This window comes from Acinetobacter sp. GFQ9D191M (genome assembly GCF_011174875.1).
Taxonomy (GTDB): Bacteria; Pseudomonadota; Gammaproteobacteria; order Pseudomonadales; family Moraxellaceae; genus Acinetobacter.
Window position 1 is genome coordinate 1 of record NZ_JAALGV010000028.1, and the last position, 55289, is coordinate 55289.

A 55289-nucleotide genomic window follows, 5' to 3' on the forward strand; every position below is an offset into this window, starting at 1 on the left:
GGTATCTCATCTCCTAAAAGGAGAGGGAATATTTATCATTTTTATTAATTCTCAAGCAAAAAAAGAGAGGCCAAAACCTCTCTTTTTCTTTAAGTAAACTTTACTTTTTCTTGCGTTTCGCACGTTTCTTGGCTTGTTCAGCCGCAACCGCATCTAGTGCTTCTTTCAACTCTTCATCGGTAAAGGAGGTGATGTGATGCAGCATTTGCAGCTTCACTTCATCCAGTACCAGATCTGCATACTGCGCAACATTGGTCAGCTGCTCATCATAGACAATGGCATTGTCTTCGTTGGTACAAATATAGCCTTTTTGCGTCAGAACCTTAATAAAGCTTTGGAATAAGGCTTTGTCAAAGAATTCTGGTGAGTTGAATTCATACAGTACAGAAAGACGTTGCCCCACCAGATGACTCAGTTCTTCCACCTGACGGGTTGAAATATTGCCTGGGCCACGCTGGGTGATCAAAGCCAGTGTCATATAGTAACGTTCCAGACTTTGGGTTACTGGAGCAGCCAGAACTTCAAGCTGGTGATGCGCTTCAGTATTCGGTGCTGGCGCTACCAGATTTTCACCATCTGCACTGATCAGATTGGTTGCAAGTAAAGCATCGATATAAGCATCAACATGTTGCTGAATTTCGTCTTCTTTCCATTTCAGGAATAGCTCAGCTTTCAGGAATGGATAGAGTGTACTGCTAGCGTTGATCGCATCTTCACGGCGAATCATGCCATTGTGTTCTACCAGTGCCGCAATCAGGGACGGCAATACAAAGCTATGCACGATGTTATTACGGAAATAAGTCAGCAATACGGCCTGATTATCTTCAATGGCAATGATATCGCCCAGAACGTGTTTCACCCGTTTAATCAGCTTGAGCTTCATTGCATAGGCAATAATCTCTTTACCTGAAAGTGAGGTAATTTGCATACGCTCATCATAAGGTAAAGCCACCAGCAGATTACGGTAGGTATCCAGCTGCTTGATACAGATTTCTTCGTCCAGCGTATGTTTCGGTGTTGCCAATAAAATAAGTGACAGCAGTGAAACCGGATTCACCACGACTGCACGGTTGATATTTTCCAGAATGGCTTGGGCAGAACTGTTGACTGCGTCGGATACTGGCTGCGGAATCGGATCATCATTCTTTTCAATTTTGATATGTTCTGCACCATGCTGTTTCAGGATGTCATCCAGAAATACCGGTTCACCGAAGTTCAGATGGACCTTGCCAAAAATACGTTCAATTTTGCGCAAGGTTTTCAGGATGCCAAAAATAGATTCTGCTTCTTTCGGCTTGCCATTCATCTCACCGACATAAGTACCACCTTCCATCAGGCGTTCATAGCCGATATAAGTCGGAACAAAGACAATTGGCTTAGCTTTGCCACGTAAATGACCATGTACGGTCATCGCCAGCATGCCGGTTTTTGGTGGCAGCAGACGACCAGTACGTGAACGACCACCTTCGATAAAGTATTCCAGTGGAGTATTACGCGACAGCACGCTATACAGATATTCTTTAAATACGGTGGTATAGAGTGCATTACCGCGGAAGGTACGACGGATAAAGAAAGCACCACCACCCCGTAAGATCTGACCCACAAATGGCATGTTCAGGTTATCGCCTGCCGCAATATAAGGCACCATCAGACCACGACGATAAATCACATAAGACAATAATAAATAGTCGATATGACTGCGGTGACATGGCGTATAGACAATTTCATAATCTTTGGCCAGTTCACGCACGGTACTGAAATTATGTACTTCCACGCCGTCATAGAGCTGGGTCCATAAACGGGTCAGGGCTTTATCGGCGAAACGTACGGTAGAGTGAGAGTAGTCCGATACAATTTCATTCAGATAGCCAATCGCACGACGTTCTGCTTCCAGCATACTGATTTTGCTGCGGATGCTTTCATTACGAATAGCCGCCTGTACATCCGGAGATTTAATCAGGCCATGCATCACATTACGGCGATCTGACAGGTCAGGGCCGAGGATCACTTCACGCTGTGCATCCAAATAGTCATTCAGACGGCTGACAATATAGGTCGCTGGCGCTGAATTTGGATAAGTTTCTTTGGCAAATTCCATGAGGGCGCGCAAAGATTGTGGCTCATGAAACTCCAGATAAGACTGGCGACCATGCAGACCGATATTGACCAGCTGTTTGACCCGGCTTGGCGTAGACCAGGTATCGGTAAATAAAAGCTTGAACCAAGAATCTTCTTTTTCAGGATCACGACCCCAAAGTACAGTCACCGGTACCAGTTCCACATCCAGTTCGGGATTTTTTTCTAGGACTTCAATCAGGCGTAACAGGCGTGGAGGAAAAGCATGTGGTGGTGAGCTAAGCAGATTATTCTCATCATGATGCTGCAGGAACAGAACCGAAGCCTTTTCCTTGCTGTCACCAATCTGTAGAGGGTCGAGCGCAGGCGGCATGTTTAAACGGCGAGTTTCCGCATCGACTACCAATGCATTACTGCGTGAATGATTCTGCAAGATATAGCAGACGATTTTCTGCTGTGCTGCCGGAGTCTGGTCAGCAGTAGGAGTTGTCACTTCACTTGGTACTTCCCCAAGAACATGCGGGGTGACCACAAGATCAAGTAGCTTACTTGAAAGCTTGCGATACATTTGACCAAAGCCACTCTTGGACATAGTTACTCCTAATTTTACTGACCAAAACTACAGAATTTCTGAGGGAATTTATTTTGATTGATTATAAAAACAAACAATATGTCATTTTCTGACAAATTCAATCGAAGTGGTTCAATTTTAGCGCGAAAGCAGATGTTTTTCCTAGTAAGTTGCAAGATCAGTTGACAGAACAGTCAATCAATCTTTAGAAGATTGCTTGGATTTTATGGCAGAATATTCAGAATAAATTGTATAGATTTATTTCTACACTTCTGGATCTTGCCAATATCACACAGGTTGCTTATGAATGCCTTAACACAGGAACTGGTCGAGCTGCTCAGTTTAGAAAAGTTAGAAGAAAATATTTTCCGGGGAATTAGCCGTAATCTGGTAGGCAAGCGCGTATTTGGTGGGCAGGTTCTGGGACAGGCCCTACGTGCTGCCTCTTATACCACAGATCGTCCTGCGCATTCACTGCATGCCTATTTCCTGTTTGGTGGCGATGTCAATGCACCGATCATTTATGAAGTGGACCGTATCCGTGATGGTAAAAGTTTCGTCAGCCGTCAGGTTCGCGCCATTCAGCATGGCCGTACCATTTTCATGTGTATGGTTTCCTTTGCGCATCAGGAAGAAGGTCTGAACTATCAGATTTCAGAACCTGAGTATCCACCAGCAGAAAGCCTGAAAAATGAAGCAGAGCTCACCCGGCAGATTATTGAATTTATTCCGGAAAATGTGCGTGCGTCTTTCATGCGTGACCGTCATGTCGAAATTCGCCCTGTAATGCCAGTGAATCCATTCCAGCCGCAACCGGAAGCGCCAAATTATGCGCACTATATCCGTACTCATGGAAAGATCGCTACAGAAGTGGATGAAATTTCCTTGCATCAGGCGATTGCTGCTTTCTATTCGGACTTTACCCTAATGACCACAGCGCTGCGTCCGCATGGTTTAAGTTATCTGTCTCCAAGCTTGCAATGTGCCAGTATTGATCATGCCATGTATTTCCATAAACCATTCCGGGTAGATGAATGGATGTTATACGACATGGATGCTACTCAAAGTGCCAGTTCACGTGGTCTGAACTTTGGCCGCATGTGGCAAAATGGTGAGCTGGTCTGCAGTACCACACAAGAAGGCCTGATCCGTTTACGTGAAATTGAAACCCAGTAAAGCATACTTTTAATTTAAATAAAGCCGGATCCCAGATCCGGCTTTATACATTTTTAAGCACGGCTCTTTATAAAAAATTACTCGATTCTCCAGTACTTGCATGGCATAGTGCCTTTAAGATCAATATTAAAAATGCATGTAAAATGAGCTTAAATACGCAGATTTTAATTGCCGCCGTATTGGGGGTACTGTTTGGATTTTTACTGACTTTATTTCCGCAAAGCACATTTTTTGATGTCGGCCTGTACGGGATTGGAATTGCCAGCAGCCTTTTTATTGGCCTGCTGAAAATGATTTTGATTCCCCTGATTTTTACCTCAATTGTGGTTGGGGTCTCTAATCTGCAGGCGGGGGGGCAGCTGAGTCGAACCTGGAAAATTACTTTGCTGTGCTGTGTGACCACCACCTCATTGGCACTGATTTTAGGGCTAACCTGTGCGCATCTGTTTAATGTGGGGAGAGGTGTGGATGTGGTGATGTTTCAGGATGCTATGGCTCAGCATCAGATTCCTGATACTTTAACGCCGTCGTCTTTCTTTACTAATTTTATTCAGAATACCCTGATCAATCCCTTTAAGGCCTTTGCTGATGGCAATGTTTTGGCCGTTGTGATTTTTGCTCTGTTTATCGGTGTGGCGCTGGTCGCAGGTGGAGACAGCTTCCGTACTGTGCGTAAGCTGAGTCACCAGTTTTTTGACATCATGATGTTGATGATTGGCTGGATCATGAAACTGGCACCGATTGGGATTTTTGCATTACTCGCCAAGTTAATTGCCACTGAAGATATTTCAGTGCTGAGCCGTCTGGCCGAGTTTGCGGCAGTCGTGACAGGTACTACGATTTTTCATGGGATAGTGGTGTTGCCGTTATTGCTATGGATCTTCGGAAAAATGAATCCGCTGACCTTTTTTAAAGGCACCCGTAGTGCATTAATTACTGCCTTTGCCACCAGCTCCAGTTCGGCAACCATGCCGATTTCTTTAAAATGCGCGCAGGAAAATCTGGGCGTACGTCCGCAAACAGCTGGTTTTGTGATTCCTCTTGGCACGCAGCTGAATATGGATGGAACGGCACTTTATGAAGCTGCAGCAGCTTTGTTTATTGCCAATTTGATGGGGCTGGATTTAACCTTAGGTCAGCAGCTGGTGGTTTGTGCCACGGCAATGATTGCGTCCCTAGGTGCACCGGGCATTCCAAGTGCCGGCATGGTCACCATGATCATGGTATTGCAGTCAGTGGGTTTACCTGCTGAAGCGATTGCGATTCTACTTCCGATTGACCGTCTGCTGGATACCGTACGTACTGTGGTCAATGTACAGGGCGATATGATGATTAGTGTGGTGGTAGATCGACATACCCGCGAGCCTGAAGTGCCGGTTTAATCTTTATCAAAGTCTGGGTTCCAGACAATTTCCCAGACATGACCATTGGGATCCTGAAAATAACCTGCATATCCGCCATAAAAGTTGGTGTGTGCAGGTTTGATAATTTTAGCGCCGGCACGTTCAGCCTGTGCCATTGCCTGGTCGACTTCTAAGGGACTATAGACATTATGCCCCAGAGTCATTTGCGTCGGACAGATTGGGCTTGGCTCCAGACCGGTATCTTGCTGGATACTACGCTGTGGCCATAAGGCAAGCTTAAGACCAGGTTGTAATTGAATAAAAGCCACCGCGCCATATTCAAACTCTTCACCCATAATTCCTTCACTGGGAAAACCCAGTCCATCACGGTAAAAGCGTAGTGAAGCTTCCAGATCGAGCACACCGAGGGTAATCACAGAAATCCGTGCTTGCATAAGTCCCTCCTGATTATGATTGTTATATTTCTATCTTAGGACAAATAAAAAGCAGGGAAGCGATCCCTGCTGTTAGAAATTGTAATAACAGGCAAGCTTAAGCGACTTTGAGAGTAGCGCGTTTGGCTGCCTGTGAATGGTTGAGATAATGCAGCGCATCATCGGTACTGCCTTCATGCACCGGATCATACCAAGGCATTAAATAACCGAGCTGTTGGGATACTAACCACAGCGGGTTAGGCAGAAGGCGGTTATCTGACTGGGAAATACGCAACCATTCTTTCCAGATCCAGGGTTTATATACGGCTGGCTTATACTGCTTGAAACGTGAATCCTGCGATAACAGATGTGCAGCACCATCCACCCAAAGGCCAATTACACCAATAATGACCACCACACTTAGATAATAACGGGCAATATAGCCGCCACCTAGGTGACGATATAAATCAAAAGCCACACTACGATGCTCGATTTCTTCAGCACCATGCCATTTCACCAGATCCAGCATATTCGGATCAGCACCCAGACGTTCCCATTCAGTATTGTAGAGTGCGTATTTACCCAGGACACAGGTCATGTGTTCTATCGTCGCAATGATACCGAGACGGAACAGATCCCATTGGTGTTCTAAGATTTTAGGAATTTTGAGACCGAATGGATGATCGGCTAGGAGCTTGTTAAATAGGAAATGCATGATGTGCAGATTGCGCTGGATATCAATCTGACGTTCAGATAAATATTCTTTATTGGCCGAATTATGCGCTTGGGCATGCATGGCTTCCTGACGGATAAATGCCTGCACATCATGCTTTAATTTTTCGTCAGTGATCTGGGGGAGGACTTTGTTATATAAACGGCAGAACCAGAGTTCACCCGCGGGCAGAATATTGTTAATTTCATTGACGAAGTAACTGGCAAAGGGCTGATCAGGAATCCAGTCGACTGGAGTGTCTTGCCATTCAAAGCTGACTTTGCGAGGCTGGATAAAATAGGAAATGGAAGAGCCAATTCTTGTTGTTTTGAAGCGCGAAAGTAAAGACATGGTGTGAATCCATCACTGCTTGATCAAGACAGTATGAAAAAAATATCCCGAATTGCGGCAGGCAATACGGGACATTCTTTTATCCGATGAAACACATTCGGCTTATTTTTGTGGATCCTGTTCGACAATCTTTGTTGGATCGGCTTCCACAGGTGCATCCAGATCATTCAGTTCACTGGCAGTGACTTCATGAGCGCTGTTGGTCTCATCTTCATCTTCTAATAATTCAATTGGTTCATCAGCTTCATTTAAATCATGCATTGAAGCTTCAGGAATGCTGTCCAGATCAAATTCAGGTGCTTGATTCAAAGTGAAGTTCAAACGGCCGCCCATCACACTGGCCAGTTCTTCCAGACCTTGCTTGTTTAGAGAAGAAAACAGTTGAATCGAGAAATCCAGCTTCATCTTTTTCAGTTTGGCTTTCACTTCTTGTAGCGCTTTCGAAGCAGGGCCACGGTTCAGCTTGTCGGCTTTAGTTAGCAGCACATGTACGAATAATTTACGTGAATACGCCCATTCCAGCATCATCACGTCAAAGTGTTGTAGCGGATGACGAATATCCATTAGCAGCACCAGACCCTGCAGGCTCTTACGGTGAATCAGATAGTTTTCCAGTTCTTTCTGCCAAACAATTTTCATGGCTTCTGGGACCGCTGCATAGCCATAACCTGGTAAATCGACCAGACGCTGATCCGGATTGCCAAGGCTAAAGAAGTTGATCATTTGGGTACGGCCTGGTTTTTTGGACGCACGAGCCAACTGTTTCTGATTGGTCAGGGCATTGATGGCACTGGATTTACCCGCATTGGAACGGCCAGCAAAAGCCACCTCATAACCGGTATCTTCTACACACAAGCTGAGCTTGGGTGCACTCATCAGGAACTCAGCTTTGCGTAACCAGTTGAGGGCTTGTACCGAATATTCAGTAATGGCTGGATCGACCTTTTTTTCATAGCTGATCTTTTGCTTTGGGGCATTTGATGCCTTACTGTTTTTCGACTTTCCTCTGCTGTGATGCATGGCTCAACTTCAATGACTAATTATACAAGAAGCTATTATAAAGGAAGTCGGGCGGGCAAGCGAACTTTAGAATTGCCCAATAGAATAAGGGTATTAGAGATTGATCAGGCTAATTGGTGACTGGATACTAAAATGTTCCTTGGTCGGTTCAACGACATCACCCAGAATATATTGATCCAGACTGGTATAGAACTGCTCCACAGCCTGATCCAGAATGCCTTTTAATCCGCAATTGGTACGTAATATACAAGGTGGATCATTACATTCTACAATCTGGTTATCACGTTGCAGAATACGCACAATCTGTCCTAGCTGAACTTTCAGGGCAGCCGGATTAAGACGGATTCCACCCCCTTTACCACGAGAAGTAATCAGCCAGTCCTGTTTTGCCATAAAGTAGACGATTTTCATGGCATGGTTCTGTGAAATCTGTAAGTGCTCCGCCAGCTCGGCAATCGTATAAGGCAGATCGCGGGGTTGTGCAACATACATCAGTATGCGCAGCGCATAGTCAGTAAATTTATTCAGTTGCATGATAATACTGATGTTTTTGATGAAAAAAATTAGGGTTAGTCTAGCATACCAGGCTAACCCTCTGTTTTTATTTTAAGCTGAAGAAGCAGTTAGTGGCGTACACCACCTGTGCCAAAGGCTTCGCTATGAATGTTCTCAGCAGGAATTCCGCGAGCGACAAGCGCCTTTTGCTGTTCAGCCATAAATGGCATTGGGCCACAGAGATAGTAGTCTGCATTGGCTGGTAATAATGCGCTATCTACAGTGCTTAAGTCCAGTCGACCGGCAACATCATAATCCTCGCCCAGTTTATCGCTTGGGTGCGGGAATTCATAAGCAGTCATTGTGCTTAAACGTGGATATTTGGCTTTCAGGTCATGAATATGCTGTTTCATCGCATGAACCTGTTTGCTACGGCAGGCATGGATGAAAGTCACAGGTTGTGGCATGTCCAGAGTCACCAGCTGGTTTAGCATGGCCACCATTGGAGTCAGGCCTACACCGCCACTGATAAACACATTACGTTTGTTCGGATCGATCAGGTAGAAGTTACCTGTTGGTGCAGAGACTTCAATTTCTGAACCTTCTGGAAGGCTATGTAAAGTATTCGATACCCAGCCTGGAACCATGTCGCCTTTCTGGTCTTCACGTTTCACCGAGATACGCAGGTAATCCGCTTGTGGGCAAGTTGACAGGGTGTATTGGCGTGGCTGTCTCAGGTTCAGCTCAGGTACAAATACACGTACTGAAATGTATTGGCCGGCTTCATATTTTGGTAATGGACCGCCGTCGACTGGAGCCAGGTAGAAAGAAGTGATTTCGTCACTTTCCACGACTTTCTTGGCAATCTTGAAGTTGCGCCAGCCTAACCAGCTGCCTTTAGTCTGTTCATGCTGGTCGTAAATCGCTTTTTCAGTTGCAATGAACAGATCCGCCAGTTGACCGTACGCTGCAGCCCAAGCATCAATCAATGGATCATCCATCGAAATGTTCAGCACTTCACTGATCGAATGCAACAGGTTTTCCCCAACAATACCGTAATCCGGTGCCTTAATGTTTAAGCTCACGTGTTTATGTGCGATCAGCTCAACCACGGGTAACAGCACAGATGGATCTTCGATATTTTCAGCATAAGCCAGAACCGCACCTGCCAAGGCTTGTGCTTGAGCTCCACTGCGTTGATGTCCCATGTTAAAGGTTTCTTTCAAATCAGGATTATTGCCTAGCATGCGGTTATAGAAATAACCGGTCAGGGCAACCCCATTTTCACGAAGTACAGGAACAGTGGCTTTTACAAGGTCAATTTGCTGTGGAGTCATAGCTGATCTCTCATGGCTGTTATTTATAAGATGTATTTAGAATACATCTTATAAAATGCTTTTACAATATAGTAAAAGCATAAAACCATAAAAAAATTATGGGATATAAAAATATCCCATAAAAATGATGTTTTCGATCGGAGAAAGGAAGGTTATTTGCGCCCGAAGAGGGAACCTAATAGACCACGCACAATTTTCTGTCCGGTACTACCACCAAGACTACGTGCTGCACTTTTGGCAAAGGTACCCACAATATCCTGAGTAAGTTTTTCACGTTGCTTGGCTGCACGCTCAGCTTCTTTTTGCTGTTCACGTGCCAAACGTTCCTGTTCCTTGGCTTGCTGTTTAGCCAGAGCTTCCTGTTCTTTGGCCTGTTGCTTGGCAAGTTCCGCAGCTTGAGCCTGCTGCTGAAGTTCCAGTACTTTTTGCTGCAGCATCTCATGCGCACTGTCACGGTCAACTTCCTGCTCATAAATACCAGCGACAATGCTTTGCTGCATCAGTGCTTTACGTTCTTCTGGTGTAATCGGGCTAAAAGAAGAATGTGGTGGCATGATCCAGCCACGTTCAACAATCTGTGGAGTCCCTTTTTCATCCAGACAGCTAATCAGCGCTTCACCTACAGCAAGTTCAGTAATCGCTTCCTGTACTTTAAATTCTGGATTGGCACGGAAGGTATCCGCCGCCGTTTTGACTGCCTTCTGATCTTTAGGAGTAAAAGCGCGTAAGGCATGCTGAACCCGGTTGCCGAGTTGACTGAGGACGCTTTCTGGTAAATCCAGTGGATTCTGGGTGACAAAGTAAATCCCGACACCTTTGGAGCGGATCAAGCGTACCACCTGTTCAATCTTTTCCTGTAGGGCAGGGCTGGCCTTGTCAAAGAGTAAATGCGCTTCATCAAAGAAGAACATCAGTTTCGGTTTGTCCAGATCACCCACTTCCGGTAACTGTTCAAATAACTCTGACAGCACCCATAATAGGAAAGTGGCGTACAACTTCGGTGTGTTCATCAGCTTGTCGGCAGCCAGCAAATTGATATTGCCGCGGCCTTGGCTATCCGTTTGCAGGAAATCCATCAGGTTTAGTGCTGGCTCACCAAAAAATTTATCCCCGCCCTGATCTGCTAGTGCAAGCAGGTTGCGCTGAATCGCACCGAGGCTGGCGGGGGAGAGATTGCCATATTCCGCTTTAAAGTCTGCAGCATGTTCACTGACATAACTCAGCATGGCCTTCAGGTCTTTAAGGTCGATCAGTAGTAGGCCCTGATCGTCGGCAATCCGGAAGACTGCCGAGAGAACACCTTCTTGCGTGTCATTCAGGTTTAGGATACGGGCAAGCAGAAGTGGTCCAATTTCAGAAATCGTAGTACGGACCGGATGGCCTTGTTCACCAAACAGATCCCAGAATACGACCGGCGAAGCTTCAAAAGGAATCGAATCAATATTCAGACTTTTAATACGTTCATCAAACTTAGGATTACTTTCGCCTGGCTTGGCCAGGCTGGAAACATCGCCTTTGGCATCGGCAAGGAACACGGGTACACCAATGCGAGAAAAGTTTTCTGCCAAAACTTTCAAGGTTACCGTTTTGCCGGTTCCGGTCGCGCCGGCAATCAGTCTGTGACGGTTGGCAAGCTGTGAGTGCAGTACAATATCTTGCGTAGTATCACTGGTTTTTTTTGCAATAATGATTGGTGTACCCATAAATTTTCCTGTTGTTATTTATTCATTTTTAAGTTTTTTCATGTTTTGTAGTGCGTGCTGAATATCTTCAATCAGATCTTCCGGATGTTCCAGACCAATACAGAAACGAACCAGAAAACCCTCTTTCAAATGTGAATGTTCAAGCACACGCATTTCTTTTAAGTTATATAGCATGACCAGACTCACAGGGCCACCCCAGCTAAATCCAAGCTTAAACAGTTTTAAGCTGTCACAGAAATTTCGAATATCTTGCAACTTGTAGTTATTGTCAAAAATCACGCTGACCAGTCCGGCACTATGTCCTTGCTTGCAAATTTCTTTCCAGTTTTCATGGCCAGCATTGTCAGTATCAGCCGGATGTAAGACCTGAACAAATTCTGGTTGCTGTTTGAGCCAGTCTAATAAGGTTAAGCAGCTTTGTGATTGATGTTCATATCGGAGTTGCATCGATGCCAGACTTCGTTGTACCTGAGCGACATCATCACCTGATACTGAAATACCCTGAATGGCATGCGCACGGAACAACTTGTGGTGCAGTTCTTTATTGCGCGTAACCACTGAACCCATCAGGATATCACCGCCACCACTTGGATATTTAGTCAGGGCATGCACGGTCATATCGACACTTAAATGATCCTCACCAAAATCAAATGCATTAAAGGCGAGACCTGCGCCCCAAGTATTGTCCAGCGCAGTGAGGATATTGTTGGCTTGAGCCTTCTTGACCAAGCGACTCAAATCGGGAAATTCTAAAGTCACGGAACCCGCCGCTTCCAGCCAAAGCAGTTTGGCTTTTTCCGAGGGCTGAAAAGTATCCGTGTCTATCGCATTATAGACTTTGACCTGAATACCATAGCGGGTTTCCAGATTACGTAAATGTTCCATGTTTGGACCATAGATATTATCTGCAACCCACACTTCATCGCCTTGGCTTAAAAAACAAGAATTCACGAGATTAATCGCGGATAAACCACTCGGTGCCAGCAAGCAATATTGACCGCCTTCGATCTGGGCAATGCTATCGCCTAAGGTAAATGTCGTCGGTGTACCATGCGTGCCATAGCTATAGTCATAGTCATCAGTCCAGTGGTGATTAAATAGGGCATCAGTATTGTTAAAGATGATGGTGGATGCACGAAACAGGGGAGGTTGAATACTGGAAATATATTGCGGGGCCTTTCGTGGTGCATGAATCAGCGCTGTTTGAGGATTTTTTTTCACGTGAATGCTCTTAAATGTAATCAAATATTGCTTTAGCTTAAGAGAATCTCATTATTGCTGCCAGTTATGTTGTGAAATGTTGAAAAAATTGACATTGCTAAAAAGTTGGCTTCATTTTTGCAAAACCTAAAATCAGAGAGCTACAACAAAAGGTTTAGGCGCATGAAGTCGCAGTTAAAAGTACATTATTTTCAGCATATTGCTGGCGAGGGTTTTGGTAGTTGTATTGATTTTTTAAAGCAGCATCAGGCGCAAATTACTGCGACTGAATTCTTTGCTTTACCCGTCGATCGTCCACTAGATATTGAAGCTTTGCCATCAGTCGATGAAGTTGATTTACTGATCATCATGGGAGGCACTATGAGCGTCAATGATGAAGCAAATTATCCATGGCTCAAGATCGAAAAACGCTGGTTACGCCGTTATCTTTCTCAAGGCAAACCGGCGATTGGCCTATGTTTAGGCGGGCAGTTGATTGCCAATGCCTTGGGTGCGGCCGTCAGCCGTAACCAGGAGCAGGAGCTAGGCTGGACCACGGTACGAAAAGTCGCGCATGTACCCGAGGATTGTTTTGTCTTGCCTGAACAGTTCGAAATCATGCAATGGCACAGTGAAACCTTTGAACTGCCTAAAGGAGCGATTCATCTGGCAGAAAATGAAGCCTGTCGTAATCAGATGTATCAACTCGGCAAGAATGTTTTGGGTTTCCAGTTTCATCCGGAAATCACCCCGGAAACTTTAAAGCTGTTTTTGGAAAATGAAGAAGAAATTTCACAATTTTCTGGAAAATATGTACAGGACATACAACAACTGAAAAGAACAACCAAAAATAATTTTATCCAAGGAAATCAAATACTAAATCAAGCTATTCAGTATGTTTTGGAAAAAACAGCCTAGTGAGTAAAAAATAAACAATTGATTTCCCGAATAAATTGAAATACAGCAAGAAAAACCGTAAAAGGGATTTGCTTATGCAATAAACAATGGCTATAATAAGCGACCCTTCGAGAGGAAGGGGGTTAACTGCGAAGAAAGTAGTTAACTATCGTTACAGTCGTGGCATCGATCACGACCTTAGTGATATTTCACTGCTCTTGACACTTGCCTTAAAATAGTGGGGTGAGATGCGTCAAGAGTGATTCTTTATATATTTGGCTTGGAGTTAACTGGTATGTCTAACCAGAGAATTCGTATCCGTCTTAAGTCTTTTGATCACCGTCTTATTGATCAATCAGCTCAAGAAATCGTAGAAACAGCAAAACGTACTGGCGCACAAGTTTGTGGTCCAATTCCAATGCCTACACGCATTGAACGTTTTAACGTTTTAACATCACCACACGTTAACAAAGATGCGCGTGACCAATACGAGATCCGCACTTACAAACGTTTGATCGACATCGTTCAGCCTACAGACAAAACTGTAGATGCATTGATGAAGTTAGATCTTGCAGCTGGTGTTGATGTTCAGATCGCATTGGGTTAAGGCTTTCGGGTTAATTAACGCTCTAAGTTAATTAGGCCGCTTTTTTAGAGGTTTATGCACATGGCTATTGGTTTAGTCGGTCGCAAGTGCGGTATGACACGTATCTTTACAGATGCTGGTGTTTCTGTGCCTGTTACAGTGATTGAGGTTGATCCTAACCGCATCACTCAAATCAAAACGCTTGAAACTGATGGTTATCAAGCGATTCAAATCACTACTGGTGAACGTCGCGAATCTCGCGTAACTAACGCTCAGAAAGGTCACTTCGCGAAAGCTGGTGTTGCTGCTGGTCGTCTGGTTCAAGAATTCCGCGTTTCAGAAGCTGAGCTTGAAGGTCGTGAAGTTGGCGCTACTATCGGTGTAGATCTGTTCACAGTGGGTCAAATTGTTGACGTAACTGGTCAGTCTAAAGGTAAAGGTTTCCAGGGTGGTGTTAAGCGTTGGAACTTCCGTACTCAAGACGCTACTCACGGTAACTCTGTTTCTCACCGTGTTCTAGGTTCTACAGGTCAAAACCAGACTCCTGGTCGCGTGTTCAAAGGCAAAAAAATGGCTGGCCATTTAGGTGCTGAACGCGTAACTGTACAGGGTCTTGAAATTGTATCTATCGACGCAGAACGTTCAGTTCTAGTAGTTAAAGGTGCGATTCCTGGCGCTACTGGTGGCGACGTAACTGTTCGTCCTACGATCAAGGCCTGAGGGGAAATAACGTGAATTTAAATACTGTTTCCGGCTCTGCTGTTGAATTATCAGAAGTTGCGTTCGGTCGTGAATTTAATGAAGCTCTTGTACACCAAGTTGTTACAGCTTACTTAGCTGGTGGTCGTCAAGGTTCTAAAGCTCAGAAATCACGTGCAGACGTTTCTGGCGGTGGTAAAAAACCATTCCGTCAAAAAGGTACTGGCCGCGCTCGTGCTGGTTCTATTCGTAGCCCAATCTGGGTTGGCGGTGGTAAAACTTTTGCTGCTCGTCCACAAGACTGGTCTCAAAAAGTAAACCGTAAAATGTACCGCGGTGCTATGCAATGCATCCTGGCTGAACTTGTTCGTCAAGATCGCTTAGTTCTAGTTGAAGAGTTTGCTGTTGCAGCTCCAAAAACTAAAGAATTGCTTGCAAAACTTAACGACTTGAATGCTACTCGTGCATTGATCGTTACTGATGCTGTTGATGAGAACTTGTATCTAGCTGCTCGTAACCTTCCACACGTTGATGTGGTTGATGCGACTGCAATCGATCCTGTTAGCTTGATCGCGTTCGATAAAGTTGTTATGTCTGTAGCTGCTGCTAAGAAAATTGAGGTAGAACTCGGATGAACAACGAACGTTTATATCAAGTCCTGCAAGGACCTGTTTTCTCAGAAAAAGCACAAGTTTTAGGTGAAACTGCTGGTGTTCAAGTATTCAAAGTTGCACTTGATGCAAACAAGCTTGAAATCAAAAAAGCAGTGGAACAATTGTTTGGTGTAGAAGTTGTTAAAGTTAACACTACGATCACTAAAGGTAAAACTAAACGCTTTGGTAAAACATTAGGACGTCGTTCTGATGTTAAAAAAGCATACGTCACCCTGAAAGCTGGCCAAGATGTTGAAATGGCTGACTTGGGCGATGCCGCTGAAAGCGCAGCGGAATAAGGACGAAAACTATGCCTATTCAAAAATGTAAGCCAACGTCTCCAGGACGTCGCTTTGTAGAGAAAGTGGTTCATGATCACCTTCACAAAGGCGCGCCTTATGCTCCACTAGTTGAAGCTAAAAAACGTACTGGCGGCCGTAATAACAACGGTCACATTACGACTCGTCACGTTGGTGGCGGTCACAAACAACACTACCGTTTAATCGACTTCAAACGTAACAAAGACGGCATCCCAGCTGTAGTTGAGCGTATTGAATACGATCCAAACCGTACTGCGCACATTGCGTTGTTGAAGTATGCTGACGGTGAACGTCGCTACATCATCGCGCCTAAAGGTTTACGCGCTGGTGATTCAGTTCAATCTGGTAACGATGCTCCAATCCGTCCAGGTAACTGCTTGCCACTTCGCAACATGCCTATCGGTTCTACTCTTCACAACATCGAACTTAAAATCGGTAAAGGCGCGCAGTTAGCTCGTTCAGCTGGTACTTCTGTTCAGTTGTTGGGTCGTGACGGTTCCTACGCTATCGTTCGTCTTCGTTCAGGCGAGATGCGTAAAATTCATGTTGAATGCCGCGCTGTGTTAGGTGAAGTATCTAACTCAGAAAGCAACCTTCGCTCACTAGGTAAAGCTGGTGCATCACGCTGGCGTGGTGTTCGTCCTACCGTTCGTGGTATGGCGATGAACCCAGTTGATCACCCACACGGTGGTGGTGAAGGGCGTAACAAAGGTATTCAACCTGTAAGCCCATGGGGTCAAAAAGCTAAAGGGTACAAAACACGTACCAACAAGCGTACGACTAAGATGATTATTCGCGACCGTCGCGTTAAGTAACAAGTAAAGGAATCTGACAATGCCTCGTTCTCTGAAAAAAGGCCCATTCGTCGATGCGCACTTGTTCGCTAAGGTTGAAGCGGCTATCGCGGCTAATAACCGTAAGCCGATCAAAACTTGGTCGCGTCGTTCGATGATCCTCCCGGATTTTGTTGGTTTAACAATTTCTGTACACAATGGCCGTAACCATGTTCCAGTGATCATCTCTGAACATATGGTTGGACACAAGCTTGGTGAATTTGCACCGACTCGTACCTACCGTGGTCACGGTGTTGACAAGAAATCTAAACGTTAATAGGTGCTATGATGGAAGTAACTGCTAAATTACGCGGTGCCGCTATCTCGGCACAAAAAGCTCGTTTGGTTGCAGATCTTATCCGCGGCAAATCTGTTGCGCACGCTCTTAACATCTTAAACTTCAGCAACAAAAAAGCTGCAGTATTGGTTAAGAAAGCGTTGGAATCTGCAATTGCAAACGCTGAACATAATAACAGTTTAGATGTAGACGACCTTAAAGTTTCTACGATCTACGTTGATGAAGGCATGAGCCTGAAACGTATTATGCCACGTGCTAAAGGCCGTGCAGATCGTATTACTAAGCGTACTTGTCACATCACCGTTAAGGTAGGGGTTTGATATGGGTCAGAAGGTTCATCCAATCGGTATCCGCCTAGGTGTTGTGAAACGTCATAACGCTAACTGGTATGCGAGTCCGAAACAATACGCTGAATACTTGCTTAAAGATTTGCAAGTTCGTGAGTTTTTAACTAAAAAACTTAAGAATGCAATGATCAGCAATATTCTTATCGAACGCCCAACAGGCGCTGCTAAAGTAACTATTAGCACTGCTCGTCCTGGTATCGTAATCGGTAAAAAAGGCGAAGACATTGAGAAATTACAACGCGAATTAACATCTATTATGGGTGTTCCTGCGCAAGTAAGTATCAACGAAATTGATCGTCCAGACTTAGACGCGCGTCTAGTTGCTGAAGCTATCGCTTCTCAATTGGAAAAACGTGTAATGTTCCGTCGTGCTATGAAGCGTGCGGTTCAAAACACTATGCGTGCTGGTGCGAAAGGTATCAAAGTAGAAGTTTCAGGCCGTTTAGGTGGTGCTGAGATTGCTCGTACTGAATGGTATCGTGAAGGTCGTGTACCTCTACATACTCTTCGTGCAGATATCGACTACGCGACTATGCGTGCTGAGACTACTTACGGTACGATTGGTGTTAAAGTTTGGATCTTCCGTGGCGAGATCTTGGGTGGCATGAAACAAGTCATGAACCCAGCTCCAGCTGAAGAACGTCCAGCTAAACGCGGTCGCGGTCGTGGTGAAGGTCAAGAGCGTCGTGGTCGTCGCAATGATCGTTCTGCTGAAAAAGGAGAATAATCCATGTTGCAACCTAAACGTACTAAATTCCGTAAGGTGCAAAAAGGCCGTAACACTGGTCTAGCTCACCGCGGTAGCTCAGTATCTTTTGGTACTATCGCACTTAAATCAATCGAACGTGGTCAAATGACTGCACGTCAAATTGAAGCAGCGCGTCGTACAATTAGCCGTCGTATTAAACGTGGTGGTAAAATCTTTATCCGTGTATTCCCGGACAAGCCAATTACTTCTAAACCACTTGAAGTGCGTATGGGTAAAGGTAAAGGTTCTGTGGAATACTGGGTTTGCCAAATCAAACCAGGTAAAGTCTTGTACGAAATTGATGGTGTTAACGAAGACCTAGCTCGCGAAGCGTTCACGCTTGCTGCTGCTAAACTTCCGTTTAAAACCACTATCGTGACTCGGACGGTAATGTAATGAAAACTAAAGATCTACGTGAAAAGTCGGTAGAAGAGTTGACAGCTTTGCTTGATGAGCAACAGCTAAACCAATTCCGTCTTCGTATGGCGAAAGCAACTGGTCAATTGGGTAAATCGCACGAAGTGCAATTGACTCGCAAGACTATTGCTCGTATCAAGACCCTCCTTACCGAAAAACAGGGGAACGGACAATGAGTGAAAATACAGTCCGCACGTTAACAGGCAAAGTAGTAAGCGACAAGATGGAAAAATCTATCGTTGTTCTTATCGAACGCCGTGTTCAACACCCGTTGTATGGCAAATCAATCCGCCGTTCAACAAAATTACATGCTCATGATGAGAACAACACAGCTAAAGTTGGCGACGTTGTAACCATTAAAGAAAGCCGCCCAATGTCTAAAACTAAGTCATGGACTTTAGTTGAAGTTGTTGAAGCAGCTGCTGAGTAATTAACGTTCTTGTTGCATCATCGGTCAATTTCGAGTACTCTTTGAGCCTTTCGAAATTGTGACCGGTGATGCTCGGTTTTGGAGTAGGGCAATGATTCAGACCGAAACTATGCTCGACGTAGCAGACAACAGTGGTGCTCGCCGCGTACAATGTATTAAAGTACTTGGTGGTTCACATCGTCGTTATGCTTCTGTTGGCGACATTATTAAAGTTACTGTAAAAGAAGCAATTCCACGCGCACGTGTTAAAAAAGGTGACGTGATGAATGCAGTAGTTGTACGTACAAAATTCGGTATCCGTCGTCCAGACGGTTCAGTGATTCGTTTCGACGATAACGCTGCTGTTATTTTGAACAACAACAAAGCGCCGATTGCAACTCGTATTTTCGGACCAGTGACTCGTGAACTTCGTACTGAACAGTTCATGAAAATTATTTCATTGGCTCCTGAAGTTCTATAAGAGGCGATCATGGCTAAGATTAAAAAAGGCGATCAAGTAATTGTGATCGCAGGTAAAGAAAAAGGCAAACAGGGTACTGTTCTGTCTGTTTCTAATGACCGCGTTAAGGTTGAAGGCCTTAACTTGGTGAAGAAGCATCAAAAGCCGAACCGTGTTACTGGCGCTGAAGGCGGCATCGTAACTCAAGAAGCTTCGCTTCACATTTCAAACGTGGCAATTTTTAATGCTACAACCCAAAAGGCTGACCGTGTTGGTTACCAAACGATTGACGGCGTGAAAACTCGCGTATTCAAATCTAATGGTGAATCAGTGGCGGTAGCGAAGTAATAGGTTGAAAAAGGCAATGGCCAGACTTAAAGCACGTTACAACGACGAACTTAAAGCTCAATTAAAAGAACAATTGGGAATTAAGAATGTGATGGAGATCCCTCGCATCACTAAAATCACTATCAACATGGGTGTTGGTGCAGCTTCTGCTGACAAGAAACTCCTTGATGGTGCTCTTTCTGATATGCAAGCTATCGCTGGTCAAAAACCAGTTCTTACGTTAGCTCGTAAATCTATCGCTGGTTTCAAAATCCGTGATGGTTGGCCGATTGGTTGTAAAGTTACTTTACGCGGCGAACGTATGTACGAATTCTTAGACCGTCTGATCTCGATTGCGATTCCTCGTATCCGTGACTTCCGTGGTTTCTCTGCGAAATCATTTGATGGTCGTGGTAACTACTCAATGGGTCTTAAAGAACAGATCATGTTCCCTGAGATCGATTTTGACAAGATTGACCGTATTCGTGGTATGGACATTACCATCACTACGACTGCTCGCACCGATGACGAAGGCCGTGCGCTAATGCGTGCATTCGGCTTCCCGTTCAAATAAGAGGTCGAAATGGCTAAGAAAAGTATGATTAATCGCGAATTGAAACGCGAAGCTACTGTTGCTAAATACGCTGCAAAACGTGCTGAATTAAAAGCAATCATTGCAAACGTAAATGCTTCAGATGAAGAACGTTTCGATGCGATGATGAAATTACAAGCATTACCACGTAATGCATCTCCAGTACGTCTACGTAACCGTTGTGGTTTAACTGGTCGTCCTCATGGTTACTTCCGTAAGTTCGGCTTAAGCCGTAACATGGTACGCGATAAAGTAATGCAAGGTGATGTACCTGGCGTTGTTAAGGCAAGCTGGTAAGGAGCACTATAAATGAGTATGCAAGATACCGTTGCCGACATGCTAACACGTGTTCGTAACGCACAAATGGCAAAGAAACAAACTGTTTCTATGCCTAATTCTAAGTTGAAAGTTGCGATTGCTAACGTACTTCAACAAGAAGGTTATATTTCAAACGTAGAAGTTGCTGAAGTTGAAGGCAAAGCAACTCTTACTTTGACTTTAAAATATTTTGAAGGCAAGCCAGTTATCGAAACTGTGAAACGCGTAAGCCGTCCAGGTCTACGTCAGTATCGCGGTAAAGATGCACTTCCAAGCGTTAAGCAAGGTTTAGGTATTGCAATTGTTTCTACAAGCAAAGGCATCATGACTGATCGCGCTGCACGTGCTGCAGGCGTTGGTGGTGAAGTTATTGCTTTTGTTTCTTAATAGGTGATTCCTCATGTCTCGTGTGGCTAAAGCCCCAGTAACTGTACCTAACGGTGTAACAGTTACTCAGAACGGCCGGCAGGTCGAAGTGAAAGGCAGCAAAGGTACATTGTCTTTCAACCTGCATGCGCTGGTCGAGCTAAAACAGGAAGACGGTACTCTAGTTATTGCTCCTAAAGCTGAATCTAAAGACGCTTGGATGCAAGCTGGTACTGCTCGCGCTGTGCTTAACAACCTTGTAAAAGGTGTAAGCGAAGGTTTCGAACGTAAGTTACAACTTATCGGTGTTGGTTATAAAGCTGCGGTTAAAGGTAACGTTGTTAACCTTAACCTTGGTTTCTCTCACCCGATCGACTATACGCTTCCTGAAGGTGTAACTGCTGAAACTCCAACTGCAACTGAAATCGTACTTAAATCTGCTGATAAAGCAGTTCTAGGTCAAGTCGCTGCAGATATCCGTGGTTACCGTCCACCAGAGCCTTATAAAGGTAAAGGTGTTCGTTATTCTGACGAAGTTGTACTTCGTAAAGAAGCTAAGAAGAAATAAGGCGCGAGGTTCTTATGAACGAAAAGAAACAATCCCGTTTGCGTCGTGCGAAAAGCACACGCTTGCACATCCGTGCATTGGGTGCGACTCGTTTGTGTGTAAACCGCACTCCGCGTCACATCTATGCTCAAGTTATCTCAGCAGATGGTGGCAAAGTATTAGCGCAAGCTTCTACTCTAGACGCTACTTTACGTGCGGGTACTACTGGTAACGTTGAAGCAGCTCAAAAAGTAGGTGCTTTAATCGCAGAACGCGCTAAAGCAGCTGGTGTTACTAAAGTTGCATTTGACCGTTCTGGTTTCAAATATCATGGTCGTATCAAAGCCTTGGCTGATGCTGCCCGTGAAAACGGCTTGGAGTTCTAATCATGGCTAAAGTTGAACAAAACGAAGGTCTTGTTGAAAAGCTGGTTGCCGTTGATCGTGTAGCCAAAGTTGTTAAGGGTGGTCGTATCTTCTCTTTCACAGCATTAACTGTTGTGGGTGATGGTAATGGTCGCGTAGGTTTTGGTCGTGGTAAAGCGCGTGAAGTTCCAGCTGCTATTTCTAAAGCACTTGAAGCTGCTCGTCGTAACATGATTACTGTTGACCTTGTTGATGGTACTGTTCAGCACCCTATCAATGCTCGTCACGGTGCAAGCCGCGTTTACATGCAACCTGCTTCTGAAGGTACTGGTGTAATTGCTGGTGGTGCGATGCGTGCAGTTTTAGAAGCTGTTGGCGTACGTAATGTATTAACTAAATGTTATGGCTCTACAAACGCTGCTAACGTAGTAAACGCAACTTTTAACGGTTTGCGTGATATGACTTCTCCTGAGAAAGTTGCTGCGAAACGTGGTTTAACAGTAGAACAAATTCAAGGGTAATCAATCATGAAAACGATTAAAGTTACCCAGACTAAATCTGCATCGCACCGCTTGAAAAATCACAAGCTGAGCCTGAAAGGTTTAGGTCTGCGTCGTATTGGTCATACTGTAGAAGTGCAAGATACGCCTTCTAACCGTGGTATGATCAACCAAGTCTACTATATGGTTAGTGTAGAGGAATAAGCCATGACTCTGCGTTTAAATACAATTGCACCTGCAGAAGGTGCTAAGCGTGACAACCTTCGTCTAGGTCGTGGTATCGGTTCTGGCGTTGGTAAGACTGGTGGTCGTGGTATCAAAGGTCAAAACTCACGTAAGAGCGGTGGTACTCGTCCAGGTTTCGAAGGTGGTCAAACTGCACTTTATCGTCGTTTGCCTAAATTCGGTTTCACTAGCCAATTGGCTTTGAAAACTGCTGAAGTACGTTTATCTGAGCTTACTAAAGTTGAAGGCGACATCGTGTCTCTTGAAACTTTAAAAGCTGCGAACGTTGTACGTAAAGACATGACTCGTGCTCGTATCGTACTTTCTGGTGAAATTACTCGTGCATTCACTGTACAAGGTGTTGCATTGACTAAAGGCGCTAAAGCTGCTGTTGAAGCTGCTGGCGGTAAAGTCGAGGAGTAATCCCCAGTGTCTATGACTCCTAGTTCTTCAGGTCATGTCAACATGATGAAAGGCCAACCATTTCATGTGAAATACCGTGAAATTATTCGTCGAATGATGTTTCTCATTGGTGCGTTGTTGGTGTTTCGACTAGGAGCGCATATTCCAGTACCAGGGATTAATAATGCCGCGCTAGAAAATCTGTTTAATGCAAACCAAGGTACCATCCTTGGTTTGTTTAACATGTTTTCGGGTGGTGCATTAGAGCGAATGTCGATTCTTGCTTTAGGGATCATGCCATACATCTCTGCATCGATTATTGTGCAGTTAATGTCTACAGTGGTTCCATCGCTCGAAGCTTTGAAAAAAGAAGGCGAGCAGGGCAAACGTAAGATTAACCAATACACACGACAAGGCACGCTGTTCCTTGCACTTGTGCAAGCAATTGGTATGTGTGCTGGCCTGATCAGCCAGGGAATTACCCTGACCTCTGGTCTGGCTTTTTATGTTCCTGCGGTAACCTCTTTGGTTGCGGGGACCATGTTCTTGATGTGGCTGGGTGAACAGATTACCGAGCGTGGGGTGGGCAATGGTATTTCCATGATCATCTTCGCAGGTATCGTTGCAGGATTGCCGACTTTAGTTATGCAGTCTCTAACTTCAGTTGATAATGGCCAGTCTAGTCTAATTGGATTAGCAATTTTTGGTCTGTTATCGATTGCTGTACTTGCAGCGATTGTGTTTATCGAGAAGGCGCAACGTCGTATTCCGGTGAACTATGCTCAAAAGCAGCAGGGACGTCGTGTATTTACTGCACAGCAAACGCACTTGCCATTAAAAATTAATATGGCGGGTGTAATTCCGGCAATTTTTGCCAGCTCTTTACTTTTGTTCCCAGCGAGCTTAGGTCAGTGGGTTGGTAGTTCGGATCCAAGTGCAGGAATTATCAAGCGTAGTCTACAAGACTTGGCATTGGTGTTATCGCCTGGTCAGCCGTTGTATTTGGTGCTCTTTGGTGCGTTAATTATCTTTTTCTGTTACTTCTATACAGCACTGGTATTTAGTCCTAAAGAAGTGTCAGAGAACTTGAAACGCAGCGGAGCTTACGTGCCTGGTATTCGTCCAGGTGAGCAAACTGCTCGTTACTTAGATCATATTCTCAATCGTTTGACCTTTATTGGCGCGATATACATCACTGTCATCTGTTTAATGCCGATGATTCTGCAAAGCTCTTTTGGTATTCCATTTAGCTTGGGCGGAACATCGTTGCTGATCGTGGTAGTGGTGGTGATGGACTTTATGGCTCAGCTTCAAGCACATCTCACCTCGCACCAGTATGACAATCAAACGTTAATGAGAAAAACGACTGCTCATCCTAAGGGATAAGCGCACTTAGAGGTTTCATCATGAAAGTACAAGCTTCTGTAAAGAAAATTTGTGGTAGCTGTAAAGTTATCCGTCGTAATGGGGTTATCCGCGTAATTTGTAGCGCAGAACCTCGTCATAAGCAGCGTCAAGGTTAATCTGATCAAGACCTGTTGATTTCAGTAGGCGAATTGGGTTATTATCCGCCCCTCAAGATTTTTGTGGGGCGGTTGATTATCTTAACTGCCTTTTTGGAGAAAATTGAATGGCTCGTATTGCCGGTGTAAACATTCCGGATAACAAGCATGCTGTTATCTCTCTAACGTACATCTTTGGTATTGGTCGCCACACTGCTAAGTCAATCTTAGCTGCTGCGGGTATCCCAACTACTACTAAGATCCGTGAATTAGATGACGCTCAGCTTGATGCGATTCGTGCAGAAATTGCCAAGGTTCCGACCGAAGGTGATTTACGTCGCGAAATTTCCATGAACATTAAACGTTTAATGGATTTAGGCTGCTACCGCGGTCTTCGTCATCGTCGCAGCTTGCCTGTCCGTGGTCAACGCACCAAAACTAACGCACGTACCCGTAAAGGTCCGCGCAAACCAATTAAGAAATAAGATTTCTGGAAGCTAAAAGATGGCTAAAGATACTCGCACACGCAAGAAGGTCACTCGTACCGTCTCTGAAGGTGTTGCACACATTCACGCTTCTTTTAATAACACCATTGTGACCATTACCGATCGTCAAGGTAATGCACTGGCTTGGGCCACTTCAGGTGGACAAGGCTTCCGTGGATCACGTAAATCAACTCCGTTTGCTGCTCAGGTAGCTGCTGAAGTTGCTGGTAAAGCTGCTTTAGATTACGGTTTGAAAAACTTGGACGTCCTTGTGAAAGGTCCTGGTCCAGGTCGTGAGTCTGCGGTTCGTGCATTAGGTGCAGTGGGTTATAAAATTAACAGCATTACCGATGTGACTCCAATCCCTCACAACGGTTGCCGTCCACCTAAAAAACGTCGCGTGTAAGGAGAAACATTCATGGCTCGTTATATTGGTCCAAAATGCAAACTCTCTCGCCGCGAAGGGACAGACCTGCAATTAAAATCTGGCGTTAAACCATTTGACGTCAAAACTAAAAAACACGCTAAAGCTCCTGGTCAACATGGTGGAGCTCGTGGCGGTAAACAATCTGAGTACTCACTACAATTACGTGAAAAACAAAAAGTACGTCGTATGTACGGTGTTTTAGAGCGTCAATTTAGTAACTACTACAAAGAAGCTGCTCGTGTTAAAGGCGCAACAGGTGAAAACCTGTTGAAATTGCTCGAAAGCCGTCTTGATAACGTTGTTTATCGCATGGGTTTTGGTTCTACACGTGCAGAAGCTCGTCAGTTAGTATCTCACCGTTCAATCACTTTAAATGGCCGCCGCGTTAACATCGCGTCTATCCAAGTTAAAGCTGGTGACGTGATTGCAGTTCACGAAGGCGCTAAACAACAATTACGTATCAAAAACGCAATTGAATTAGCTGCTCAACGTGGCATTCCTTCTTGGATGGAAGTAGATCATTCTAAACTAGAAGGTACGTTCAAAGCTGCACCGGATCGTTCTGATTTACCTGCTGAAATCAACGAAAGCTTGATTGTAGAATTGTATTCTAAATAATCCTTGAGGTAGCAATATGACGCGTACTGCAAATGAGTTTCTAACTCCGCAAGCGATCAAGGTCGAAGCGGCAAGCGGGACCTCGGCAAAAGTTATTCTAGAACCCTTAGAGCGTGGCTTTGGTCATACTCTGGGCAATGCTTTACGTCGCATCCTTCTTTCTTCTTTACCTGGCGCTGCTGTGGTAGAAGTTGAGATTGAAGGTGTTGAGCACGAGTACAGTACTTTGGAAGGCTTGCAGCAGGACATCGTCGAGCTCTTGCTGAACCTAAAAGGATTGTCTATTAAGCTGTTCGATCAAAATGAAGCTTATTTAACATTAGAGAAACAAGGTCCAGGCGACGTAACTGCGGCTGACCTTCGTTTACCTCATAATGTTGAAGTGGTTAACCCTGAACACTTGATCGGCACATTAAGTGCATCAGGCAATCTTAAGATGCGCCTGAAAGTGGCTCAAGGCCGTGGCTATGAGACTTCTGACTCACGTTTCCCAGAAGGCGAGACTCGCCCAGTGGGTCGTTTACAGTTAGATGCATCTTACAGCCCGATCAAACGTGTGTCTTACACAGTGGAAAACGCTCGTGTAGAACAACGTACTGACCTTGATAAACTGGTCATTGATCTTGAAACCAACGGTACAGTTGATCCTGAAGAAGCAATCCGCAAAGCGGCAACAATCTTGCAACAACAAATTGCAATCTTTGTTGATCTTCAGAAAGATCAAGCTCCTGTGGCTCAAGAACCTCGTGAAGAAGTTGATCCAATTTTGCTTCGTCCAGTAGATGATCTAGAGCTAACTGTTCGTTCTGCTAACTGTTTGAAAGCAGAAAACATTTACTACATTGGTGATCTTGTACAGCGTACTGAGGTTGAGTTACTTAAAACTCCTAACCTTGGTAAAAAATCGCTTACTGAGATCAAAGATGTTCTGGCTTCCAAAGGCTTACAACTCGGCATGCGTTTAGAGAACTGGCCACCAGCTAGTCTCCGTATGGACGATCGTTTCGCCTATCGTAGCCGTTAATTAAGTAGGACTATCACCATGCGTCATCGTAATAGTGGTGTGAAATTAGGCCGTACAAGCAGTCATCGTAAAGCGATGTTCCAAAACATGGCTAACTCTTTGTTCGAGCACGAGTTGATCAAAACAACTGTGCCTAAAGCAAAAGAATTACGTCGTGTTGCTGAGCCTTTAATCACTTTAGCTAAAGTCGATACAGTAGCAAACCGTCGTTTGGCGTTTGCTCGTACTCGTTCAGCTGCAACTGTTGGTAAATTATTTACCGTTCTTGGCCCTCGTTACAAAGAGCGTAACGGCGGTTATCTACGTGTTCTTAAAGCGGGCTTCCGTGCAGGTGATGCTGCACCGATGGCTTACGTTGAGCTAGTAGATCGCGAAGTTAACTAATTTCGTGTAGAGCAGCAAACGTTGTTCGAAAAGGTCGGTTGAATAAACCGGCCTTTTTTATTGTCTTGCATTTACCCATTATCAGGCAGTTTAGAAATTTGTCCTGAAAAGATAAGAAAATAATCACTTTTATTCAAACTTGACATTGTGTATTGTCAATTTTGTGATTTAATAAAATATATGACAATGCTCAGGTAAAAGAAGAATATGGAAAAGCAAGTTGATATTTTAATTGTAGGCGCGGGGATCTCTGGAATTGGTCTGGCGGCGCATCTTTCTAAACATAGTCCTCAACGCTCATTCGAAATTATTGAACGTCGCGAAAGCTTTGGCGGTACGTGGGACCTGTTTAAATATCCTGGTATCCGTTCAGATTCGGACATGTCGACTTTTGGCTTCAACTTTAAGCCTTGGAAAAAAGAAAGTGTATTGGCTTCTGGCTCGGCAATTAAAAATTATCTTGCAGAAGTGGTTCAGGAATTTAACTTGAGCTCAAAAATTCATTTTCAACATCGCGTCGTTAGTGCCAATTATGATTCAGCGACACGTAAATGGTCAGTCGTAGCTGAAAACGCTCAGGGCAAAAAGCAGACCTGGATCGCTAACTTTGTTCTTGGCTGTACGGGTTACTACAATTATGATCAAGGCTTCCAGCCAGAATTCCCGCATCAGGAAGCATTCAAAGGTACATTTATTCACCCGCAGCATTGGCCTGAAAATCTGGACTATAGCGGAAAAAAAGTAGTGATTATTGGCAGTGGTGCGACAGCAATAACATTAGTTCCAGCCATGGTGAAAGGCGGTGCAGGGCATGTGACCATGTTACAACGCTCTCCCACCTATATCGCCTCAGTTCCTTCGATCGACATGATTTACTCAAAAATGCGTAAATTATTGCCAGAAGATGTGGCTTATAAGCTGACCCGTGCGCGTAATATTGGCATGCAGCGTGGTATCTATGCACTCGCACAAAAACAGCCAAAACTACTGAAAACGTTATTATTGAAATCTGTACAGTTTCAGTTGAAAGGGAAAGTGGATATGAAACACTTTACCCCGAATTATGAACCTTGGGATCAGCGCCTATGTGTAGTGCCAGATGGGGATTTATTCAAAATCCTGCGTGAAGGTCATGCATCTGTAGAAACAGATCATATCGAGAAATTTACTGAAACTGGGATTCAGCTGAAATCAGGTAAATATCTGGATGCGGATATTATTGTGTCTGCTACTGGTTTAAATATTCAGATTCTGGGTGGTATTCAGGCCACGATGGATGGCAAGCCTTTGGATACGTCGAAGCATATGCTGTATCAAGGGGTCATGCTCAGTGATGTGCCAAATATGGCGCTGATTATTGGTTATATCAATGCTTCCTGGACCTTGAAAGTGGATATTGCCGCAGAATATATCTGCCGTCTGCTCAATTATATGGATCAGCATGGTTATGATGAAGTGATTCCAGAAGGGGATGCTACGGAATTACTTGAAGATACGGTGATGGGTAGTTTAACTTCAGGCTATATTGCCCGTGCCGCAGATGTGATGCCGAAACAGGGTAAGCATGCACCTTGGAAAGTATCCAATAATTATCTGGCAGACCGTAAAGAGCTTAAAACGGCATCTTTTGAAGATGGAGTATTGAAATTCAAATCGAAATCCAGTGCTGTGCCAGCCAAGCCAAGATTGGTGTCTTAAGTATAGACATAGATAAAAGGAGTACCTGATGTACTCCTTTTTCATATTTCAAATTAGAGTGATCTGGAAATCAGTTCCTTCATGATTTCATTGGTTCCTGCATAAATGCGGTTCGCGCGATTATCCAGGTACGCTCGTGCAATCGGATATTCCAGCATATAGCCATAACCGCCATGCAGTTGTAGGCATTCATCCACCACTTTGCTATACAGTTCAGAAATTTTGTATTTAGCAGCTGCGGCGGCATCAACTCCCAATTTTTGAATAAGCTGTAGTTGCATACAACGGTCCAGATAAGCTCGGCAGATTTCAATTTCGGTACGCAGTTCTGCCAGTTTAAAACGGGTATTTTGAAAAGCGCTGATCGGTTTGCCAAAGGCTTGACGTTCTTTGGTGTATTTTACCGTATGTGCGAATGCCGCTTCTGCCCCTGCCTGACATATGATGGCCACAATTAACCGCTCCCAAGCCAGTTCTTTCATCAGCATCATAAAACCCATGCCTTCCTGACCTAGCAGGTTTTCTTTAGGCACACGGACATTGTCAAAGAACAGTTCACAGGTATCCTGACCTTTCATGCCGATTTTATTTAAGGGTTTACCTTTACTAAATCCTGCACGATCTGCTTCGACCATAATCAAAGAAAGATTGGCAGAGCCTTTCTCACTATGACCCGTCTTACATACCGCAATTGCCGTATCACAAAGATAGCCATTGGTAATGAATATCTTGGAACCATTAATCACATACTCATCACCCTCTAATACAGCACTAGTGCGTACTGCCTGCAGGTCGGAGCCAGTTCCAGGTTCGGTCATCGCAATTGCCGTGACCACTTCACCTGTAGCCATTTTCGGGAGCCATTGCTGCTTTTGTGTTTCATTGCCAAAGTTCAGAATATAATTGGCCACGATATCGGAGTGCAGTGAAAATCCTGTCGCAGAGTCGCCTGCATAGGCCTGTTCCTCGATCAGGATCATACTGTATAAACGATCCACCCCTGAACCGCCATAAGCTTCAGGCATCGTGGCACAGAGAAGGCCAAGTTCACCGGCTTTATTCCAGAGCTCACGATCGATATGCTGTTGCTGTTCATATTTTTCTGTATGAGGAATCACTTCCTTTTCATAGAATTTACGGACCATCTCCCGAAAGGCTTCATGTTCATCATTGAAAAGCTGACGTGGCAGCATGCTGGCCAATGGACGGATCGCGCTCGAATGCATCTTATAATTTCCTTATTGTGATGTTTTATTTAACTTAAGATAGAGCAGACGAGGAAACAATGAGCTGAATGTTCAAATCTGGAGAATCTGCTGATGCTTTTGGTCATTTGTATGAAATACCTCGAAATTCAGCAATGGCTTAAGGTAAACTACTCAGGTTTGTAACGAGTTGGGAAAATTCGATGACTGATGACATCACCTTAGAAGAGCGCAAAGTGATTTATCGCGCGCGTCGTGGCTTGAAAGAGATCGATGTATATTTTGATCCCTACGTGAAAAACTATTATCTCAATGCTGATCCCTTCGAAAAACAGATGTTTGCTGAGCTGGTTGCACAGGAAGATCCGGACCTGTTGGACTGGTTTATGGAAGTGTCAGAACCCCCACGCCCTGAATTAAAAGATTTTATCAAGAAGCTTAAATTTTACGTTCATGGATAATCGTTGTTTCAAGCTGAAACGCAGCAAGTGTGCGCTGGTGTTTCAGCTTTTTATTTTTGCTGTATTGATGTTCCTGCTGTATCAGTTATTGCCTATGGCGATTTGGCTGGTTTGTGGTGTCATCGGATTGGTCATCTACCAGTTGTTTTATCGTAAGACACCGCACATTGAGCAGTTTGAATATCTGGATGGACGTGAATGGTCGCTGACAGCAGCTGCGCAAGGCACACGGCGAGTGTTGATCAGTCACGTGATTGATCACCAAGCTTATATCGTGGTGTATTTCCAGCATGCAAAAGCACGTCCGTTGCTCATCTGGTGTGACCAGTTGCCTTTTAAACAATGGAAGTCTTTGAAAGTTTTGACAAAAATACTTTAATTGTCCGACAAATGATATTCCGAAATTTTAAATAAATTGATTAAAAATAAAGATTTATCCGCTAACCCTGCTTGAATTGTCAGACAAAAAATCACATTTCTCTGTAAAAACAATGAATTGTCTGACAATTTTTCAGCTGCTTTTTTTATAAGCAGGTACATTTAAGTCACCAACAGCGAACACAGGAGATCATGATGGAATTTCCAATGTGGATGTTTTTGATCGTTGCGATTGTGATGGCCCTAGTCATAGGACGGCTGGGAACGGTGCTGAAGGACAGATTTTCACCTAAATAACAGAATTAAGCTCGAGAACCTATTTTCTTCTCAGCTTGCCAAGTTGATAAGTAGCATGTGCTGAACCGTCGCAATGCTACTTTTTTTTGCCCAAAATTTGGGATTTTATCTACTGCAGTCAATTGCAGCTGGGCAATTTAATGGCAAAGTGTCTGGTCTAAATTAGAGTAAATACTCTTTTATTCGTTATATGCTTCTGATATGTTTAGCAGAATAATGGACATAATCACAATTATAGAGGACAGGAAAATGTCGAGCGTCCGAAAAATATGCCAAGGTATGGCGACCATTGCAATAACAACAACAGTTCTAACAGGATGTTCTCAGGTCATTAAAACCGGTGCCAATGTGGCGCTGGGCTTCACTGAAAAGCATATTGTTCCACCAATCCTGGCGATGGATGATGCCGAGATGGTGTGTAATTCCGGGAATTCTTTAACACCAGCCATCATGTCGACCAAGGAAATGGGGGCTGATCCGACTCGTGTTGCGGTACTGATGTACTCCGCAGCGGGGATTTGTGCCGAGCAGAAAGCGCTGGATGCAGAGCTACGGTATCTGCGTGCTTCTAAAGTCAATCAGGTGACTGAAGCTCAGGATGCGCGGATTGAGCAGAAACGCTGGGCTGCACTGGCTGCACAACGTCAGTACACGGGTTATCAGTTATTCCAGACCCGTTATGAGAAAAAATATAAAAAAGCGCTGGGTGAAGGCTGTCCACGCATGAACAGTGATATTGAACAGACAGTTTATCTGCTGGGCATGCTGAGTGGCTTGCAAGCCATGACCAATGACATTAACTCGGGTGGGGCTGTACAAGTACCTAAAGATATTGCGGCTGTGGTTGAGCGTGGCATGACCTGTCTGGATAATACCAAATTCTGGGGCGCGCCAAATGCAACCCGTGCTGTGATCTGGACTTTATTGCCAGGGGCAGGTGATGGAAAACCTGATCCTTACCAAACTCTGAAACAGTCAGTACAAATCGGTGAGCAAAAAGGTGTACGTTTATCACATGCCTTATATGCTGTAGCGGCACAGGCCAGTGGGGATGATGCCAAAATTCGTGATGCGTTAAGAACCTTTGATCAGGCACGTAGTGATGAAAAGCCAGTCAATCCTCAGTTCAAGCTGATCGACAGTATGGCTGCCATTATGGTGAATGGTATTTCTGACCGTTACTGGACTGAAAATACCGGTATTCGTAGTGCAGATGATGGCATGCAGACCTTCTGGGATGAAACAGATAATTCTTCAGAACTGGATGATCTGTTTAGCGCTGACCTATAATTTAATGAAAAATTAAGTGAATGATGCTCATAGAGGTCATTTTCAATATGCTGAAAGGAGTTCAAGGAGCCGATGCAAGATCAACATCTTCGACGAAAAATTATTTTTCTGGCGGCTTTTGTCTCTCTTTCAGCGAGTTTGCAAATCTTTAACGATGCTTTCATCTACTGGCAGGAAAGCCTGCTCGGAGAATTCTGGCGGCTCTGGACTGCGCACTGGGTGCATGTCGGCTGGGCCCATTATTTTCTGAATATCCTTGCCTTTATCTGTTTACCTTTCATTTTTCCCCGTGCATCTGTGTGGCATTTCGTCTCAATTCTTTTGATTCTGCCACCGTTAATCAGCCTGAGTTTTTATTTTTTTCTGCCAAATATTGAAGCATATGCAGGACTATCCGGGGTATTACATGGGGCCTATGTCGCAGTCGCCTGTGTGCATCTGCTTTATCAACGTGAACGTGGATTTGCCGTACTGGTGTTATTTTTAATCTTTGCCAAACTGATTTGGGAAAATACCATTGGAAATCAGGAAACTGCACAACTTATTGGCAGTCCGGTACTGGTCGAAGCGCATTTGTTAGGGGTGATCTGGGGAGTGGTAGTCGCATTGCTCTATATCTTGGGTAATTATGTTCGAGATAGCTGAAACTGTTGGCAGAAAAGACAAAAAGAAAAGATAAATTGTCATTTTTATTCTGCTGATTTTCATGCAGAGTCAAAATAGAAAATAATGATAATGGCCCTTGTAAAGGAATTTTCGGGGCAGACAGGAAGACCAGCGCTTAAAAGAATGTAAGGCGCAAAACAAGAATAGGAAAATACATGCATAACGATAATCAAAACAGATCAGGATTAGGTCTGTTACGTTATATCTGGACAGAGTGGATCTCGACCTTTGTCGTGCTCATCTTGCTCTTACTGACCTTGGTGATTGGAACCGGGGAAATGATTCATGGTCAGTTGCTGCGTATGGGCGAGCGTCTATATGGTGATCCGGCGACAGGCATGCAGTATTCGTTTTTGCGTGCTGAACCGAAAGCGCCTCAATGTGATCGTAATATTAATGTCGATCAAAAAGTTCAGGAGCAGATGAAAGCGGATGCTGCCGATGAATATGCCGATTTCTTCGGTGTACGTTCTGAAGCGGATGTACGTGCTGCAGTGATGCAGGCACAACAGGTCTGTGAAGAGTCTTATCAGTTCTATGACAATGCGATAACGCATATTGAAGCGCATCCAAGTATTCGTGCCTATCGCAGTTTTGAAACTTCATTCTTTGGCATTTTCAAGTTCGGGACTGAAAACCGTGCCTTACTGTTGATTATCATGGTGGTATTTGCTGCAATCAGTGCAACATTGAAAACCCATCATATCGGTCTACGTAGCCCAGCCACCCGTATCGATTTCAAAGTCTATTCTGTGGCGATGCTGATCGCGAACAGTTTCCTGGTCTATTCTTCCTACAGCCAATATATGTCGGTGCTGAATTCCGGGGTGCCGATGGGAGACATGAAGTATGTCTACTGGCTATGGATGATTCTCTTTGGGACATTGACCCTGATCAGTCTGTACCAAGTCATTAAGCCACCTCAGGCGACCCGAGAGGGAGGCAGTTTTGGACTGGCTTTCTTAAGCGTGCCACTGTATGCCTATATGGCCATCAGTACTGGGTTTAACTTTGTCTTCTTGATGGATTACCCGATGGGTCAGGGTATCTATCTGGGGCAACTGGTTGAATTCTCGAGCATCTTCCTGAATCTGGCCTTATTTATCTGGGCCGGTATGTTGCTGAAACAAACCCGTGTCGTAGACATGTTCCTGAATATCCTGCGTCCATGGAATCTGGCACCAGAAACCTTGACCTGGTTAATCCTGCTGGCAGCTGCACTACCAACCGCTTATACCGGTGCATCCGGGATTTTCGTGATTGCTGCAGGTGCGATCATTTATAAGGAAGTCTGGAATGCCGGTGGTCGCCGTCAGTTTGCCTTGGCAGCAACAGCGATGTCCGGTTCACTCGGTGTGGTGCTTCGTCCATGTCTACTGATTGTTGTGGTTGCTTCACTGAACAAGGAAGTGACGACAGATATGCTGTATCACTACGGTGTCTATGTCTTCCTGCTCAGTTCAACATTGTTCCTGATCATTTCGCTATTCTTTGCTGAAAGCAAGTTCCGTATTGCTGCACCTGGTCTGGCTGCACCACAGTCTGCACGTGCCTTTGTAAATGTGATTCCTTATATTGTGATTTTTATCCTGATCTGGCTGTTCTACAAATATGCTTTATCTACAGATCTGAATGAATTTACTGCACCTGTCATGATGCCAGTCATTCTGTTGATGATCGTGCTATTTGATAAGTTACGTCATGAGCCTGCACCATTACCACCAGTAGGGCATTGGGATGAAACCTTAACCACAACCTTAGGTTCAGGAAATACGCCTGCAATGGCGACTGCGGGTACAGCCATTAATGCTGAATATCGTGAAGCAGACCATGTTGAGCAGCAGGGCGGTGAGCTGGCTGTAGATCATGGTGTAAAACGTTCGACTGCGGTTGAAAGTTTACGTCATGTCGGCTTCTGGAAATCATTACACATTTCGACCAGTGAAACGGTTGGACACATTGGTGCGCTGGTGATTCTGATGGCACTATCTGTCAGTGTGGGCGGCCTGCTGGAACGTATGGAAATTATGGAAGCGTTCCCGACAGACATTAGCAGTACCATTCTTGTGATTTCCATGATTATTGGCCTGATGGTGTTCGTTGGCATGATCATGGACCCATTCGGTGCGGTGATCCTGATTTCAGCAACCGTTGCACCAGTCGCCTATCAGTATGGAATTCATCCGGTGCATTTCTGGATGATTACCTTGATTGGTTTTGAGCTGGGTTATGTGACACCGCCAGTTGCCCTGAACCATCTGTTAGCAAGGCAATCCATTGGTGATGCTGAGGTGGCCGAGGCGGATGCAGAAGTTCGACATAAGTCCTTTTATTACCGTTATGAGCGCTGGATTTTACCGATGATCGTGTTACTGCCAGCGATGCTGATCATTGCCTATGTACCTTATGTATTTAAACTCTTCGGCTGGTATCAGTAATTTAAGCAAATAAAAAAAGCACCTTCGGGTGCTTTTTTTATTGTGGCCTTAACGCAGCCTAAGCTTATTTTGTAAAACAGGACTGCAAAGTAAAATCCCACAAAAAATCAGCCCTAATCCGAGCAGGCTATAGAGATCCGGAACTTCCTGCCAGAATAAATAGCCCCATAAGCCAGCGAAGAAAATCGCAATATAGTTCACTGGTCCAATCTGACCAGCAGGTGCCAGTTTATAAGCATTGGATAGAAATAACTGGCTGGTATTTGCCAATAAACCGGCTGCAATTAAATAACCGAGTTCAGTCAGGGTATAAGGACGCCAATGCCAGAACATTGGAATCATGGAAATCAGGGTGCCGATCAAACAGAAATAAAACACAATCCGTTCTGGTGGTTCGGTCTGAGTCAGTGCACGAACCGTGACAAAAGCCATAGCAGCCAAGAAGCTGGCACTCAAGCCAATCACAGACATTAGGTTAAATAAACCGGAATCAGGCTTAGCTACGCACAACACGCCAATAAAACCGATCGCAGCAGCCAGTAACATGCTTTGAGTGACTTTTTCTTTTAGAAACAGCCAAGCAATCAATGGAATAAAAATCGGTGAGGAATAGGTAAAGACCATGGCATTGGAGAGCTTTAAATGTGCAATGGCATAGAAAAATCCATACATCGCCGTCAGACCTGCGACAGAACGCCAGGTGTGCATCCAGAGTTTTTCAGTTTTAAAAAAGTTAATGCCTTTATTGAAGATTAAAGGAAGAAAAATAAACAGGCCGACAAAATTCCGGAAAAATACCACAGTGGCATTATCAACGGTGTGTGAGGCGAAGCGGATACAGACGCCCATGACTGAAAACAAAAAAGCGGAACAGGTCAGAAAGACAATTGCCTTAACCAGATGCGAGGGGAAGGCTACACTCATGAGGGAACTTAGCTAGAAAATCTGTGGATATTCTAGCTGAAAATCCCTAACTCATTCTGACTATTGTGCCAGTTGTGCTTCGAGTAACTTGATTTGTTCCTCTTTGAGTTTAATCAGCTCATCCGCATCACTATGCTGTTGCTTCAAGCTTTTTTCCTGCTCATTGAGCTGTTGCTGAATATCTTCCAGTTTGGCAATTTCTTCTTTCGCCAAAGTGGCATTCTCAGTAACTTCTTCTCTTATAATAGAGGCATCGACCAGAACATTTTCAGAAGTAGGCACAATTTCTTCTGGTTCAGGTTCTGCTTTAGGTGCGGCTTGTGTCACCGGTGCATGCATCAAGTCACCCTGATGTGCTGGTAATGTTTCATTTTGCGTGAGAAAAAACTGTGTAATTATTAAAACAGCAATAATCACAACAATTAATCCACTCACTATTCCCCATAAAAGTTTAGGATTTTGTCGATGATCTAGAGTCATTTAGGTTCCCGAAATTATTCTTTTGGCTGACGGGGTTTAAACTGAATCACACCAATTTCATCCGGAACGGCTGGTGACTCAGGTTCCTCGATATGGGTAGGACGGTTTTCTTCATACCCACATTCGATACATTCAATCCATTCAGCTTCACCAGAGGTCAGCATAACGATCCGATCCAACGCCTGACATTTAGGACATTTTGCGCCTGCAATGAAACGACGTTTGATAGCCATCATACTCACCCTGTGATTTACTTAAAAACGTAGTTTAAGCGTTTTTAGAGCGGTTCGTCCAACCTTGATGACGTAACAAAGCATCTATTTTTGGCTCGCGTCCGCGGAAATTGATAAATGCGTCAAGTGCTTTATCTTTTCCGCCAACTGCTAGAATTTTTTGTCTAAACTGCTTTCCGGTTTCAGTGTTAAAAATTCCTTCTTCTTCGAAGCGATCGAAGGCATCACTGGCCAAAACTTCTGCCCATTTATAAGAATAATAGCCCGCTGCATATCCACCCGCGAAGATATGACTGAAGCTGTGCTGGAATCGGTTATATGCTGTAGTAGGTAAAACGGCATATTTTTCACGAATTTCGTTCAAGGTTGCCTGAATCTGTTCAGCATTCAATGCCGGATTGGCACGGTGAATGCTCAGGTCGAATAAAGCAAATTCCAGCTGACGCAAAGTTTGCATACCGGACTGGAAGAAACGGGCATCCAGTAAGGCTTTTAACAAGTCAGCAGGTAAGACTTCTTTGGTTTCGATATGTTCGCTGAGCAGGTTTAAACTGTCCTGATCCCAAGCCCAGAATTCCATAAACTGGCTTGGTAGTTCGACAGCATCCCAATCCACGCCATGTGTACCAGCCACGGCAATATTGTCCACCTCTGTCAGCATATGATGCAGACCGTGACCAAACTCATGGAACAATGTAATCACTTCATCATGAGTCAGTAGTGCAGGGCGGTTACCCACAGGTGGAGTAAAGTTTGCTACCATATAACAGATTGGTTTTTGCAGGCCTTCAGCAATTTGCATGCGTGAACGGAAGCCGCTCATCCAGGCACCGCCACGTTTGTCCTGACGTGCATAGAGATCGAAATAGAAACCGCCAATCACTTCGCCCTGATCTTCCAGTTCAAAATAACGCGCATCTGGATGCCAAACTGGCGCTTCACGTTCAACCACCTGAATGTCATATAAACGTTTCAGGATACTGAACAGGCCTTGCAGAATTTTTGGAGCCGGGAAATAGGGTTTTAGCGATTCCTGAGACAGATTAAACTGCTGCATTTTCAACTTTTCAGAATAGTAACTGCTGTCCCAGGGCTTTAATTCAGTAATAACATCTTTAGCAGCAATGGCTTTCAGTTCAGCCACTTCCTGTTTAGCAGGCGCACGGGCATGTTCCGCCAGATCACGCAGGAATTCATCAACAGCTTCGACATTTGGCGCCATTTTGCTGGCCAGTGAATATTCGGCATAGTTATTAAAGCCTAATAGTGCTGCCATTTCCTGACGTAATTTCAGGATTTCTTCCATGATGGCTGTATTGTCAAATTCAGTCTGTTCGGACTGATCTGACGCGCGTGTGGTATAGGCTTTATAGAGTTCTTCACGCAGGCCACGATCTTCGGCATGAGTCATAATTGCCAGATAAGACGGGAAATCTAAAGTGGCAACCGGCTGATCCAGTTCACGTTGCTGGCCATACTGTTTTAAGAGTTCAATATTGCTTTCAGACAGCCCCGCTAATTCTTCTTCCTTAAGCGGTCTGAAATAAGCTTGAGTTGCATCCAGTACATGATTGGAGAAATCTGAGGAAAGTTGTGACAAACGTGCAGAAATTTCCGCATAGCGTTTTTTTGCTTCACCCTCTAGAGCTACGCCTGACAATTTAAAGTCACGTAGCGCCAGTTTAATTGCACTTTGCTGGGCTTCCGGTAGTTCATTGAAGACCGGTGCATCCTGTATATGTTGATAGGTTTGATATAGCGCTGTGTGCTGGCCTAGCTGCGTATAGTAATCACTTAGACCCGGTAATAATGCCTGATAAACATCACGGGTTTCACTATTATTCATGACTGCGTTGAGATGCGACAAAACACCCCAGGACTCGCTCATATTATTTTCTAGCGTATCAACCTGTTTCAGGACCGCAAGTTGTTCCTGGACAGTATCAGGTGTCTGGTTCAGTTCATTTAGAAATTGCAAACCTTGCTGAATGCAGTTTTCAATTTTTTGTTTAAGATCTGCCAGCGTAATCTGATCGAATTGTGGAACGGGTAAAGTTGCTTTTTCTAATGTCATGTCGTTTCTGCCGAAGTCATTTCCTGTGTTAAATCTAGATGTAGGGCTTATTGGCAGGGAAATCAAGCATACGACGGTACTATTTATTCGACTTCAGACTGGATTCTGATCTCTTGAATTTCATGCACAATGCTGCCTAAATTACTTGTTGTAAGCTTAAGCTGTAGTTCAACGGGTTTATTTTGATAAAGCAGAAACTCAGAAGCAGATAACTCCATAACCGGTAAATGTCTATATTCTGTGTCAAAGGCATAAGAGATATGATTTCGAACACCTTTGAATTTCCCAGCCTGAGTAGTAATCGAAATACTGTTAGTTTCGCCTGTTAGCTTCGTATAAAGATAGGGTGGATAGGTGGTCAGATTAATCCAAAGTGCTGAGATCATGACCGAAGGAAAGATAAAAAGACTATAAAATTTGGGGCGCTTTCTGAAATTACGCCAATGATAAGGTGGAAACCATAAACCATGCTGTTTGAGTCTGAAAAAATACAGCAATATCCCAATACATATGACACAGCTTATAATCAATGCAAAATACTTCGTAAGTGGCGTTGCTACAAAATTAAAATACTTGAGCGCAATAAAGCCACTGAGGATCAAAATCGTAAAAATTAGAATCGCATAGATATGCAAATGTTGTTTATTATTTGATGCAATAAGCATGATATTTTTTTAATCTTTATTTAACTGAATTATAAAATAAAAAGAGCGCCGTAGCGCTCTTTTTTTGATCATCAAAAATTATTCAGTCTTGGCTTTTGCATTCGACTTTTTCTTTTTGATCTTGGCTTTTTTCTTTACTTTATCTTTAGCCTTTGCTTCAGACTTTCCTGCAGATTTTTTAGCAGGCTTTTTGCTGTAGGAACTGGGCTTGGATTTGTCTTTTTTGCGTCGTATGGGCTGTTCTCCATCATCACTGGGCTGGGCTTTTTGCGCACGCTCATGATTATTGAAGACTTCCTCTTTTGCTTCCGGACGTGGTGCAGGTTTTTTTTCTGCGACACGTGGAGCACGGGCGCGAATTGGACGACCCGCATGAGTCAGTTGCTGGATCAATTCAAAGTCAATTTTGCGTTCTTCCAGATTGACTCCAGCGACCTTGATCTTGACTTCATCACCCAGACCAAAGATCTGGCCACGGTTCTGGCCGACCAGACTCTGGCTGCTTTGATCAAAGACAAAGAAGTCATCGCCCAACTGGCTAACATGCACCATACCATCGACATAGAGGTCTTTCAGCGTGACAAACAAACCAAATTCAGCCGTTGCACTGATAATTCCGACGAACTCTTCACCAAGATGTTGCTGCATATAGTGACATTTCAGCCAGGTCGTTACAGAGCGGGAGGCTTCATCAGCACGGCGTTCTGTCGCTGAGAAATGCTCACCGGCATCATCTAAAGATGCACCTGAAATTGGATATGGCTTTTTACTCAAATGAGCTTTGATAGCACGATGTAATAACAGATCCGGGTAACGGCGAATTGGAGAAGTGAAGTGTGTATACGCTTCATAAGCCAGACCAAAGTGACCAGCATTGTCGGCACCGTAATAGGCCTGCATCATGGAGCGTAATAACACGGCATGAATACTTGGCGCATCAATCCGATCTTTGGTCGCTTCAATCACCGCTTGATAGTCAGCTTGGGTTGGCTGTTCCGGGAATGGCAGACCCAGCAGTTTCACGAAATCACGAACTTTCTGGATACGTGAGAACTCAGGGGGTTGATGCACCCGGTACAGCATCGGTATTTCATTTTTCAATGCATATTCAGCTGCTGCAACGTTGGCTAGCAACATACATTCTTCAATCAGCTTATGCGCGTCATTGCGGGTACGTGGCAGAATCTCATTAATACCACCCAGCTCATCGAAAGTCATATAGGTTTCAATGGTTTCGAATTCCATCGCATTACGTTCAGCACGTAAGCCTTTTAGAATCTGATACAACTGGAACAGGGTATTTAGTGATTTACGTACACTACGATCTTCAGTGATTGCTGTGCTATCACCTTCAAAATACTTCGCGACCTGGTCATAAGTCAGACGTGCCTTGGAATGCATGACTGAAGGATAGAATTCATAACCAGTGACTCGGCCAGCACGTGACAGTTTCAGGTCGCAAACCATGCACAGACGGTCGACATTCGGATTTAAAGAACACAGGCCATTAGAGAGTGCTTCAGGCAACATTGGTAAAACGAAGTGCGGGAAATACACGGAGGTTCCACGTTCTTGCGCTTCATCATCCAGTGGTTTGCCTGGACGTACATAATGACTCACGTCAGCAATCGCCACGACGACACGATAACCACCGCCCGGACGTTTTTCTGCATAGACCGCATCATCAAAGTCACGTGCATCTTCCCCGTCAATGGTGACAAGCGCTAAATCACGTAGATCGACACGGCCTTCACGGTCTTTCGCAGAAGGTTCTTTAAAACTTTCCGCTTCTTTCAACACTTCTTCAGGAAATTCATACGGCAGGCCATATTCCAGAATCGTCTGTGGAATGATGATTTCGGTATCGGCTTTATCTGCCATCGACTGCACAATGTGGCCAGTCGCAAATTCTTCTTTGGTTGGGTAGGTATCAATTGCCACGCGGATTGAATCGCCGACTTTGACCTTGGCATGCTCGATCAGCTCTTTTTCTAGAGTAATTGGCTGATGTGCATTTGGATTGGCTGGCTGAACAAAGTATTCGCCTTCATATTCAGACACTTTCCCGATGATCTGTTTGACACGATGCTGCAAGACTTCGGTAATAAAGCCCCAAGCTTTACCTTTGCGGTCTACTGAGGTCTGACGGACTTTGACACGGTCACCGTTAAAGACCTGACGCAATTCACGCTCAGGTAAGAGCAGGTCATCTTCACCTGAAATATTGGCTGTACCGCTTCCCTTGGAGTTGATATATACCGTTGCTTCATGCTCAGGCTGTTCCGCCGCGATCTGGAACTTGTAACCGTCTTTCATTAATTGCCCGTCACGTACCATCGCAATCAGACGATGGCTCAGGGCATCAATACTTTTTTGATCGGCAATTTCAAAATATTCCACCAGGTCAGCATGGGACAGGGCAGTTTTTTCTTCTATAGTTTCGAGAATCAGGGTACGGCTTGGAATAGGGTTGTCATAACGTTCGGCTTCAGCTTTTGCTTCAGGATCGACCCAATTTTTCATCATATCTTTAAAGTGTCCTTGGAGATAGGTTTAGCATAAGTCATGTCAGTGCAGACTGCACGTAAATGATTGCAATAATCTGTTTAAGTTTTCGATTTTTGGCTAATTTTGGATAACTGGAAATTTATCGGGTTTTTCAGGACTTAAATGACTAAAAATAGGGAAATTGTTTAAAAAGTATTTAAACGAGCAAAAATATGCAGTTTTTTTTCAAGCTGTGCTTGCAGTGCTATGCCGAAATTTGTATTATGGCGGCACGTTACGGTGAGATGGGTGAGTGGCTGAAACCACGTCCCTGCTAAGGACGCATACGGGTAACTGTATCGAGGGTTCGAATCCCTCTCTCACCGCCACTTTACTTATGTCGCGCTCATAGCTCAGCTGGATAGAGCACTTGGCTACGAACTAAGGGGTCGGGAGTTCGAATCTCTCTGAGCGCACCAATAAGTAAATCGGAAAATAACGTAGTCTAATAAAGACGACACAAGTTACGCGCTCATAGCTCAGCTGGATAGAGCACTTGGCTACGAACTAAGGGGTCGGGAGTTCGAATCTCTCTGAGCGCACCAACTTGAACAATGAACCGCACATGTTGCGGTTTTTTTGTGCCTAAAATTTACAGAATCCGCCTGAATCACATGCTAAAAATAAATCCTAGATGACTCAATAAAAATAAGGGCATGGTGATGAGAAAAATTATTGTCCAGGAATTTCTAACTCTAGACGGTGTAATGCAGGCACCCGGCGGTCCGGAAGAGGACACATCGGGTGGCTTTCAATATGGTGGCTGGGTGGCGCCGTATTTTAGTACTGAACCCGATGCAGTATTTGATCGCATCATGCAAAAATGGATGCAGTCTACCGATATTCTGATTGGTAAGAATACCTTTCAGATTTTTGAGCCTTACTGGCCGAAGCATGCTGAAGACTGGCCAGGAATTAATGAAGTGAATAAATATGTGCTATCCACCAGTTTGGATCACTCGGACTGGCAAAATACGATCTTTCTAAAAAGTATTGATGAGATCATTAACCTGAAGGCTTCAGGGGAGGAGGATCTTCGGGTGTATGGCAGTGCCGCAGTGGCACAGGCCCTTTTTAAACATGATCTTGTGGATGAACTCTATTTAATGACCTTTCCTGTGATATTGGGCAGAGGAAAACGTCTATTTGCTGGAGACTCTATGCCAGCAGCATTTGCACTGACAGATCATCAAGTGACTTCAAATGGCGTGGTATTGAGCTGTTATCAGCGGGCAGGCAAGGTTAAAACTGGCCTGGTTGGAGAATAGCTCTATTAGGCTGTGAGCAAATGAATATGAGGTCACTGAAAGATTAATTTAGCTAATCCTGAAATTTTGCCAAGTCTGGGTTATTGCTTTTAACTCTAAATTCGCAGGAATTTTCATCAAAAAAACTGAAATATTGTAGTATCGTTTAATTACTGTACGTTCGGTTATAATTTTATTAAAAAACACTTAACAAGTGCTGAAAACTCTATATAATGCACCCCATCAAGACGTCGCGCTCATAGCTCAGCTGGATAGAGCACTTGGCTACGAACTAAGGGGTCGGGAGTTCGAATCTCTCTGAGCGCACCAATCTTGATAAAGAATTCTGAAAAAACCGCACATTGATGCGGTTTTTTTACGTCTTTAGTTTTTAATTTTTCATATAAAAAACCAATAATTAGACATGAACTTAAGATTTTAATTTCTGCTGTACTTTTAAGGCATAGACGGTATTACCACCAACTGCCGGCAACATGTCATGATAGGGAAGGCTGCGCATGGCTTTCAGTAAAAAAGGCGCCTGATCATGAATTTTCATGGAACTGGTGATCTGGAATAGCGTTCCCTGAGATTGCGGCAAAAGCTTCATTCCACCCCGTACAAATTTTAAATCTCCGCCATTGGCATAGAACTGGTTTTGTAAGGTATTTGGCTGTTCAAAACGCATTTTAAAATTAAAGGGAATCTGAATGACGCCCAAGCCGACTGATACCTTGTAGTTGGCATCAATACTTTGCGGATCGACTGGGTTCAGTTCCACTTTTTTGATCTGTCGCGGAAAGAGTTTCTGGCTGGCTTGAGCCGATAACCAAGGCTGCAGCTTCTCAGTCGGATGCGAGAAATATTGATAGGTGGTATTGAATCTTAGATTTTCTGAACTTTTGCCGGTCTTAACCTGATAATTGGGCAAAATAAAGCTGACAGGCTGTCCTGATTTTTGACTAAGCTGGGCAATTTTCTGAGTTTGCTGATTACTGAGCTGAACTTGAGGCACTGCCGTATTTAAAGCTATAGCGGAAGAATATTTAAAACGCTGCTGTAAAGCTTCAAGCAGAAAGGCATTGGTGCCGGCGGGAATACCAAGTTTGGCTTCAGGCAGGGCATTTAGAATCTTGCTAAATAGAAAACCTTGTGGCTGGTTCAGATCGCCCCATTGCGTCACTGTCACTAAGGTTTTATTGGGAGCTAGTGCAAACCATTCCAGCTTTCCGGCCCCATAGGGAATTGGTGCATCCAGAATTAGTGTGCTGATACTGTTATTTTCCAGATGATGCTGCATCACTACAGTTTCTTTAAAGTTTAAGACTGGGATTGGAGTGGGAATATGCACCTGATATTTGACTTGTTGAATACTACCTTGCTGTTCAATCACCTTGGCGGATTTTAGGGTCGGAAACAGGCCGACATAATTCGGATAATGTTGCAGTAATTTTTCGACTTGTGCTTCGGATGCAGGCAAGACTACAGCCGCACTATAAAACTGGGATTTGCTACTAGAAGCCGTTTTAAAAGTCGGTAGATGGGTTTTGCTGGCAGGATGCGCATAAATCAGGATACGCTCGCCAGTGAGTTCAGCCAGTTGCTGAGAATTGCCTTGAAATACATCAAGACTGCTTGGCAGATTAGGGGTCCATGGCGTTATTTTTGCGAAAGCCGGTGAGATTGCAAATAAGGTACTACTCATCAGCAAATAGGGGATCAATCCTTTCATCCAATATCCTATTGTGTGTTTTTTGTTTTAATGATGATTTATTTAAAACTAAATTCAGTTATTTCCAAAGCAAAGTTATGTAATTGATAGCATAAGCCATGAGTTTTAAGCATATTTTGATATAGTATGGATCAGGATTTTATATTTTTGATGTAATGCTATGACTGAGTCAGCACCGACTTTATCCACCCGTTATTATCTCACTCTAGAAGAATCTCAGGATGGATTTGCCCTGGCCACTTTTGGCAAAAAACAGATTTCACGGTTTCTGACGCCTTTGGTTAGCATCGGAATTATTATCTGGGGCTTTTCGATGGGCCTGAATGGGGTTGGTCGTTATTATGTGGCTTTGGGTGCCTTCTTTCTGATTCTACAGGGCATCATGCGTTACTGGTTCCTGCCGATGATGTTTAAGCGCCAGTTTGTAAAATACCAGTTTGGGAAAAGTGAACAGGGCATTGACCTGTTTCAGGACTATGCAGAAATTTACAATAACGGGCGTAGCAAGGTCGTGCATTATAATGAAGTACAGAGTTTTGCCATCGGCAAACTGACCTATATGCTGGAACTGAAAAACCGTACAGTGGTGATTGTGCCAAAACGTGCCTTTAAAGATGGTACTGAGCAAAGCATTTTCGAGAATACCTTCAAGAAATAAGACAGATCAAGAACAGGAAAGAGATCATGAGTACACGCCCATCAAAAATTGTTTGTGTCGGTCGCAGTTATGCTGACCATGCCAAAGAGCTTGGAAATGCGGTACCTGATCGTCCTGTGTTGTTTATCAAGCCACCGAGTGCTTTGACTGCACTGGATGCTGGTATTGAATGGAATCCGGACTGGGGTAACTGTCATTATGAGTGTGAACTAAGTTTGCGTATTGACCGTACCTTAAGCAAGGAAAATGATCCTGCCAAAGTTTTGCAGGCAATTGGTGCTGTGACTTTAGGTCTGGATCTGACCTTACGTGATCTGCAGGATGACCTTAAGAAAAAAGGTCAACCTTGGGAACGGGCCAAAGCTTTTGATGGTTCTTGTATACTCGCAGACTGGGTGTCAGTAAGTGATGTGATTGCTGACTGGAAAGATGTGCACTATACGCTGGAGATCAATGATGAGCTGCGTCAAAAAGGCGATACAGCTTTATTGATTTTTGATATCGCAACTTTATTGGCAGACATTAGTCAGGTATTTACACTGGAAGAAGGTGATGTAGTGATGACCGGTACACCAGCAGGGGTGGCAGCCTTGCAATCGGGTAATCAATTGAAAATGACCCTAAAAGGCCAAAATCAGGATTATGTCTGGACGACATTTGTAAAGTAAGACCGGATTTTTGAGATCAAGGAGCCGAAGGGCTCCTTTATTTTGTTTAGAAAAGTGTAATGAGTAAGGGATAATTTATCAGACTGATCAGGCACGGTTGCCATTCAGTTTCTAGATATAAATTGGATAGCGTCTAAATCGTTTCTTACGCATCACGAATATTGCCTGAATCCCCCCATTGTATGTCTATTTTGATGTTATATCTTCTACTTCTAACATTTTTAGTATGTAGCGGCTCCAATCAAGAACGGGAATATATTTGAATCATCGTCAGGCACTAGATGTCAAAGCATCTGCCATCATGTTTGTACTGTGTATGTTGTGGGGTTTGCAGCAGGTCGTACTGAAGTGGGCGGCCAGTGATATTTCTGCCCTGATGCAAATTGCATTACGTTCAGCCTTATCTGCACTTATGGTTTATCCTTTAATTCAGCAGAGTGTACGTCGTCAGCTTTGGAATGCACGATACTTATCTGCGGGTTTACTGGTTGGTGTGCTGTTTGCCGCTGAATTTTATCTGGTGGGTGAGGCGCTGCGTTATACCTCAGCTTCGCATACCATTGTCTTGCTCTATACTGCACCAATTTTTGTGGCTTTGGGCTTGCACTGGAAACTGCCGGCGGAACATTTGTCTCATGTGCAATGGGGAGGAATTTTTCTTGCCTTTAGTGGTATTGTGGTGAGTTTCCTGCTGCGCCCGCAGACAGGATCTGCTTTACAATCTCATGCCTTATGGGGAGATTTTCTGGCGCTACTGGCGGGCGTGTTCTGGGCAGCCACGACCGTGAGTGTACGTTTGAGCTCGCTGGCTGAAGCGCCTGCAACCCAAACCTTATTCTATCAATTGCTGATCGCTGGCATAGTGTTATTGCCTTTGTCCTTTTTGACTGGACAAGCCAGTATTCAATGGACAACTTTGTCGATTTCCAGCCTGATTTTTCATACGGTGGTGATTTCCTTTGCCAGTTATCTAATCTGGTTCTGGATGTTGAAACATTACCTGGCTTCACGCTTAGGAGTATTTTCTTTTTTAACCCCAGTATTTGGCATGCTGTTTGGCGTTTTAATTCTAAATGAGCATGTCGAGATCAATTTTATTGTCGGGACCTGTATGGTAATGCTGGGTGTAATTCTGGTGAGTTTACAGGGATGGTTAAAGAAGCCTGAGCCTCAGATCAAGACTCAAACCTCTATATAAAAATCCGTTCAATGAAAATAACGACACTTAGTTTTTGGATTATAGCTTTAATGACAGCAAGGATGATTATCTGCTGACAATTGATCCAATTCATTTAAAAAAATCCTCTCAAAAGAGAGGATTGAATTTATTTACTGCGGAACAGTTCTGATAATGGAAAACTGAGCTTTTCTTCCAGAAACTGATCAGTTTCATTCAGTTTAGGTGAGAACTTTTGCATCCAGAGATCATCAGTATGCACATCAGTCAGATGCTGTTTGCGCGGCAATGGATAAGGAAGCTGTAGATAAAAATTCCAGAAGCTGACCTGATCCAGATCGCGTACCAGCACATATTCATTGTCATCTGTACGTTTAATCAGATTCTGTTTTTCAAACATGCTGACATAGCTAGGCCAGCGTCCAATTTCATCCCGTCCCAAAACTTCTAGTGCCTGGGCTTCACTGACACTTTCACCAGTTTTCTGCTTTTTATAAAACAGTTCTAATAGATCCAGCAACATGACGATTGGATGGCGCTTATTGTCCTGTCCAGATTCGAATGCAGTCAGGGCATAGCTGATTTCCACGCCCAGCAATACAATAATCCAGGACAGATAAATCCAGAGCAGGAAAATAGGGACAGCTGCGAAAGCTCCGTAAACAATTTCATAACTGGTAAAGTTTGACATCAAAAAGCCGAACAGGTTTTTCAGAAGTTCGAAGACGATGGCACTAAACAGACCAGCAATAAAAGCAGATTTGAGCGGTACACTCCGATTGGGAATAGTCCAGTTCAGAATAAAAAAGCCAAGCACGGTCAGAGAAAAAGATATTACCCAGAGAATAAAGGCACCATCCAGTTCATAACCGGCAAAGTTATTACTGAGAATATTCATGGAGGCCAAAGTAGACGAAATCACAAAGGCGCTGCCCAGCAAAATTGGACCAAGTGAAATTATGGTCCAGTAACGCATAAAACCGATAATGCCACCGCGGGTTTCAGTCACACGCCAGATCCGGTTAAAGACCGTTTCGATACTACTGAGCATCAGTACTGTTGTGATAAATAAGAAAAGAATACCGATAATAGTTAAATTGCTGGACTTCTCCGTGAAGGCATTGAGGGCTTTATCGAAAGCGATCGTTGTTTTAGGTAAAAAGTTACTATAGATCAGCTGTTGGAGCTGTTGTCGTGCCGGTTCCAATGCTCTGATTGAAGAGATAATGACCAGAAACACGGTCAGCATCGGAACTACAGCAAACAGGGTAGTATAGGTCAGTGAACCAGCCTGCTCACGACATCGGTCAGCCTCGAAACGCCGTAGTACAAATAAAATAAATTGAAACCAGTGTTTTTCATAAAAAGGTAACTTCTTTAAATATTCAACGATCATGCGCTTTCAATCTCAATTTTTTTATTCATCATGAATTTTCATTCTTCAGCTTACCCAAAAAAGTTGCGAAATACCGTATAGTTTTATTTTTTTAAGTAATGAATAAGAACTTTATGCAACCTTATGTCCTTGTTTTATATTACAGCAAATATGGCTCAACCAAAGAAATGGCGCATCTGATTGCGAATGGTGTTGAAGCAGCAGGAATGGCTGTAAAAATTCGTACTGTTCCAAATATTGCGACTGTAGTGAAAGAAGCAGAGCCGAGTATTCCGGCAGAAGGTGATATCTACTGTACTTTAGATGATCTTGCCCAGTGTGCTGCTTTGGCATTAGGTTCACCCACCCGCTTTGGGAATATGGCTTCAGAAATGAAATACTTCTGGGATCAGACCACCAGCTTATGGCTGAATGGTGCTTTGCATGGTAAGCCAGCCTGTGTTTTTACCGCGTCAGGCTCAATGCATGGCGGACAGGAAAGTACTTTACTGACGATGCTACCGCCATTGTTTCATCATGGCATGATGATCATGGGATTAAGCAATGCGACACCAGCGCTGTCTAATACTAAAAGTGGTGGCACGCCTTATGGCGCAAGTCATGTGAGTGGCCCACGACATGACCAAGGCTTAAGCCAGGATGAGAAAATTTTGTGTGAAGTACAGGGTAAACGTCTGGCCGAAGTTGCTTTAAAACTCTATCAGGCTTAAGAAATTAATTAAAAAAGGAAATGAAGAATCAGCTTCATTTCCTTGATTTTATTAATCTTCTTTTTGATCTTTTTGATCTTTTTGATCTTTTTGATCTTTTTGACTGAATCTATGTTTGCAATTCAGACACTGATAATCCAGAAACAGATTGCGATCTACAGAAATACCTGCTTTTTTACCTAAGAAGTTTCCGACCACGCCACCAGTAATGCCTACGCTGATTGCGCCTACGAAGGTTCCAACTGTGCCGCCTACAATTACCCCTAAAGGACCTGCGACTGTTCCAATGGCAGCACCAATTGAAGCGCCAGAGGCTGCGCCACCTACTGTGCCCGCAGTGGCACCAGCTGAGGTCATTAAAATACCACCAATTTTTTTCAGATTCTTTTCGTGATCGCGTAGCTCAATTTCCGTTGAACCACATTTAGGACATTGCATAGGATTTTCCATCAGCGATTAGTATTTATTCGTTTTAAGCAAATGTGTGATATGGAACCTTACTTAGACAAGTAATTATTCAGCACATCCGGCTCAACAGTATGTAGGTTCTGAATATTGAAGTCAGGAACATTTCATACCAATTTGATTCTAGTGGAATTTTATTCAGAGAAGTTTAGCTGAGTTGTAAATACATGCATTTTCCACTAAGAAACCGGTGAAACTGGTACAAGGACCTCCTATTACCGATATTTTTACCCCTTTTGATATGGCTTTATCCTGTTTAAAAGGGCAATTACGTAATGATGTCAGCTTCTCTGTGGGTGCGATTCTGGATCAAACCGGTAAAGATGTGGTGACCAATGGAGGTAGTGGGAAAATGGTCACTCAAGGCGCTGGAGATATGGTGCAGTCTGCTTTATTTCAGGCGGGAGTCAACTTAATGAACCGACGTGATCCCCGAATTATTGAAAGTGAAGCCAAGTGGGGGATTCGGGATCCAAGACAGATTCAGGCCTCTGATTATTATGTGACTGGCAGTATTAACAGTCTGGATTTTATTCCGGGGGGTGGATTTGATATGCAGATTGCGGGTGTTGGCCCGAACTACAGTCAAACCCGTATTATGGTTGGTCTGGATTTATCTCTTACCGATACACGTACGAGTAAAGTCGTTACGAATGTATCGCTGCAAAAGCAGATTGCTGCACAGGATTATGGTGTCAGTGCAGGGCGGTTTACTGGACGTACCTTGTTAAATGTTCAAATCGGTAAAGGAGAACGTGAGGCGACTAATTTTGCTTTACGGCAAATGTTGAATCTGGCCACTTTTGAATTACTCAGTCAGGTCGTTCCACCTCCAGTCTTTGCAGGTTGCCGTGCGCAAATACCACCTGAATATGGTCAGCTTAATCTGACGCGAAGTTCTGTGGCTTTGCATAAGTACAAAAAAAGTCAGGAGCAAAATAGTATAGCGTCCAGTACTGCTGTTCAGGAGTCAGCTGCAACAGAATCTTCTTCATCCAATGAAAAAAATAAATCGACCAATTCACCGAGTAAGGATACGAAGCCACCTAAAAACAAAGAATCCGAAGTGATTCAGAATCCTGAAGCAGATCCTGAAATGAGTAAACAAGATTTAATTAAATATATCAGTAAGAAAAAAGCTTCATCTTCTTCAGGTGTAGTAAAGAACGAAAAAAATTCGCAAGAAACGAATTCTAAAGAAAAAGAAGAGGACAAGGTATCCATGTTGTGGGATGCCAATCCTGAAGTTATAGAAAATTACTGGTCAAGTTCTCAGCGTGATTAATTGACCAGTAAAAATGGGCTCGCTCCCATTATGAGAAAGAAATACTGAGCGAGAAGTATTTCAAAGCTAAAAAAGGAAAAACAACGATGAAAAACACGATCAAAACAATCGCTTTATCCGTCGCTTTCCTGTCTGGTGCAGGTATGGCATATGCTCAAGATGATGAAACACCAACTGAAGTAACCGTAGATACTGGTTTACAAGCGACCCTGGAGTCGATCTCTCAGCAGGTGGAAAATGGTTCTGCCTTGAATCTTGCAGTAAATACAGGTGATGTTGATGCCAGCGTCGATTTACAAGCATTAGGAGAGGTATCAAGAGAAGCACAGGATGCAATTAGTTCAATTGAAGGTACGATTGAAACTACAGCAATTGGCGCCGCGAATACAGGTAGTATTACACTAGAGCAAGGCAGCTTTAATAGCGTGATATCAGACGTATCAGATGAGACATATAACTATGACTTCAGTGAAGTTACCAGTGCAACTAATAACTCAGAAACTGTAGAAGAGCTCTCAGAGGTTGCTGATAGTTCAGACATCTCAGAAGTAGTGAGTACTACACTGGCGACCAACTACAGTGAGCAAATCAATGAAACTTTAAGTAATTATAGTGCAGCAAATATTGCTTACAATGCAGGTACCATTGATGCATCTGTAAGTGCAATTGCAGAAGGAACTCAAACTGCTGTTAACAACAGCATCACAACTACCGCCATTGGTGCTGTCAACAGCGGTAGTATTACTGTGACTGTCAAATAGTTTATTGTTGAAAATAAACCAAGGGCCTAACTATTGGCAGATAGTTAGGCCTCTTATCTTATAATAATATCAGCTTAAATTGTTGTTATTTGTCGGATAATAAATTCTTGAAGCTTTAGCTGTTTAAAAATTTCATAAGAAAAAGTCGGAGTACAATTATTTACGTGCAGTCGAAAATAGATAGTTTTATAGCTATGTTTTAGTTATTCCTAGCTAACAGAAATTAAAAAAATCCAATAAAAAAGAGTGCCGAAGCACCCTTTAAAATATTCATTTGTAAATTTAATCTCGAACAAATTCGACAGTACCATTTGCCAAAGATTTCACACGCGCTAATGATTCAACGCGGTAACCTTTTTCAAGTAACAAGTCACGGCCTGGCTGGAATGATTTTTCAATCACAATCCCGATCCCGACCACTTCAGCATTCGCCTGATGAATCAAGTCAGCAAGACCCAGTGCTGCCTGACCATTTGCCAGGAAGTCATCAATCACTAAAACCTTGTCAGATGAACTAATGTGTTTATTTGAAATGGCAATCGTGCTTTCAGTCTGTTTGGTAAATGAAAATACTTTAGAACGGTATAAATCATCTTTTAAAGTGAGAGACTGGTATTTGCGTGCAAAAATCACTGGAACACCAAGCTCTAAGCCTGCCATGACTGCAGGCGCAATACCGGACGCTTCAATGGTAATAATTTTGGTAATACCAGCATCTTTAAACAGACGCGCAAATTCCTGACCAATTTGCTGCATCATGATTGGATCAATTTGGTGATTTAAGAAAGAATCAACTTTCAAAACTTCTTCAGATAGAACGATACCTTCGGCTAAGATTTTCTGTTCTAGTGCGTGCACGGGAGAATCCTCAAGAGCAGGTGCTTTTTAAAGCAAAAGCGTATTGTAAAAAGCACCCAAAAAAAATCAAGCGAAATTCACCAAAAAACCTTAGTTCGTTTTACCGTTATAGCTGGTCAGCAATAAACCGTAAGAGGTTTTCTTGTCGACATGCGATACTTTGACTGGTAAGTAGTCCAGTTTCGGTGCTAACCAGAAAGTAGTTTCACGGCCTGGTTTGTTGTGTTTAATCACTACTTTAATGGTACTAAATGAACCATATTTGGTGCTCACCGTTTCTGTACCTTGTTTGACGAATTTACGGCCTTCCACTTCTTTGGCATCAGCAATGTAGTAATTCGATTTTAAACCACCATTTTTCAGGTCTTCACGAATCTGCAATTCAGCATTTAGCTCATCCAGTACATCTGCTCTCCAGGCAAAAGAACGTTTTTCATCATCTTTCTTGGTACTGATCGTTTTGCTAGAAGGATTAAAGTTAATACTCATGGTGTTGCTATGCACCAAAATCTTACTGGTACGGCTGAAACTGCTTGAACCAATTTTGCCATTATTGAAAGTAAAACGGCTGGTTTCAGTCGCTGAAGCAACGCCACCCGCTTTGGCTGCAAAAACATAGGTCCAGTTATTACCAGATTTGCTCAAGGTACGGGTAGCAGAACCCATATTTTTTCCATTGTAGCTAAACTGATAATTGGCTTGGAAAGGCGCCATGGCGAAGGTCTGGGTGGATAAACCAGTAAGTACCATTGCGGTAGTCAAGCCTGCAGTCACCCCTAAAGTTTTGAATACAGTTTTCGCCATAAAGAATTGTCCTGTGTAATTTCAGATAAAATTGATCACTTTCCACTTTTTATTATTTGGTCAAAATGTGGAAAATGAAGGGAGATTTTCAATAAAAATGTATATTTCATGTAGTTACTGGTGTGTTTGTTTAGGTATTGAATTACACACAGTTTAAGTCGGTTCTTTCTGTTTGATCGGTGTGACTTTATTGTCATCCATGTCGTCTTCGTCCCATTTCTCTTCTTTTTCCTGAGAAAGCTTTCTGAACAGGGCTGCAAGATTCACATTACCAATTACGACGAGCTCAGCTTCACGAAGTACTGCATGGTTCACATGAACCTTACCAAGCGTCTCAATCACCGAGCGGTTTTTACCTAACCAGCGGTTTAAATCCAGATGCAATAAATCATCTTTTACTTTAATAACGCCCAGTTTTTCCAGAATCATGCCAAGAGGGTCCTTATTCAGCACGCGCTGATAGAAAAACAGGGCGAATCGTACCCCCAGTTTATAAAAGACATTTGGGTATTTGGCTTCAATCAACTGGGTATCACTGATCTGTTCAAATACAATGAGCTGCGTATTCTTATTCAGCTCCATTTGCACCAGTTTTAAATCAACCGATAAGGTCACGTTCAGACCTTTATAGTCCAGCGTGGCATAGAGTCGTAACCAGTCATCATGCAGATCGGCATGCAGATCTTTCAGCATGGAAACATTGTCAGTGACAAAACGTTGAAATGTCGCATTCAGGAAAACTTGAGACAAAGGAAATTCGCGTTCATCCTCAATAAATCCTTCCGCCTTTTGATATGCCTGGCGAATTTTATTAGAAATATTGGAAATTAGCGTTTGCATCTTTAAGCGTCCTGGCAACTATATGTTTTAATTCGAAGTGTATCTTGTCGAATTGTATAAAAAATACAAGAGTTTCAGCTTGCAGTTTAGCAAAATAAATAGCACCATTTTTAGGGTTTTAGTTATGTAACGTTGAAGATTTGATGGGTTTGGCATTTTTAAAAG

63 protein-coding genes, 4 tRNA genes and 2 pseudogenes are annotated in these 55289 nt (G+C 43.7%); 48 read left to right on the forward strand and 21 right to left on the reverse strand.

Annotated elements, in window-relative coordinates:
* Positions 1 to 100: 100 nt before the first annotated feature.
* Positions 101 to 2668: a glycerol-3-phosphate 1-O-acyltransferase PlsB gene (gene plsB, locus G5T77_RS05450; RefSeq protein WP_166135528.1), complete on the reverse strand. Its 2568-nt coding sequence runs from the start codon at positions 2666 to 2668 to the stop codon at positions 101 to 103.
* 282 nt (positions 2669 to 2950) lie between these two features.
* Between plsB and G5T77_RS05455 the strand changes: the two genes are divergently transcribed.
* Together G5T77_RS05455 and G5T77_RS05460 are read left to right on the forward strand one after the other, a co-directional pair.
* Positions 2951 to 3823 carry an acyl-CoA thioesterase II gene (locus G5T77_RS05455; RefSeq protein WP_166135531.1) on the forward strand — a complete coding sequence of 291 codons (873 nt, stop codon included), beginning with the start codon at positions 2951 to 2953 and terminating at the stop codon, positions 3821 to 3823.
* Between the two features lie 143 nt (positions 3824 to 3966).
* The gene (locus G5T77_RS05460) at positions 3967 to 5205 is read left to right on the forward strand and encodes a dicarboxylate/amino acid:cation symporter (RefSeq protein WP_166135534.1); all 1239 of its coding nucleotides are present in this window, start codon (positions 3967 to 3969) and stop codon (positions 5203 to 5205) included.
* Here the strand turns inward: G5T77_RS05460 and G5T77_RS05465 are convergent.
* The 7 genes from G5T77_RS05465 to G5T77_RS05495 form a co-directional block, all read right to left on the reverse strand.
* A complete protein-coding gene (locus G5T77_RS05465; RefSeq protein ID WP_166135537.1) occupies positions 5202 to 5621 on the reverse strand; it encodes a VOC family protein in 420 nt (139 codons plus the stop codon). The two genes, G5T77_RS05460 and G5T77_RS05465, sit on opposite strands and share 4 nt — an antisense overlap.
* A 97-nt stretch (positions 5622 to 5718) precedes the next feature.
* Entirely contained in the window at positions 5719 to 6663 is a 945-nt protein-coding gene (locus G5T77_RS05470) for a metal-dependent hydrolase (protein WP_166135540.1), read from the reverse strand.
* Positions 6664 to 6765: 102 nt separating this feature from the next.
* Complete coding sequence (yihA, locus tag G5T77_RS05475; protein WP_166135543.1) at positions 6766 to 7683, reverse strand: ribosome biogenesis GTP-binding protein YihA/YsxC; 918 nt, start codon at positions 7681 to 7683, stop codon at positions 6766 to 6768.
* Between the two features lie 93 nt (positions 7684 to 7776).
* Entirely contained in the window at positions 7777 to 8217 is a 441-nt protein-coding gene (locus tag G5T77_RS05480; protein ID WP_166135546.1) for an Rrf2 family transcriptional regulator, read from the reverse strand.
* An 89-nt stretch (positions 8218 to 8306) separates the two neighbouring features.
* Entirely contained in the window at positions 8307 to 9515 is a 1209-nt protein-coding gene (hmpA, locus tag G5T77_RS05485; protein WP_004786935.1) for an NO-inducible flavohemoprotein, read from the reverse strand.
* 152 nt (positions 9516 to 9667) lie between these two features.
* Positions 9668 to 11218: a helicase HerA-like domain-containing protein gene (locus G5T77_RS05490; RefSeq protein ID WP_166135549.1), complete on the reverse strand. Its 1551-nt coding sequence runs from the start codon at positions 11216 to 11218 to the stop codon at positions 9668 to 9670.
* Positions 11219 to 11236: 18 nt separating this feature from the next.
* On the reverse strand, positions 11237 to 12439 hold the full coding sequence (locus G5T77_RS05495) for a PLP-dependent transferase (RefSeq protein ID WP_166135552.1): 1203 nt from the start codon (positions 12437 to 12439) through the stop codon (positions 11237 to 11239).
* Positions 12440 to 12601: 162 nt separating this feature from the next.
* On the opposite strand from G5T77_RS05495, the gene G5T77_RS05500 reads away from it, so the two are divergent.
* From G5T77_RS05500 to G5T77_RS05645, 30 genes and pseudogenes are all read left to right on the forward strand, one after another.
* Positions 12602 to 13336: a type 1 glutamine amidotransferase gene (locus G5T77_RS05500; protein ID WP_166135554.1), complete on the forward strand. Its 735-nt coding sequence runs from the start codon at positions 12602 to 12604 to the stop codon at positions 13334 to 13336.
* Positions 13337 to 13610: 274 nt separating this feature from the next.
* Positions 13611 to 13922: a 30S ribosomal protein S10 gene (gene rpsJ / locus G5T77_RS05505; RefSeq protein WP_000070912.1), complete on the forward strand. Its 312-nt coding sequence runs from the start codon at positions 13611 to 13613 to the stop codon at positions 13920 to 13922.
* A gap of 60 nt (positions 13923 to 13982) precedes the next feature.
* Complete coding sequence (gene rplC, locus G5T77_RS05510) at positions 13983 to 14621, forward strand: 50S ribosomal protein L3 (protein WP_005233737.1); 639 nt, start codon at positions 13983 to 13985, stop codon at positions 14619 to 14621.
* An 11-nt stretch (positions 14622 to 14632) separates the two neighbouring features.
* The gene (gene rplD / locus G5T77_RS05515) at positions 14633 to 15235 is read left to right on the forward strand and encodes a 50S ribosomal protein L4 (protein WP_004786925.1); all 603 of its coding nucleotides are present in this window, start codon (positions 14633 to 14635) and stop codon (positions 15233 to 15235) included.
* Entirely contained in the window at positions 15232 to 15552 is a 321-nt protein-coding gene (gene rplW / locus G5T77_RS05520) for a 50S ribosomal protein L23 (protein WP_004786923.1), read from the forward strand. Before rplD ends, rplW begins: the two co-directional genes overlap by 4 nt.
* Positions 15553 to 15563: 11 nt before the next feature.
* The gene (gene rplB, locus G5T77_RS05525) at positions 15564 to 16388 is read left to right on the forward strand and encodes a 50S ribosomal protein L2 (protein ID WP_005233738.1); all 825 of its coding nucleotides are present in this window, start codon (positions 15564 to 15566) and stop codon (positions 16386 to 16388) included.
* 19 nt (positions 16389 to 16407) lie between these two features.
* Positions 16408 to 16683 carry a 30S ribosomal protein S19 gene (gene rpsS / locus G5T77_RS05530; protein WP_004673001.1) on the forward strand — a complete coding sequence of 92 codons (276 nt, stop codon included), beginning with the start codon at positions 16408 to 16410 and terminating at the stop codon, positions 16681 to 16683.
* An 11-nt stretch (positions 16684 to 16694) separates the two neighbouring features.
* Positions 16695 to 17024: a 50S ribosomal protein L22 gene (gene rplV, locus G5T77_RS05535; RefSeq protein ID WP_001982638.1), complete on the forward strand. Its 330-nt coding sequence runs from the start codon at positions 16695 to 16697 to the stop codon at positions 17022 to 17024.
* Position 17025: 1 nt separating this feature from the next.
* Positions 17026 to 17842 (forward strand): annotated as a pseudogene (gene rpsC, locus G5T77_RS05540) (30S ribosomal protein S3).
* A complete protein-coding gene (rplP, locus tag G5T77_RS05545; RefSeq protein WP_004786917.1) occupies positions 17782 to 18195 on the forward strand; it encodes a 50S ribosomal protein L16 in 414 nt (137 codons plus the stop codon). The pseudogene rpsC and the gene rplP overlap by 61 nt, the downstream one beginning before the upstream one ends.
* On the forward strand, positions 18195 to 18392 hold the full coding sequence (rpmC, locus tag G5T77_RS05550) for a 50S ribosomal protein L29 (RefSeq protein WP_004786915.1): 198 nt from the start codon (positions 18195 to 18197) through the stop codon (positions 18390 to 18392). The genes rplP and rpmC overlap by 1 nt, the downstream gene beginning before the upstream one ends.
* The gene (rpsQ, locus tag G5T77_RS05555; protein WP_004786913.1) at positions 18389 to 18646 is read left to right on the forward strand and encodes a 30S ribosomal protein S17; all 258 of its coding nucleotides are present in this window, start codon (positions 18389 to 18391) and stop codon (positions 18644 to 18646) included. Before rpmC ends, rpsQ begins: the two co-directional genes overlap by 4 nt.
* Positions 18647 to 18737: 91 nt before the next feature.
* Complete coding sequence (rplN, locus tag G5T77_RS05560) at positions 18738 to 19106, forward strand: 50S ribosomal protein L14 (RefSeq protein ID WP_001982634.1); 369 nt, start codon at positions 18738 to 18740, stop codon at positions 19104 to 19106.
* A 9-nt stretch (positions 19107 to 19115) separates the two neighbouring features.
* Positions 19116 to 19433, forward strand: a complete 318-nt coding sequence (rplX, locus tag G5T77_RS05565; RefSeq protein ID WP_004786911.1) for a 50S ribosomal protein L24 — start codon at positions 19116 to 19118, stop codon at positions 19431 to 19433.
* A 16-nt stretch (positions 19434 to 19449) separates the two neighbouring features.
* Entirely contained in the window at positions 19450 to 19986 is a 537-nt protein-coding gene (rplE, locus tag G5T77_RS05570) for a 50S ribosomal protein L5 (RefSeq protein WP_004786908.1), read from the forward strand.
* A gap of 9 nt (positions 19987 to 19995) precedes the next feature.
* On the forward strand, positions 19996 to 20301 hold the full coding sequence (gene rpsN / locus G5T77_RS05575) for a 30S ribosomal protein S14 (protein ID WP_004786907.1): 306 nt from the start codon (positions 19996 to 19998) through the stop codon (positions 20299 to 20301).
* Between the two features lie 12 nt (positions 20302 to 20313).
* The gene (gene rpsH / locus G5T77_RS05580; RefSeq protein WP_004786905.1) at positions 20314 to 20709 is read left to right on the forward strand and encodes a 30S ribosomal protein S8; all 396 of its coding nucleotides are present in this window, start codon (positions 20314 to 20316) and stop codon (positions 20707 to 20709) included.
* A gap of 13 nt (positions 20710 to 20722) precedes the next feature.
* Entirely contained in the window at positions 20723 to 21256 is a 534-nt protein-coding gene (rplF, locus tag G5T77_RS05585) for a 50S ribosomal protein L6 (protein WP_004786903.1), read from the forward strand.
* 14 nt (positions 21257 to 21270) lie between these two features.
* On the forward strand, positions 21271 to 21621 hold the full coding sequence (rplR, locus tag G5T77_RS05590) for a 50S ribosomal protein L18 (protein ID WP_004281497.1): 351 nt from the start codon (positions 21271 to 21273) through the stop codon (positions 21619 to 21621).
* 2 nt (positions 21622 to 21623) lie between these two features.
* Positions 21624 to 22121 (forward strand): 30S ribosomal protein S5, encoded by a 498-nt coding sequence (gene rpsE, locus G5T77_RS05595; RefSeq protein WP_004786901.1) that lies wholly within the window; start codon positions 21624 to 21626, stop codon positions 22119 to 22121.
* A gap of 6 nt (positions 22122 to 22127) precedes the next feature.
* On the forward strand, positions 22128 to 22304 hold the full coding sequence (gene rpmD / locus G5T77_RS05600) for a 50S ribosomal protein L30 (protein ID WP_004786899.1): 177 nt from the start codon (positions 22128 to 22130) through the stop codon (positions 22302 to 22304).
* Between the two features lie 3 nt (positions 22305 to 22307).
* A complete protein-coding gene (rplO, locus tag G5T77_RS05605) occupies positions 22308 to 22748 on the forward strand; it encodes a 50S ribosomal protein L15 (protein ID WP_166135557.1) in 441 nt (146 codons plus the stop codon).
* Positions 22749 to 22793: 45 nt separating this feature from the next.
* Positions 22794 to 24113, forward strand: coding sequence for a preprotein translocase subunit SecY (secY, locus tag G5T77_RS05610; RefSeq protein ID WP_171505548.1), 1320 nt, complete (start codon positions 22794 to 22796; stop codon positions 24111 to 24113).
* A gap of 20 nt (positions 24114 to 24133) precedes the next feature.
* The gene (rpmJ, locus tag G5T77_RS05615; protein ID WP_000867907.1) at positions 24134 to 24250 is read left to right on the forward strand and encodes a 50S ribosomal protein L36; all 117 of its coding nucleotides are present in this window, start codon (positions 24134 to 24136) and stop codon (positions 24248 to 24250) included.
* Positions 24251 to 24357: 107 nt separating this feature from the next.
* Complete coding sequence (gene rpsM / locus G5T77_RS05620; protein ID WP_004786893.1) at positions 24358 to 24714, forward strand: 30S ribosomal protein S13; 357 nt, start codon at positions 24358 to 24360, stop codon at positions 24712 to 24714.
* Positions 24715 to 24733: 19 nt separating this feature from the next.
* Entirely contained in the window at positions 24734 to 25120 is a 387-nt protein-coding gene (gene rpsK / locus G5T77_RS05625; RefSeq protein WP_001040166.1) for a 30S ribosomal protein S11, read from the forward strand.
* A gap of 12 nt (positions 25121 to 25132) precedes the next feature.
* Positions 25133 to 25759 (forward strand): 30S ribosomal protein S4, encoded by a 627-nt coding sequence (gene rpsD, locus G5T77_RS05630; RefSeq protein ID WP_004786890.1) that lies wholly within the window; start codon positions 25133 to 25135, stop codon positions 25757 to 25759.
* A gap of 16 nt (positions 25760 to 25775) precedes the next feature.
* On the forward strand, positions 25776 to 26783 hold the full coding sequence (gene rpoA, locus G5T77_RS05635; RefSeq protein WP_004786889.1) for a DNA-directed RNA polymerase subunit alpha: 1008 nt from the start codon (positions 25776 to 25778) through the stop codon (positions 26781 to 26783).
* An 18-nt stretch (positions 26784 to 26801) separates the two neighbouring features.
* A complete protein-coding gene (gene rplQ, locus G5T77_RS05640; protein WP_004786886.1) occupies positions 26802 to 27167 on the forward strand; it encodes a 50S ribosomal protein L17 in 366 nt (121 codons plus the stop codon).
* A gap of 207 nt (positions 27168 to 27374) precedes the next feature.
* Complete coding sequence (locus G5T77_RS05645; protein WP_159122625.1) at positions 27375 to 28865, forward strand: NAD(P)/FAD-dependent oxidoreductase; 1491 nt, start codon at positions 27375 to 27377, stop codon at positions 28863 to 28865.
* A gap of 53 nt (positions 28866 to 28918) precedes the next feature.
* Here G5T77_RS05645 and G5T77_RS05650 read toward each other — a convergent pair whose 3' ends face one another.
* The gene (locus G5T77_RS05650; RefSeq protein ID WP_166135560.1) at positions 28919 to 30091 is read right to left on the reverse strand and encodes an acyl-CoA dehydrogenase family protein; all 1173 of its coding nucleotides are present in this window, start codon (positions 30089 to 30091) and stop codon (positions 28919 to 28921) included.
* A 182-nt stretch (positions 30092 to 30273) separates the two neighbouring features.
* Here G5T77_RS05650 and G5T77_RS05655 point away from each other — a divergent pair, with 182 nt between their 5' ends.
* The 5 genes from G5T77_RS05655 to G5T77_RS05675 all read left to right on the forward strand — a co-directional run bounded on the left by G5T77_RS05655 (position 30274) and on the right by G5T77_RS05675 (position 35600).
* Complete coding sequence (locus G5T77_RS05655; RefSeq protein ID WP_005233752.1) at positions 30274 to 30531, forward strand: succinate dehydrogenase assembly factor 2; 258 nt, start codon at positions 30274 to 30276, stop codon at positions 30529 to 30531.
* Positions 30524 to 30910, forward strand: a complete 387-nt coding sequence (locus G5T77_RS05660; protein ID WP_104425690.1) for a hypothetical protein — start codon at positions 30524 to 30526, stop codon at positions 30908 to 30910. Before G5T77_RS05655 ends, G5T77_RS05660 begins: the two co-directional genes overlap by 8 nt.
* A gap of 545 nt (positions 30911 to 31455) precedes the next feature.
* Positions 31456 to 32496, forward strand: a complete 1041-nt coding sequence (locus G5T77_RS05665) for a hypothetical protein (RefSeq protein ID WP_004786877.1) — start codon at positions 31456 to 31458, stop codon at positions 32494 to 32496.
* Positions 32497 to 32568: 72 nt separating this feature from the next.
* Positions 32569 to 33141: a rhombosortase gene (rrtA, locus tag G5T77_RS05670; protein ID WP_166135563.1), complete on the forward strand. Its 573-nt coding sequence runs from the start codon at positions 32569 to 32571 to the stop codon at positions 33139 to 33141.
* A gap of 176 nt (positions 33142 to 33317) precedes the next feature.
* Positions 33318 to 35600 carry a TRAP transporter large permease subunit gene (locus tag G5T77_RS05675; protein WP_166135566.1) on the forward strand — a complete coding sequence of 761 codons (2283 nt, stop codon included), beginning with the start codon at positions 33318 to 33320 and terminating at the stop codon, positions 35598 to 35600.
* A gap of 48 nt (positions 35601 to 35648) precedes the next feature.
* Here G5T77_RS05675 and G5T77_RS05680 read toward each other — a convergent pair whose 3' ends face one another.
* The 6 genes from G5T77_RS05680 to rnr form a co-directional block, all read right to left on the reverse strand.
* The gene (locus tag G5T77_RS05680) at positions 35649 to 36524 is read right to left on the reverse strand and encodes a DMT family transporter (protein ID WP_166135569.1); all 876 of its coding nucleotides are present in this window, start codon (positions 36522 to 36524) and stop codon (positions 35649 to 35651) included.
* A 60-nt stretch (positions 36525 to 36584) separates the two neighbouring features.
* On the reverse strand, positions 36585 to 37004 hold the full coding sequence (locus tag G5T77_RS05685) for a hypothetical protein (protein WP_034169654.1): 420 nt from the start codon (positions 37002 to 37004) through the stop codon (positions 36585 to 36587).
* Between the two features lie 14 nt (positions 37005 to 37018).
* Positions 37019 to 37231 (reverse strand): YheV family putative zinc ribbon protein, encoded by a 213-nt coding sequence (locus tag G5T77_RS05690; protein ID WP_171064841.1) that lies wholly within the window; start codon positions 37229 to 37231, stop codon positions 37019 to 37021.
* A 40-nt stretch (positions 37232 to 37271) separates the two neighbouring features.
* Entirely contained in the window at positions 37272 to 39311 is a 2040-nt protein-coding gene (locus G5T77_RS05695; RefSeq protein ID WP_166135572.1) for a M3 family metallopeptidase, read from the reverse strand.
* A gap of 83 nt (positions 39312 to 39394) precedes the next feature.
* On the reverse strand, positions 39395 to 39976 hold the full coding sequence (locus tag G5T77_RS05700; RefSeq protein WP_166135576.1) for a hypothetical protein: 582 nt from the start codon (positions 39974 to 39976) through the stop codon (positions 39395 to 39397).
* 78 nt (positions 39977 to 40054) lie between these two features.
* Positions 40055 to 42502, reverse strand: a complete 2448-nt coding sequence (rnr, locus tag G5T77_RS05705; protein ID WP_034706378.1) for a ribonuclease R — start codon at positions 42500 to 42502, stop codon at positions 40055 to 40057.
* A gap of 260 nt (positions 42503 to 42762) precedes the next feature.
* On the opposite strand from rnr, the gene G5T77_RS05710 reads away from it, so the two are divergent.
* The 5 genes from G5T77_RS05710 (at position 42763) to G5T77_RS05730 (ending at position 44100) form a co-directional block, all read left to right on the forward strand.
* A tRNA-Ser gene (locus G5T77_RS05710) sits at positions 42763 to 42852 on the forward strand.
* Between the two features lie 13 nt (positions 42853 to 42865).
* Positions 42866 to 42942 (forward strand) — tRNA-Arg (locus G5T77_RS05715).
* A gap of 49 nt (positions 42943 to 42991) precedes the next feature.
* A tRNA-Arg gene (locus tag G5T77_RS05720) sits at positions 42992 to 43068 on the forward strand.
* A 117-nt stretch (positions 43069 to 43185) separates the two neighbouring features.
* Positions 43186 to 43791, forward strand: a complete 606-nt coding sequence (locus G5T77_RS05725; protein WP_166135579.1) for a dihydrofolate reductase family protein — start codon at positions 43186 to 43188, stop codon at positions 43789 to 43791.
* A gap of 232 nt (positions 43792 to 44023) precedes the next feature.
* Positions 44024 to 44100 (forward strand) — tRNA-Arg (locus G5T77_RS05730).
* Between the two features lie 100 nt (positions 44101 to 44200).
* Here the strand turns inward: G5T77_RS05730 and G5T77_RS05735 are convergent.
* Positions 44201 to 45502: an SRPBCC family protein gene (locus tag G5T77_RS05735; protein ID WP_166135582.1), complete on the reverse strand. Its 1302-nt coding sequence runs from the start codon at positions 45500 to 45502 to the stop codon at positions 44201 to 44203.
* 160 nt (positions 45503 to 45662) lie between these two features.
* Here G5T77_RS05735 and G5T77_RS05740 point away from each other — a divergent pair, with 160 nt between their 5' ends.
* The 3 genes from G5T77_RS05740 (at position 45663) to G5T77_RS05750 (ending at position 48026) form a co-directional block, all read left to right on the forward strand.
* On the forward strand, positions 45663 to 46160 hold the full coding sequence (locus G5T77_RS05740) for a YcxB family protein (protein WP_104425699.1): 498 nt from the start codon (positions 45663 to 45665) through the stop codon (positions 46158 to 46160).
* 26 nt (positions 46161 to 46186) lie between these two features.
* A complete protein-coding gene (locus G5T77_RS05745) occupies positions 46187 to 46828 on the forward strand; it encodes a fumarylacetoacetate hydrolase family protein (protein WP_166135585.1) in 642 nt (213 codons plus the stop codon).
* A 259-nt stretch (positions 46829 to 47087) separates the two neighbouring features.
* Positions 47088 to 48026 carry a DMT family transporter gene (locus tag G5T77_RS05750; protein ID WP_166135588.1) on the forward strand — a complete coding sequence of 313 codons (939 nt, stop codon included), beginning with the start codon at positions 47088 to 47090 and terminating at the stop codon, positions 48024 to 48026.
* A gap of 127 nt (positions 48027 to 48153) precedes the next feature.
* Here the strand turns inward: G5T77_RS05750 and G5T77_RS05755 are convergent, their stop codons facing one another.
* Complete coding sequence (locus G5T77_RS05755) at positions 48154 to 49401, reverse strand: YihY family inner membrane protein (RefSeq protein ID WP_159122614.1); 1248 nt, start codon at positions 49399 to 49401, stop codon at positions 48154 to 48156.
* A 113-nt stretch (positions 49402 to 49514) separates the two neighbouring features.
* On the opposite strand from G5T77_RS05755, the gene wrbA reads away from it, so the two are divergent.
* Positions 49515 to 50111: an NAD(P)H:quinone oxidoreductase gene (gene wrbA, locus G5T77_RS05760; RefSeq protein ID WP_166135591.1), complete on the forward strand. Its 597-nt coding sequence runs from the start codon at positions 49515 to 49517 to the stop codon at positions 50109 to 50111.
* A gap of 51 nt (positions 50112 to 50162) precedes the next feature.
* On the opposite strand, the gene G5T77_RS05765 is transcribed toward wrbA, so the two are convergent.
* Positions 50163 to 50561, reverse strand: a complete 399-nt coding sequence (locus tag G5T77_RS05765) for a hypothetical protein (protein WP_166135594.1) — start codon at positions 50559 to 50561, stop codon at positions 50163 to 50165.
* Between the two features lie 196 nt (positions 50562 to 50757).
* Between G5T77_RS05765 and G5T77_RS05770 the strand changes: the two are divergent.
* A pseudogene (locus G5T77_RS05770) lies at positions 50758 to 51861 on the forward strand (CsgG/HfaB family protein); the annotation flags it as partial.
* Positions 51862 to 51947: 86 nt separating this feature from the next.
* Positions 51948 to 52622, forward strand: coding sequence for a hypothetical protein (locus tag G5T77_RS05775; RefSeq protein WP_004786838.1), 675 nt, complete (start codon positions 51948 to 51950; stop codon positions 52620 to 52622).
* A 282-nt stretch (positions 52623 to 52904) separates the two neighbouring features.
* Here G5T77_RS05775 and G5T77_RS05780 read toward each other — a convergent pair whose 3' ends face one another.
* The 3 genes from G5T77_RS05780 to G5T77_RS05790 all read right to left on the reverse strand — a co-directional run bounded on the left by G5T77_RS05780 (position 52905) and on the right by G5T77_RS05790 (position 55124).
* The gene (locus tag G5T77_RS05780; RefSeq protein WP_004786836.1) at positions 52905 to 53480 is read right to left on the reverse strand and encodes a xanthine phosphoribosyltransferase; all 576 of its coding nucleotides are present in this window, start codon (positions 53478 to 53480) and stop codon (positions 52905 to 52907) included.
* A 90-nt stretch (positions 53481 to 53570) separates the two neighbouring features.
* Positions 53571 to 54284, reverse strand: coding sequence for a DUF3108 domain-containing protein (locus tag G5T77_RS05785; protein WP_104425708.1), 714 nt, complete (start codon positions 54282 to 54284; stop codon positions 53571 to 53573).
* Between the two features lie 153 nt (positions 54285 to 54437).
* Positions 54438 to 55124, reverse strand: a complete 687-nt coding sequence (locus G5T77_RS05790) for a hypothetical protein (RefSeq protein ID WP_004786832.1) — start codon at positions 55122 to 55124, stop codon at positions 54438 to 54440.
* Between the last annotated feature and the right edge of the window lie 165 nt (positions 55125 to 55289).

What these genes read in the sequence shown, in the direction of transcription:
- plsB (WP_166135528.1), bottom strand. Translation starts at nt 2,668, where the DNA reads ATGTCCAAGAGTGGCTTTGGTCAAATGTATCGCAAGCTTTCAAGTAAG.
- G5T77_RS05455 (WP_166135531.1), top strand. Translation starts at nt 2,951, where the DNA reads ATGAATGCCTTAACACAGGAACTGGTCGAGCTGCTCAGTTTAGAAAAG.
- G5T77_RS05460 (WP_166135534.1), top strand. Translation starts at nt 3,967, where the DNA reads ATGAGCTTAAATACGCAGATTTTAATTGCCGCCGTATTGGGGGTACTG.
- G5T77_RS05465 (WP_166135537.1), bottom strand. Translation starts at nt 5,621, where the DNA reads ATGCAAGCACGGATTTCTGTGATTACCCTCGGTGTGCTCGATCTGGAA.
- G5T77_RS05470 (WP_166135540.1), bottom strand. Translation starts at nt 6,663, where the DNA reads ATGTCTTTACTTTCGCGCTTCAAAACAACAAGAATTGGCTCTTCCATT.
- yihA (WP_166135543.1), bottom strand. Translation starts at nt 7,683, where the DNA reads ATGCATCACAGCAGAGGAAAGTCGAAAAACAGTAAGGCATCAAATGCC.
- G5T77_RS05480 (WP_166135546.1), bottom strand. Translation starts at nt 8,217, where the DNA reads ATGCAACTGAATAAATTTACTGACTATGCGCTGCGCATACTGATGTAT.
- hmpA (WP_004786935.1), bottom strand. Translation starts at nt 9,515, where the DNA reads ATGACTCCACAGCAAATTGACCTTGTAAAAGCCACTGTTCCTGTACTT.
- G5T77_RS05490 (WP_166135549.1), bottom strand. Translation starts at nt 11,218, where the DNA reads ATGGGTACACCAATCATTATTGCAAAAAAAACCAGTGATACTACGCAA.
- G5T77_RS05500 (WP_166135554.1), top strand. Translation starts at nt 12,602, where the DNA reads ATGAAGTCGCAGTTAAAAGTACATTATTTTCAGCATATTGCTGGCGAG.
- rpsJ (WP_000070912.1), top strand. Translation starts at nt 13,611, where the DNA reads ATGTCTAACCAGAGAATTCGTATCCGTCTTAAGTCTTTTGATCACCGT.
- rplC (WP_005233737.1), top strand. Translation starts at nt 13,983, where the DNA reads ATGGCTATTGGTTTAGTCGGTCGCAAGTGCGGTATGACACGTATCTTT.
- rplW (WP_004786923.1), top strand. Translation starts at nt 15,232, where the DNA reads ATGAACAACGAACGTTTATATCAAGTCCTGCAAGGACCTGTTTTCTCA.
- rplB (WP_005233738.1), top strand. Translation starts at nt 15,564, where the DNA reads ATGCCTATTCAAAAATGTAAGCCAACGTCTCCAGGACGTCGCTTTGTA.
- rpsS (WP_004673001.1), top strand. Translation starts at nt 16,408, where the DNA reads ATGCCTCGTTCTCTGAAAAAAGGCCCATTCGTCGATGCGCACTTGTTC.
- rplV (WP_001982638.1), top strand. Translation starts at nt 16,695, where the DNA reads ATGGAAGTAACTGCTAAATTACGCGGTGCCGCTATCTCGGCACAAAAA.
- rplP (WP_004786917.1), top strand. Translation starts at nt 17,782, where the DNA reads ATGTTGCAACCTAAACGTACTAAATTCCGTAAGGTGCAAAAAGGCCGT.
- rpmC (WP_004786915.1), top strand. Translation starts at nt 18,195, where the DNA reads ATGAAAACTAAAGATCTACGTGAAAAGTCGGTAGAAGAGTTGACAGCT.
- rpsQ (WP_004786913.1), top strand. Translation starts at nt 18,389, where the DNA reads ATGAGTGAAAATACAGTCCGCACGTTAACAGGCAAAGTAGTAAGCGAC.
- rplN (WP_001982634.1), top strand. Translation starts at nt 18,738, where the DNA reads ATGATTCAGACCGAAACTATGCTCGACGTAGCAGACAACAGTGGTGCT.
- rplX (WP_004786911.1), top strand. Translation starts at nt 19,116, where the DNA reads ATGGCTAAGATTAAAAAAGGCGATCAAGTAATTGTGATCGCAGGTAAA.
- rplE (WP_004786908.1), top strand. Translation starts at nt 19,450, where the DNA reads ATGGCCAGACTTAAAGCACGTTACAACGACGAACTTAAAGCTCAATTA.
- rpsN (WP_004786907.1), top strand. Translation starts at nt 19,996, where the DNA reads ATGGCTAAGAAAAGTATGATTAATCGCGAATTGAAACGCGAAGCTACT.
- rpsH (WP_004786905.1), top strand. Translation starts at nt 20,314, where the DNA reads ATGAGTATGCAAGATACCGTTGCCGACATGCTAACACGTGTTCGTAAC.
- rplF (WP_004786903.1), top strand. Translation starts at nt 20,723, where the DNA reads ATGTCTCGTGTGGCTAAAGCCCCAGTAACTGTACCTAACGGTGTAACA.
- rplR (WP_004281497.1), top strand. Translation starts at nt 21,271, where the DNA reads ATGAACGAAAAGAAACAATCCCGTTTGCGTCGTGCGAAAAGCACACGC.
- rpsE (WP_004786901.1), top strand. Translation starts at nt 21,624, where the DNA reads ATGGCTAAAGTTGAACAAAACGAAGGTCTTGTTGAAAAGCTGGTTGCC.
- rpmD (WP_004786899.1), top strand. Translation starts at nt 22,128, where the DNA reads ATGAAAACGATTAAAGTTACCCAGACTAAATCTGCATCGCACCGCTTG.
- rplO (WP_166135557.1), top strand. Translation starts at nt 22,308, where the DNA reads ATGACTCTGCGTTTAAATACAATTGCACCTGCAGAAGGTGCTAAGCGT.
- secY (WP_171505548.1), top strand. Translation starts at nt 22,794, where the DNA reads ATGAAAGGCCAACCATTTCATGTGAAATACCGTGAAATTATTCGTCGA.
- rpmJ (WP_000867907.1), top strand. Translation starts at nt 24,134, where the DNA reads ATGAAAGTACAAGCTTCTGTAAAGAAAATTTGTGGTAGCTGTAAAGTT.
- rpsM (WP_004786893.1), top strand. Translation starts at nt 24,358, where the DNA reads ATGGCTCGTATTGCCGGTGTAAACATTCCGGATAACAAGCATGCTGTT.
- rpsK (WP_001040166.1), top strand. Translation starts at nt 24,734, where the DNA reads ATGGCTAAAGATACTCGCACACGCAAGAAGGTCACTCGTACCGTCTCT.
- rpsD (WP_004786890.1), top strand. Translation starts at nt 25,133, where the DNA reads ATGGCTCGTTATATTGGTCCAAAATGCAAACTCTCTCGCCGCGAAGGG.
- rpoA (WP_004786889.1), top strand. Translation starts at nt 25,776, where the DNA reads ATGACGCGTACTGCAAATGAGTTTCTAACTCCGCAAGCGATCAAGGTC.
- rplQ (WP_004786886.1), top strand. Translation starts at nt 26,802, where the DNA reads ATGCGTCATCGTAATAGTGGTGTGAAATTAGGCCGTACAAGCAGTCAT.
- G5T77_RS05645 (WP_159122625.1), top strand. Translation starts at nt 27,375, where the DNA reads ATGGAAAAGCAAGTTGATATTTTAATTGTAGGCGCGGGGATCTCTGGA.
- G5T77_RS05650 (WP_166135560.1), bottom strand. Translation starts at nt 30,091, where the DNA reads ATGCATTCGAGCGCGATCCGTCCATTGGCCAGCATGCTGCCACGTCAG.
- G5T77_RS05655 (WP_005233752.1), top strand. Translation starts at nt 30,274, where the DNA reads ATGACTGATGACATCACCTTAGAAGAGCGCAAAGTGATTTATCGCGCG.
- G5T77_RS05660 (WP_104425690.1), top strand. Translation starts at nt 30,524, where the DNA reads ATGGATAATCGTTGTTTCAAGCTGAAACGCAGCAAGTGTGCGCTGGTG.
- G5T77_RS05665 (WP_004786877.1), top strand. Translation starts at nt 31,456, where the DNA reads ATGTCGAGCGTCCGAAAAATATGCCAAGGTATGGCGACCATTGCAATA.
- rrtA (WP_166135563.1), top strand. Translation starts at nt 32,569, where the DNA reads ATGCAAGATCAACATCTTCGACGAAAAATTATTTTTCTGGCGGCTTTT.
- G5T77_RS05675 (WP_166135566.1), top strand. Translation starts at nt 33,318, where the DNA reads ATGCATAACGATAATCAAAACAGATCAGGATTAGGTCTGTTACGTTAT.
- G5T77_RS05680 (WP_166135569.1), bottom strand. Translation starts at nt 36,524, where the DNA reads ATGAGTGTAGCCTTCCCCTCGCATCTGGTTAAGGCAATTGTCTTTCTG.
- G5T77_RS05685 (WP_034169654.1), bottom strand. Translation starts at nt 37,004, where the DNA reads ATGACTCTAGATCATCGACAAAATCCTAAACTTTTATGGGGAATAGTG.
- G5T77_RS05695 (WP_166135572.1), bottom strand. Translation starts at nt 39,311, where the DNA reads ATGACATTAGAAAAAGCAACTTTACCCGTTCCACAATTCGATCAGATT.
- G5T77_RS05700 (WP_166135576.1), bottom strand. Translation starts at nt 39,976, where the DNA reads ATGCTTATTGCATCAAATAATAAACAACATTTGCATATCTATGCGATT.
- rnr (WP_034706378.1), bottom strand. Translation starts at nt 42,502, where the DNA reads ATGATGAAAAATTGGGTCGATCCTGAAGCAAAAGCTGAAGCCGAACGT.
- G5T77_RS05725 (WP_166135579.1), top strand. Translation starts at nt 43,186, where the DNA reads ATGAGAAAAATTATTGTCCAGGAATTTCTAACTCTAGACGGTGTAATG.
- G5T77_RS05735 (WP_166135582.1), bottom strand. Translation starts at nt 45,502, where the DNA reads ATGAAAGGATTGATCCCCTATTTGCTGATGAGTAGTACCTTATTTGCA.
- G5T77_RS05740 (WP_104425699.1), top strand. Translation starts at nt 45,663, where the DNA reads ATGACTGAGTCAGCACCGACTTTATCCACCCGTTATTATCTCACTCTA.
- G5T77_RS05745 (WP_166135585.1), top strand. Translation starts at nt 46,187, where the DNA reads ATGAGTACACGCCCATCAAAAATTGTTTGTGTCGGTCGCAGTTATGCT.
- G5T77_RS05755 (WP_159122614.1), bottom strand. Translation starts at nt 49,401, where the DNA reads ATGATCGTTGAATATTTAAAGAAGTTACCTTTTTATGAAAAACACTGG.
- wrbA (WP_166135591.1), top strand. Translation starts at nt 49,515, where the DNA reads ATGCAACCTTATGTCCTTGTTTTATATTACAGCAAATATGGCTCAACC.
- G5T77_RS05765 (WP_166135594.1), bottom strand. Translation starts at nt 50,561, where the DNA reads ATGGAAAATCCTATGCAATGTCCTAAATGTGGTTCAACGGAAATTGAG.
- G5T77_RS05775 (WP_004786838.1), top strand. Translation starts at nt 51,948, where the DNA reads ATGAAAAACACGATCAAAACAATCGCTTTATCCGTCGCTTTCCTGTCT.
- G5T77_RS05785 (WP_104425708.1), bottom strand. Translation starts at nt 54,284, where the DNA reads ATGGCGAAAACTGTATTCAAAACTTTAGGGGTGACTGCAGGCTTGACT.
- G5T77_RS05790 (WP_004786832.1), bottom strand. Translation starts at nt 55,124, where the DNA reads ATGCAAACGCTAATTTCCAATATTTCTAATAAAATTCGCCAGGCATAT.